Genomic DNA, 54883 nt, shown 5'->3' with positions numbered 1-54883 from the left:
GTCGTGATGATTGTAATTAATATTATTGTGTTGGTCGTGCTAAACCGGTAGCTCGTCACAGCCAGGGGTTATAGCGCGGTGCGATAGTCATTTGCTGGTCACCTTAACACCCGTCTGTCGAAATCTTCCTATCCGAAGGTCTGCCAGAACGTCCTGGCAGACCTTCAGTTTATTAACGCTGCTTCAGCCCTAAATCCAGCGGCGTCTTGCTGGGTTCCCCGCCGATCTCGCGCGCCAGCTTCGGCACCATATAGCCGGAGATGAGGGTCAATAGTTCACGCATGATTTCACGGGCTTCATCATCGCTGACCATGAAGTGCGCCGCCCCCTGCACCCGATCCAGCACATGCAAGTAGTAGGGCATTACCCCGGCGTCAAACAGCGCATTGCTGAGGTCGGCCAGGGTTTGCGCGTTGTCGTTCACCCCGCGCAGCAGCACGCTCTGATTGAGCAACGTGACGCCCGCCTGACGCAGCATGGCCATCGCTGCGCGAAACTCACCGTCAATTTCATTGGCGTGGTTAACGTGGTTAACCAGGATCACCTGCAGCGACGAACGCTGGAAGCGGCTAGCCAGCGTCTCGGTGATGCGCGCCGGGATCACAATTGGCAGGCGGCTGTGAATACGCAGACGCTTAACGTGCGGAATAGCTTCCAGCTGGGTCATCAGCCAGTCAAGCTCATGATCCTTCGCCATCAGGGGGTCGCCGCCGGAGAAGATGATTTCATCAAGCTGCGGATGCGCCGCGATGTAGTCCATCGCCGTCTGCCAGTTGCGCCTGGTGCCCTGATTTTCGGCGTATGGGAAGTGGCGGCGGAAGCAGTAACGACAATTTACCGCACAACCGCCTTTCACCAGCAGCAGGGCCCGGTTGCGATACTTGTGCAACAGACCGGGCACCACGCTGTGCTGTTCTTCCAGCGGATCGGTGGAATAGCCGGGGGCGACGATAAACTCTTCCTCGGCGGTAAGTACCTGACGAAGCAGCGGATCGTTAGGGTTGCCTTTCTCCATGCGGGCGATAAACGCGCGCGGGACGCGCAGCGGGAACAGGCGTCTGGCCTCGCGTCCGGCCAGCAGTTTTTCATCAGCGTCTACATTTAAAAGACGCAGCAGTTCATCAGGACTGGTCACAACATTGGCAAGTTGCGTTATCCAATCTTCTCTGGATGGGGTATTTAGGGTTACAATATGCGCCATTTTGTGGCTTAGCTACCAGTTAAACAATTTCAGAGGGCCTTATGGCGACTTACTATAGCAACGATTTTCGTGCTGGTCTTAAAATCATGTTAGATGGCGAACCTTATGCGGTAGAAGCCAGCGAATTCGTTAAACCAGGTAAAGGCCAGGCGTTTGCGCGCGTTAAGCTGCGCCGTCTGCTGACCGGTACCCGCGTTGAGAAAACCTTCAAATCTACCGATTCCGCAGAAGGCGCGGACGTTGTCGATATGAACCTGACTTACCTGTACAACGACGGTGAGTTCTGGCACTTCATGAACAACGAAACCTTCGAGCAGCTGTCTGCTGACGCGAAAGCGATCGGTGACAACGCTAAATGGCTGCTGGATCAGGCTGAGTGCATCGTGACCCTGTGGAACGGCCAGCCGATCGCGGTCACCCCGCCGAACTTCGTTGAGCTGGAAATCATTGAAACCGATCCAGGCCTGAAAGGCGACACCGCGGGTACCGGCGGTAAACCGGCGACCCTGTCTACTGGCGCGGTGGTTAAAGTTCCGCTGTTCGTTCAGATTGGCGAAGTGATCAAAGTGGATACTCGCTCTGGCGAATATGTATCCCGCGTGAAGTAATTTCGCGTCATGATGACCGGCGTAGCCTCCGTGCTGCGCCGCTCTTTTCGTACAGTCACAACGAGCACGATACATGAAGCGCAGCGTTAAACTCCTGGTGTTACTCTTTCTGAGCAGCGCGCTGTTGGCTGGCTGCAATACCGCCCGCGGTGTGGGTGAAGATATTCAGGGCCTGGGCCACGCTATCTCTCACGCTGTGAGCTGAATTTCCCTGCCGTTTCGTTGATGGCGCTTGCCTCCCGGTATGTCAGCCTCCTCCACGCATACTCCTTTTCTCTTAAAAATCGCAAAGATCCCTTCATCTTTGGACGGTTTGTCTATGCTTATAGGGCATGAAAACAAAACTGACACTAAGGATGACATTATGGTGAAAAAAACGATTGCAGCGTTCTTTACGGTTTTGGTCCTCTCTTCAGCACTGACCGCTTGTAACACCACGCGCGGTGTCGGTGAGGATATTTCAGACGGCGGTAACGCAATCTCTGGCGCGGCAACCAAAGCTCAGCAATAAACGCCGTCAACGGTACGGTTTAGCGCCGTACCGTTCTTCACTTCTCTCATTCCGTTGGATATACTCACCACGACTTTTCATCCACCTTACGGGACGACCCGTAAGCGTTTCTCATCCGGGGACGGCCCCAGCAAAGGAGCCTTATGTCCTGGATAGTCTTGTTTATCGCTGGTCTGCTGGAAGTGGTGTGGGCCGTCGGCCTGAAATATACCCATGGCTTTAGCCGCCTGGTTCCCAGCGTTATCACCATCGTGGCGATGGTGGCCAGCATGGCGCTGCTCTCATGGGCGATGAAAACCCTACCGGTAGGTACCGCCTACGCCGTCTGGACCGGGATCGGCGCCGTGGGCGCCGCCGTGACCGGTATTGTGCTGTTAGGGGAATCCGCCAGCGCCATGCGTATCGCCAGCCTTGTCTGTATCGTGATTGGCATCATTGGCCTGAAGATCAGCGCGCACTAATCATAGCGCTGATTGACCCAGACCAGTTTGCCGACATCAAAGCCCTGTCGGGTGGCAATGTCCAGCATCTGCTGCCTGACCTCCGGGGCGATGGTCGGCGCCCGGGCCAGCAGCCAGAGATAGTCGCGATCGGGGCCGCAGACCAGCGCGTAACGATACTCCTTATCCAGAGCAATGACGTTATAGCTGCCGTAGAAAGGGCCGAAGAAGGAAATCTTCAGCGCGGCGCGGCTGGGCTCCCCGGTAAAGTACGCTACCCCGTCCGTTTTCTGCCACATGCCGCGGTCGGGGTTATAACCTTTATTCACCACATCCAGACCGCCGTCATCACGTGAGTGCCAGGCGATCGTGACTTTTTCCAGCCCGCTTTCAAAAGGGTGGTCAAAGCGGGCGATTTCATACCAGGTACCCAGATAGCGCTGAACGTCGAAGGGACTGACCACGGTGACGCCCGGCGGCGGGGTGGGCGTGCTGCAGGCGACAGACAGGAACGAGACGGCAATCGCGGTGATTATCGGCAGGATACGCATGGCATGCTCCTTGCTGGCTTTTAAGCTAAGTGTAGAGTCCAGCAGGGAAAAGGCGGCAAGATTTTTCTATGAAGCGAGCCCGGTAGCAGAAATGCGACCGGGCTCTTGCAGGATCAGATAAACAGTACGCCAACGAGGGTGATGACGCTGAGGATTGCCGCCAGGCCGTAGAAGACCCATTTACCGTTTGGCACATGGATTTTCAGATCGTGCATGGCGTGGTGAATACGATGCAACCCACACCACAGCGGCAGGACAATCATCAGAAAGATGAATGCGCGGCCGATAAAGCTTTGGGCAAAAGCCAGCACACGCTCATAGCTGAAGGCGTCGGCCGGGGCAAGCCCCAGCGGCAGCAAGATGCCGACCAGCAGCACCATCACCGGCGCGACGATCGCGCCCCACATGCCACCTGCGCCAAACAGCCCCCAGAATACGGGTTCATCGGAACGTTTCGGATTGGGATTAATCATCTCAGCCTCCTTACCAGAACAGGGCGACAAACAGGATCACCACGGTGACCACCGCCGTCACCACCCAGAGCCCTTTAATGACCGGCTCTGGCCCCATTTTTTCGCCTTTGATGATGACGTTGGCGGCTTTCGGCGCCAGCTCAAACCAGGTTTTGGTGTGCAGCAGCGCCGCCGCCAGAGTAATCAGGTTGAGGATTACCACCACCGGGTTTTGCAGGAATCCGATATATCCCGCCCAGCTCTCGGCGCCGTGCTTGAGGGCAAACAGCCCATAAATCAGCACAATGCTAAACCATACCGTCGGTACCGCCGTGCCTTCCCGTACCATGTAGAAGCGATAAAACGGCAGCTTTTTCCACCAGGTGGAGGTCATTGGTCGCACGTAGGGTTTGCGTTTCGTCGTCATAATGCACTCCTTAGCGTGGTTTCAGGGTGGCGATAAGAAAGTCTTTCGAGCTTTCCACCTTGCCCTGCTGGATCGCGGCCGCCGGGTCGACGTGCTTCGGACACACTTCCGAGCAGTAGCCAACGAAAGTACAGGTCCAGACGCCATTCTGGCCGTTAAGCTGCGCCATGCGTTCCTTTTTACCGTGGTCGCGGCTGTCTTCGTTATAGCGGTGGGCGAGGGTGATCGCCGCCGGGCCGATAAATTCCGGGTTCAGGCCGAACTGTGGACAGGCGGCATAGCACAGCCCGCAGTTGATGCAGCCGGAAAACTGATGGTATTTCGCCATCTGGGCCGGGGTCTGCTTGTTTGGCCCCTGGTCAGGCGTGCGGTTATTGCCGATGATATACGGCTTAATGGCTTCCAGGCTTTCGATAAAGTGGGTCATGTCCACCACCAGATCGCGCTCGATCGGGAAGTTGGCCAATGCCTCCACCTTGATGCCTTTGGTGTAATCGCGCAGGAAGGTTTTGCAGGCCAGCTTCGGCACCTTGTTGACCATCATGCCGCAGGAACCGCAGATTGCCATTCGGCAGGACCAGCGGTAGCTCAGGTCTGGCGCCAGGTTGTCTTTGATGTAGCCCAGCGCGTCCAGCAGCGAGGTCTGTTCATCGTAAGGCACGTCATAGAATGCGCTGTGCGGTGCGGTGTCGACCTCCGGATTGTAGCGCACCACTTCGACTTTCAGGTTTTTCATCTCAGCCATGGGTGGTCTCCTTCTTCTCAGCCGCGTCCGCTTCTGCGCCATAGACACGTTTTGCCGGCGGCAGCGTGGTGATCTTCACATCGCCATATTCCAGACGGGTAGTGCCATCGGCCTCGCGGAAGGCGAGAGTGTGCTTGAGGAAGTTGACGTCGTCGCGTTCGGTACAGCCTTCATCCAAACGCTGGTGCGCCCCGCGCGATTCTTTACGGGCGATGGCCGAGTGCGCCATACATTCGGCAACGTTTAAACCGTGCCCCAGCTCAATGGTGTAAAGCAGATCGGTATTGAACACGCTGGAGTTATCAGTAATGCGCACGCGCTTAAAGCGTTCCTGCAGTTCAGCCAGCTTGTCGATCGTTTTCTGCATCAGCTCCGGCGTGCGGTAGATGCCGCAGCCTTCCTCCATCGACAGCCCCATTTCATCGCGAATTTTCGCCCAGTTTTCGTTACCTTCCTGGTTGACGAGATCTTTCAGGCGCTGCTCCACATCGGCAGCCTGCGCATCGAGGGCGGCGCCGTTTGCCTCGCCCGCCTGAGCGGCGCGCTGCATGGCCTGCTCCCCGGCCAGGCGGCCGAAGACCACCAGCTCGGCCAGCGAGTTGGAGCCCAGACGGTTGGCGCCATGTAAGCCAACGGACGAGCATTCGCCCACGGCAAACAGCCCTTTGATTCGGGTTTCGCACTGCTGATCGGTTTCAATACCGCCCATGGTGTAGTGCGCGGTCGGGCGCACCGGGATCGGCTCTTTCACCGGATCGACGCCGACGTAGGCTTTCGCCAGTTCACAGATAAACGGCAGACGCTCCAGCAGTTTTTTCTCGCCGAGGTGGCGGAGATCGAGGTAGACCACGTCGCCGCGCGGCGTCGGGATGGTGTTCCCTTTCCGCCACTCGTGCCAGAAGGCCTGGGACACTTTGTCGCGTGGGCCCAGCTCCATATATTTATTCTTCGGTTCGCCGAGCGGGGTTTCCGGGCCCATGCCGTAATCCTGCAGATAGCGGTAGCCGTTTTTGTTGACCAGAATCCCGCCTTCGCCGCGGCAGCCTTCGGTCATCAGGATCCCGGAGCCCGGCAGGCCGGTCGGGTGATACTGAACGAATTCCATGTCGCGCAGCGGCACGCCATGGCCCAGGGCCATCCCCATCCCGTCACCGGTGACGATGCCACCGTTGGTGTTGTAGCGGTAGACGCGCCCGGCGCCGCCGGTAGCCAGCACCACGGCGTTAGCGCGGATCTGCACCAGGGTGCCTTCCATCATATTCATCGCCACCAGGCCGCGGGCCTGCCCGTCATCGACCAGCAGGTCAAGGACGAAATGTTCGTCAAAGCGCTGAATTTGGGGAAACTGAAGGGAGGTCTGGAAGAGGGTATGCAGCATGTGGAAGCCGGTTTTGTCGGCGGCAAACCAGGTGCGTTCGATTTTCATGCCACCGAAGCGCCGGACGTTGACGCTGCCGTCGGGGCGGCGGCTCCATGGGCATCCCCACTGCTCCAGCTGGGTCATTTCCGTCGGGCAGTGATGAACAAAATAGTCGACGACATCCTGCTCGCACAGCCAGTCGCCTCCCGCGACGGTGTCGTGAAAATGGAACTCAAAGCTATCGTGATCCTGGGCAACGGCTGCGGACCCCCCTTCTGCAGCGACCGTATGGCTGCGCATCGGATAGACTTTAGAAATCAGGGCGATTTTAGCGTTGGGGTTGGCCTGAGCGGCGGCGATAGCGGCACGAAGGCCTGCCCCGCCGGCGCCAATTACGGCGAGATCGGCTTGAAAAGTTTGCACGACATTCCTCCAGTTTTAGTGTATTTCGCCGCCGGGCTGGCGAAAAAGTATCACTGCTCCTTTATAGGTACAGGAGTATAGCCTTAGGGTCAGTATGGAAAATTGACGTGTTCGATTTTTTTATCGATATGTGCGGTTATTTATCAGTGGTATTTATGCGTCAGGGTTAACGATAGATTAATGGCATGTAGTCTGCCGGAGATTGCACAAAATTTGTTTCACTCGCCGGTTGCGAGTAGACTTCGTGCCCTTAATTTGCAATCGGAGAAAGTACCATGAGCGAGACGGCAACCTGGCAGCCGAGCGCACCCATTCCCAATCTGTTGAAGCGCGCGGCTGTGATGGCGGAAATCCGCCGTTTCTTTACCGATCGCGGCGTGCTGGAGGTGGAGACGCCTTGCATGAGTCAGGCGACGGTAACGGATATTCATTTGTTCCCGTTCGAAACCCGTTTCGTCGGCCCGGGCCATTCTCAGGGGCTTAACCTGTACCTGATGACCAGTCCGGAATACCACATGAAGCGCCTGCTGGCGGCAGGTTGCGGCCCGGTCTTCCAGCTGTGCCGCAGCTTCCGTAATGAAGAGATGGGGCGTCATCACAATCCGGAATTCACCATGCTGGAGTGGTATCGTCCATGCTATGACATGTATCGCCTGATCAATGAGGTGGACGATCTGCTGCAGCAGGTGCTGGAGTGCCAACCGGCGGAAAGTCTCTCCTATCAGCAGGCGTTTCAGCGCCATCTGGAAATTGACCCGCTCTCTGCCGATAAAGCACAGCTGCGTGAAGTCGCAGCGAAGCTGGATCTGAGCAATATCGCCGATACTGAAGAAGATCGCGATACCCTGCTGCAGCTGCTGTTCACCATGGGCGTGGAGCCGCACATCGGCAAAGATCGACCAACGTTCATTTATCATTTCCCGGCGACTCAGGCCTCTTTAGCGCAGATCAGCCCGGAAGATCATCGGGTCGCTGAGCGCTTTGAGGTCTATTACAAAGGTATTGAGCTGGCGAACGGTTTCCACGAGCTGACCGACGTCCATGAACAGCGCCTGCGGTTTGAGCAGGATAACCGCAAACGCGCCGCGCGCGGCCTTCCGCAGCAGCCCATCGATAACAACCTGCTGGCGGCGCTGGAGGCGGGTTTGCCGGACTGCTCCGGCGTGGCGCTGGGCGTTGACCGCGTGGTCATGCTGGCGCTGGGCGCTGAAAGCATCGGCGAAGTGATCGCCTTTACGGTAGACCGCGCCTGATCGCTTTTTCACCTCCCTCCGCCGGCGGGTGGGGGAGGTGAAAGACGACTCTGAACCTGACACCCTCGCCCCGGCTTTAGCCCGAATACCCACAATTTCCCTCCGTGATTTTGCTACTATCCGCGCTCTTTTTATGAGGCCAGGCGTCGCTCGTCGGGCGATGCCCACGTTTGGATAGATTTATGCATCAACAACTCAAGAAGATGAGCCTGATCGGGCTGATTCTGATGATCTTCACCTCGGTGTTTGGCTTTGCCAACAGCCCATCGGCGTTTTATCTGATGGGCTATAGCGCGATGCCGTTTTACCTTTTTTCCGCCCTCTTTTTCTTTATCCCGTTCGCGCTGATGATGGCGGAGATGGGCTCAGCTTATCGTCGCGAAGAGGGCGGGATCTATTCCTGGATGAACCACAGCGTCGGGCCGCGCTTTGCCTTCATTGGTACCTTTATGTGGTTTGCCTCGTACGTAGTGTGGATGGTGAGTACCGCCGCTAAGATCTGGGTCCCGCTATCTACTTTTTTGTTTGGCGCGGACAAAACCCAGACCTGGGCGCTGGGTAGCCTGACGCCGACGCAGACGGTCGGTATTCTGGCGGCCTGCTGGATGGTCGTGGTGACCTTTATTGCCGTCAAAGGGATCAATAAAATCGCTAAAATTACCGCCGTCGGCGGTATCGCGGTGATGGGGCTTAACCTGGTGCTGCTGCTGGTGAGCGGGGCGATCCTTCTGCTTAACGGCGGTCATTTCGCCCAGCCGTTAAACTTCACCCTTTCGCCTAATCCCGGGTATCAGTCGGGCATGGCGATGCTGTCGTTTGTGGTATTTGCCATCTTTGCCTATGGCGGAATTGAGGCGGTTGGCGGCTTAGTGGATAAGACCGATAAGCCGGAAAAGAACTTTGCCAAAGGTATTATCATCGCGGCGATTGTTATCTCGATCGGTTACTCGCTGGCGATTGTGCTGTGGGGCGTGAGCGCCAACTGGCAGCAGGTGCTTGGCGCGCGTTCGACCAACCTCGGCAACATCACCTATGTGCTGATGACCAGCCTCGGGGCGACGCTGGGCCAGGCCCTGTACCTGACCCCTGCGGCGTCAGCCCTGACCGGGGTCTGGTTCGCCCGTATTACCGGCCTGTCGATGTTTCTCGCCTACACCGGCGCGTTCTTCACCCTCAGCTATTCTCCCCTGAAAGCGATTATCCAGGGCACGCCAAAAGCGCTCTGGCCGTCGGTGATGACCCGTCTCAACGTCAACGGAATGCCCGCCGCGGCGATGTGGCTGCAGTGTCTGCTGGTCGGGGTGTTTATCGTACTGGTATCGTTCGGTGGGGATAGCGCTTCCGCGTTTTATAACAAGCTGACGCTGATGGCCAATGTCTCTATGACCTTGCCTTATCTGTTCCTGACCATCGCCTTCCCGTTCTTCAAGGCGAAAACCCATCTTGACCGGCCGTTCATGATCTTCAAAAACCGTCCGTCGACGCTGCTGGCGACCGGCGTGGTGCTGCTGGTGGTGACCTTCGCCAATATCTTCACCATTATCCAACCCGTCATCGACAGCGGGGACTGGAACAGTACCCTGTGGATGGTGGGTGGGCCGCTCTTCTTCTCACTGCTGGCGCTGGGGATCTACGAAAGCTACCGTCGGCGCATGGCGTCCGGCGCGCTGGTGATGGAGAGTTAAAGAGCCTGCCCGGCGGTGCCGCCGGGCAGGGGATGGTTTACAGGCTACCAGCCGTACGGCGGCTGGTTTTTCCGGCCGAGGTCATGGTTTTACTGCTTTGCCTGCCGTCAATACTTTCCAGACGCATCTGGAACGGAGGGAACGGCATATCAATGCCATGCTCGCGGAAGCCCGCCAGGATCAGCTGATGCATCTCATGGCGCAGCGGCATGCGGTGCCCCATCTCCGCGGCAAAAATACGTAGCTCGAAAATCTGGATCCCCTGCTGCAGGTCGACGAGAAACGCCTCCGGCGCCGGGGTATCGATGACCAGCGAGCAGCGATGCGCCGCGGCGATGAGAATTTTCGTCACCTCTTCGGTATCGGCGTCCACAGGCGCCGGCACCGTCAGCACCACGCGGGTAACCGAGTCCGACAGCGACCAGTTGATAAACTGTTCGGTAATGAACGCCTTGTTCGGCACGATAATCTCTTTTCGGTCCCAGTCGCTGATGGTGGTCGCACGGGTATTAATGCGGGTGACGCTGCCCGTCAGGTCGCGAATGGTGACCGTATCGCCGATGCGGATCGGCTTCTCAAACAGGATAATCAGGCCGGAGATAAAGTTGGCGAAGATCTCCTGCAGGCCAAACCCGAGACCCACACCCAGCGCGGCGACCAGCCACTGCAGCTTCGACCACTCGATACCGATCATCGAGAAGCCCACCAGCCCGCCGACCAGCATCAGCAGATACTTAGTGATGGTGGTGATGGCGTAGCCGGTGCCGGGCGTTAAATCGAGATGCTGGAGGATCGCCAGTTCCAGCAGCGCGGGCAGGTTGCGTACCAGCTGAGTGGTGATGATCAGCACCAGAATGGCAATCAACACCGCGCCAAGCGTAATAGGCTCAAGGCTTTCCACCCCTTGTACCGTCGAGGTCACGTCCCACAGCGAGATATTCTCAAGGAAGCCAAACGCCGAGTGAATTTCCGACCACAGCACGATGACCGATAGCAGCGCGATCAGCATCAGCAGGGAGCGGACAAGCCGCAGCGACTGGGTACTGATGGCATCGAGGTCGACCTCGCTGACCTCCGTCTCCACCGACCCTTCCGGGCTGCTGACGTGAACGGGCTCATCTTCGCCGCGGGCGCGCTGAGCGAGAATTTCCGCGCGACGATGGCGGGCCCGGTCGAAGGCCAGCCGGCGGCGCTGGATCAGCATCCAGCGGCGGATGATGTGATAGACCACCAGCAGCAGGAACCAGATGGCGACCGAGGTTTCCAGACGCGCAAGCAGCGCCTGGGCGGTGGCGAGGTAGCCGACGGCGGCCGCCAGCATGGCCACCAGCGGGGCGCCAAGCATCAGGTTCCACAGCAGGCGGTTCACCATATTGTCGCCATTCCCCTCTTTATCCAGATAGAGCGGAATACCGGCGTGCTTAAGGCTCAGGGTGACCACCGCCAGCGCGCCGCAGATCAGCAGGAAGCACAGGCGGCCCAGCGAAGCGGAGAATTCGCGGTCGTTAAGATTATCGAACATGATCAGCGCCATAATCAGCGGCACAATCAGCCCGATGCTCATCAGGTAGTAGCGCATCGCCTTCGCCACGCGGCTACGCGGCCAGCCGAAGTGGGCGATAAACAGCCCGTTTGGCCGGGCGAAGGTGGCGCAGATCATCACCACCCACAGCAGAGGCACCGTCGCGGTGACTCCATCGCCAATCGCCACCGCCAGCGGGAACGGCCAGGCGGACTGCAGACCATAGCCGAGCGTCATCCACAGCACCGGCAGCGGCGAGGCCACCAGTATCGACCAGAAGACCGTGCGCAGCGTCAGCCAGAAGTGATCCTGGGTGACTTTCCCCACCCGGGCGCTGGAGCGCTCGAGAAAGCGGGTGAAATGGCGCCGCGAGCTGATGCTAAAGCCAACCAGCAGCAGGGCGGCAAACAGCGGCAGCAGGGTCTCTTTGCTGGTAAGCATCATCGCGCTGGCTTTACCCAGTTCGCTGATGGTATCCAGGGAGATCAGGCGCCGCAGATCCTGGACGATCTCCAGCGGCCAGGAGAAGCCGATGGGGCTGACGTCCGAAGTCCAGAACAGATAGCGGTGGGTGGCTTCGTTGATCTCTTTCAGCGCGTCTTCCAGCTGGCCGTTGGCGACCTTCAGCTTGGTGAGCTCCAGCATCAGGGTGTCGCCGCCGCGCAGCAGCGAGTTCAGCAGCTCGTTCTGCGTGCGCAGCTGCGCCTGCAGGATCTTGTTCTGCTCGCTGGTCAGCGGTTCGCCGTCGGCCTGGCGGATCTGCCGCAGCTGCGGCTGCTTACTCAGCAAATCTTCAAAGCGCAGACGCTGCACGCGCAGCTGCGCCATTTCCGTATCCAGCTGCTGCGGGCGAGGGCGCTCCGGCAGCCGCGCCACCTGGGCGCGCAGGGCTTCGCCCAGCAGATTGGAGGAGCCCAGCCACTGCGACTGCTCGCGCAGGGTGTTTAACGCCTGGCGCACCTGCAGCGTTTGATTCGTCGCCTGTCGCTGCTGGGACGCCACCAGATCCATGCGCTGCGCCTGCTGGTTCAGCGCCTGGGAGAGCTCACGGTTGACCTTAAACTGGGCGGTGATGTCCGGCGGCAGGTTTTCACTGTTCTCCGCCAGCAGTTCGGTACTCTCCAGCGCCTTTTCCGCCTCCCGCTGGCGCTGGCTGTTTTGCAGATTGCGCAGCGCCTGCAGATAGGCATCCAGCTGCTCGCTCTGTTTTTGCGCCAGCTCGGAACGGGCGCGCGACAGCTCCTGGCGGTTGTTGGCGGAGAGCTGGGCGAGGTCGAGTTCATCCACCAGCGCCTTCAGACGCGCTGATTCCGCCTGCAGAGCAAGATTTTGCGCCTGGGCGAGAGCATTGTTGCCGGTTTGCGTGCCGATGCGGCGCTCAACCTCATTGAGCTGACGACGGGCATCGGTTTGCTGCTGCGGCAGCTGGTTCAGGGAGTCGGCGATTTCACGCGCGCGATCCTGCTCCTGCTGCGCCTGGCGGCTCGATTCCAGCAGCTGGCTGCTGACCTGCAGGATCTCCTGGTTCAGCGCATCGGCGGTCAGGCCGGTTGGCACCTGGCGCGGCTCTTCGCTCAGATTATTGAGCTGAGCACGCAGGCTTTGAAACAGTTTGGGGAAATTGTCGATAACGTCCTGATACTGACGGGCGCGCTCGAGGGATGATTTTCGCTCCTCAAGCGCGTTCAGCGCGGACTGCAGAACTTCAACGGTTTCAGGCTGGGCGGGCTTTGCCGCCTTCGCCTGTTCCAGTTCCTGGGTTATCTGTTTAGCATCCGGGGCTGTCGCAGCGTACGCCCCGAAACTGAGGCTCAAGGCCAACAGGAAAGTGTATATCAGGCGCACGGCATAACCCTTTTGCTGAAGAATTAACCTTGGTCTTGTTTATCGTCAACCAGCGGGCTGGCGCGGTGTTCGGCGCGGATCTCTTCTTCCGGTAACGGCGCGGGTTCAGCGGCGGCGGTCGCTTCCACTGCTGTCGCCAGCGGTTGGCCGATCTTGGTCACGGACAGGCTTTGCAGCGTGTCGACCAGCTTCACCTGGCCCGGGGCAAACAGGTTGATCACGGTGGAACCCAGTTTGAAGCGGCCCATCTCCTGGCCTTTCAGCAAGGCGATGGAGCCTTCGTTGTCGCCAGCGGGCCAGGTCCAGCGTTTAATAATGCCTTCGCGCGGCGGGGTCACGGTGCCGGACCACACGGTCTCGATGCTGCCGACGATAGTTGCGCCCACCAGAATTTGCGCCATCGGGCCAAACTCAGTATCAAACAGGCAGATGACGCGCTCGTTACGGGCGAACAGGTTCGGCACGTTCTGCGCCGTCAAGTGGTTAACAGAGAACAGGTCGCCAGGAACGTAGATCATTTCGCGCAGGATGCCGTTGCACGGCATGTGTACGCGGTGATAGTCGCGCGGCGACAGGTAGGTGGTGGCGAAGCTGCCGTTACGGAACAGGTCGGCCATCTGATAGTTGCCGGCCAGCAGGGCTTCCAGACTGTAGTCATGACCTTTAGCCTGCAGGATTTTATCGTTCTCAATGGCGCCAAGCTGGCTGATCACGCCATCGGCCGGCATCACCAGCACGTTTGGATCGGTATTCAGCGGGCGAACGTCGTCGCGCAGCGGGCGCACGAAGAAATCGTTGAAGGTGCGATAAGCCGCGGTATCCGGCTTCTGCGCCTCTTTCATATCGACCTTGTAGTATTTCACGAACAGATCGATGACCAGCTTCGTCAGCCAACCTGCGCGTTTGCTCGCACCCCAGCCTGCGAGGCGGGTGAGCCACAGTTTAGGCAGAATGTATTGCAGTGAAAGTTTAAGATCGTTTAACAAAGTAGCCTCCAGGCCATGATATGTCGTTCCTGACCCCGCCTGCGGGCGGGGACCTGAAAAAAGGGGACGATTCTATACGTAAAACTCGCCAAATGGCATCCGCGTAAGCTGCGTCATCACTGCTGCCCGGCAGCGCCTTACGTGATGCTCAGCTTAATGATCAGTCATCGGACGAGGAAAAGTTTTTACGCGTTTTTACCTGTACCTGCGCCATGCTTTCCAGGATGCGGTGGTAGTTCTCAAAACGGCTTTCGGCGATCTTGCCGTTCTCTACCGCTTCGCGAAGCGCACAGCCAGGATCGGTATCGTGTTTACAGTCGCGATATTTGCAACGGCCTAAATAATCATGGAATTCGACAAAGCCGTTGGTGATTTGTTCCGCTTCCAGATGCCACAGGCCGAACTCACGTACCCCCGGTGAATCAATCACATCGCCGCCGTGCGGGAAGTGATAGAGGCGTGCCGCGGTGGTGGTGTGTTGACCTAAGCCGGAAACGTCCGAGACATCATTGGTGAGGATCTGATCCTCGTTCAACCCGAGCAGGGCGTTCAGCAGGCTCGATTTACCGACCCCGGACTGCCCGGCGAAGATACTGATGCGGTCGGTCAGGGCCGCTTCCAGCGGCTTAAGGCCGTCCTGAGTCCGACTGGAAACCAGCAGCACGCGGTAACCGATGTTGCGGTAGATATCCATTTGCTCATTGACGAAGCGCAGACCATCATCATCCAGCAGATCGATTTTATTCAGCACAATGAGCGGCTCGATATCCTGCGCTTCGCAGGCCACCAGATAGCGATCGATAATATTCAGCGACAGCTCAGGCAGGATCGCGGAAACCACCACGATCTGGTCGATATTGGCGGCGATAGGCTTCACGCCGTCGTAAAAATCCGGACGCGTCAGGACGGAGGCGCGATCGTGCACCGCCTCGACGATCCCTTTGACGCTTACGCCGTCGGCGGCGTCTTTACCCGGCCGCCAGACCACGCGGTCGCCGGTGACCAGCGAGCGGATCGTCCGGCGGATATTGCAGCGATGCACGCTGCCGTCAGCGGATTCGACGTCGGCATGCATACCAAAGCGACTGATGACAATGCCTTCCGACGTTTCGCCAAACAGGTTGTCATCGTAGTCGGCCTTCTCCGCAGTGGTTTTCAGACGGCGCTGGTGGTTGGCTTTGACGCGGCGCTGCTGGCCTTTGGAGAGTTTATTTTTACTCAATCGAACTGGCTCCTGGTCGCCCTGATGGGGCAAAACCTCTATGATACACGCTATTTTAGATGAATATAGTCACGCGAGAAGGGTGGAAAATAGCATGAGTGCAAATGAAAACAACCTCATTTGGATCGATCTTGAGATGACAGGGCTGGATCCGGAGCGCGATCGCATTATCGAAATCGCCACCCTGGTGACCGATGCCAACCTGAACATTCTGGCTGAGGGCCCGACCATCGCGGTGCATCAGTCGGACGCTCAGCTGGCATTAATGGACGAGTGGAATGTGCGGACTCATACCGGCAGCGGTCTGGTGGATCGCGTAAAGGCCAGCACCGTCAGCGAGCACGATGCCGAACTGGCGACCATTGAGTTTCTTAAGCAGTGGGTGCCGGCGGGCAAGTCGCCGATCTGCGGCAACAGTATCGGCCAGGATCGTCGCTTCCTGTTTAAGTACATGCCGCAACTGGAAGCCTATTTCCACTATCGCTATCTGGACGTTAGCACGCTGAAAGAGCTGGCGCGCCGCTGGAAGCCGGAAATTCTCGACGGCTTTAAAAAGCAGGGCACTCATCAGGCGATGGACGATATCCGCGAGTCGGTCGCCGAGCTGGCTTACTACCGCGAACACTTCATTAAGCTGTAAACCGCGACCGGGCCCTGTGCGCGGCCCGGTACACTTTTCTGCGTTATTTAAACCACTTCTGCTGCATCTGCTGGAAGTCAGGTGTCGCCATGACCGCGGCCAGGGCATCGTTGATGGCGTTCAGCAGCTCCGGATCGTCTTTGCGCACCGCAATCGCATACTGCTTACCGTAATAAGCCGGGTCGGTGGCCCGTTCATCCATGATGGCGTAGTCAGGGTTCTCCTGCTGCCAGGCGTCGAGGGTGGCGAAGTCGCCCATGACGCCGGTTATTTGCCCGGCTTTCAGCGCGGCCAGGGCGCTGGCGACATCGTCGTAAGGGACAGCCTGTACGGCTTTCTGTTTATCACGCAGGTAGCGCTGATGCAGCGTGCCTTTCACCACGCCGACTTTTTTAGCCTTCAGATCGGCAAAGGTATGGGCGACATCTTTGTTGACGATCACTACCCCGGAGAGCGCCTGGCGATAGGGTCGGCTGAAGGCGACCTGCTTCTCACGCATCGGGATCACTTCCATGCCGGCAATCACCGCGTCAAATTTCTTAAAGCGTAAAGCCGGGATCAGGGTATCGAAACGCTGCGCCGTGAACTGGCACTGCGCCTGCATCTGCTGGCACAGGGCGTGCGCGAGATCGATATCGAAGCCAACGGGCTGATTTTTGCCGTTGGCGGTGACAAACGGTGGATTGGCCGTGGTGGTGCCAAAATGGAGCGTCTCGGCTGACGCGGTTCCGATGGCCAGCGTGCTCAGCAGCAGGACGGTGAGGACTTTTCTCATGCTAATTCCCTGTTTGGCGTCGGGGTGGCCTCGTTATACGTCGCGCCACCGCTGTATGATGCGAGCGATTTTGCGTCATTCAGCCGGGCGGAAAAAGCGATTTTGCCCATTATGACGCTTATTTATACAATTCAGCGGCGTAGATGGCGAGAAAATGTCCATTTAAACAAAAAACGCAAAAAAGTGATCGTCAGGGGGTTGCAGGGGCATCGAATTCTCGTATAATGCGCCTCCCGTAACGACGCAGAAATGCAAATTACGACGCCATCGAAATATGGCAAAAAATGCAGTAACGCGGGAATAGCTCAGTTGGTAGAGCACGACCTTGCCAAGGTCGGGGTCGCGAGTTCGAGTCTCGTTTCCCGCTCCAAAATTTGAAAGCACCATCCTGATCAAAGGATTTCATCTCGCAGATGCGGGGCGAAAGCCGAAGATTAAGCGGGAATAGCTCAGTTGGTAGAGCACGACCTTGCCAAGGTCGGGGTCGCGAGTTCGAGTCTCGTTTCCCGCTCCAAAATTTGAAAGACACACCACACCAGTCGCAGTTTTCAGGTTGCTAGACGGTAGCTTGAATGACGATGATTAAGCGGGAATAGCTCAGTTGGTAGAGCACGACCTTGCCAAGGTCGGGGTCGCGAGTTCGAGTCTCGTTTCCCGCTCCAAATTTTCTTCCATCTCTTATTTATCCACAGTGCAATCCAGCGCCGGGGATGATTTTCGTTTGGCCTGCAGAAATACTGTGAACAGAGTTATCCACAGGTTGTCGTTCCGTCACTGGCGGCGCAAATGCTTCGCTTTGTAAATAGTATCTTTGTATGTGATTGAAATTTAATAAACAAATTTCATTTCAAAATGTTAATCCGATCACTTGACCTTGGTCTGCGCCTTGAAACGCAATGTGTTTTAGATTTTATTCACAGCCTGTGAATGAATCAGGCGTCGCGCGGCAAGCCTTTCTCTACCACTCTGACCAGACGTAATTTTTTCGGCAGCTGTACTTCAACGGCGTCGGCGTTCCGCTTTTTCAGTTGCTGGGCAATCGCCCACTCAATGTGTTCGTCGAGAAGCGGGTGCTCGCCCCGGCGGCTCTCCAGGGCGCGAAGATGGGCTTCATCCCAGGGCGCATTGCCCAACGCGACGGCGATATTGCGCAGCCAGCGCAGGTGGCCAATGCGACGAATCGCCGACCCTTCGGTCACCTTCAGAAACCACGCTTCGCTCCAGGCGAACAGCTCCACCAGCGGCGGGGCATGCAGCGCTTTGCGTGGGCTGAAATCCTCTTCATCGGTGAGCTGTGAGAAACGGTTCCACGGGCAGATAAGCTGACAATCATCACAACCGTAAATACGGTTGCCGATTAGTGGACGGAACTCCTCGGGGATTGCACCTTCCAGTTCAATGGTGAGATAGGAGATGCAGCGCCGGGCGTCGACGGTATAGGGCTCAACGATGGCCCCGGTGGGACAGATGGTCATGCAGGCGACGCAGCGCCCACACTCCTCCGCGATCGGGCTGTCGACCGGCAGGGGCAGATCAATCAGCAGTTCGCCGAGGAAAAAGAACGATCCGGCGTCGCGGCTTAAGATTAGTGAGTGCTTACCTGTCCAGCCAAGGCCCGCTTTTTCTGCGATTGGCCGTTCCAGGATAGGCGCGGAATCGACAAAAGGTCTAAAATTGAGCGAAGCACACTGTTCCTGAATCTTCTCCCCCAGCTTTTTCAGGCGATTACGTAGCAGCTTATGATAATCACGCCCGAGGGCATAACGGCTGACGTAACCCAGCGTGGGATCTTTCAGGGTGCGGGCAAAGGCGGCGTTAGCGGGCAGATAGTTCATCCGCACGCTGATGACGCGTAACGTACCGGGCAGCAGTTCGTGGGGACGGGCGCGCATCATACCGTGACGGGCCATCCATTCCATTTCGCCGTGGTATTGTTTATCCAGCCATGCCTGCAGTTTGGGTTCACTGGCGCTGAGGTCGGTATCGGCGATCCCCACCTGCTGGAACCCAAGCTCTGTGCCCCATTGTTTGATTTGTTGCGCTAACTGAACGAGATCGAGGGGCTGTGACATGATGGACCATACAATGACGAAAAACCCTGACAGTATACCATACAACATTTGGCCTGCGGAGGCGCTGCGCCTGGCCGAACGAGAGGCGGCGGACAGCCTGGGGCTGACGCTGTTCGAACTCATGCAGCGCGCGGGCGAGGCGGCGTTCCAGCTGGCCAGCTGTGCTTATCCTGCCAGCGCGCACTGGCTGATCCTCTGCGGACATGGCAACAACGGCGGCGACGGATATGTCGTTGCGCGTCTGGCACAGGCCGCGGGGCGGCGGGTGACGCTGCTGGCGGTGGAGAGTGACAGCCCGCTGCCGGAAGAGGCGCAGGCGGCGCGGGAGGCATGGCTTAACGCCGGCGGCGTGATCCATGCGGCGACTATCCCATGGCCCGACGATATCTCACTGATTATTGATGGCCTGCTCGGCACCGGTCTGCGCAGTGCGCCGCGCGATCCCGTTGCGGCGCTCATCCACCAGGCGAACCACCACCCGGCGCCGGTGGTGGCGCTGGATATCCCTTCCGGCCTGAATGCGCAGACGGGCGCGACGCCAGGTGCAGTGGTACAGGCCGACCATACGCTGACCTTTATCGCCCTCAAGCCGGGGCTGCTGACCGGCAAGGCGCGGGATGTCGTCGGGCAACTCCACCATCATGCGCTGGGGCTCGAACGCTGGCTCGCCGGACAAAGCACTCCTCTGACGCGGTTTTGCGCCGCCCACCTCGCCGACTGGCTGCCGCCGCGGCGGGCCACCTCCCATAAAGGCGATCACGGTAAACTGGTGATTGTCGGCGGCGATCGCGGCACGGCAGGCGCTATCCGTATGTGCGGTGAAGCGGCCCTACGTAGCGGCGCGGGACTGGTGCGAGTACTTACTCACCCGGAGAACGTGGCGCCCATTGTCACCGTGCGGCCGGAATTAATGGTAGATGAGCTGACGTCGCAGACTCTGAAAGCCGCGCTGCAGTGGGCTGATGTGGTGGCGATTGGCCCTGGCCTGGGGCAGCGCGAATGGGGACGCAGCGCCCTGCGCACGGTGGAAAGTTTTAACAAACCGATGGTCTGGGACGCCGACGCGCTGAACCTGCTGGCATTCAATCCCGATAAACGTCACAATCGCGTGCTAACGCCGCACCCCGGCGAAGCGGCCCGTCTGCTGAACGTCAGCGTGGCAGAAATTGAAAGCGATCGCTTACTTTCTGCGCAGCGTCTGGTAAAACGGTATGGTGGCGTGGTTGTGCTGAAAGGCGCGGGCACGGTGGTGGCCAGTGAAAGCGGGGCGATGGGCATTATCGATGCCGGCAATGCCGGGATGGCCAGCGGCGGGATGGGCGATGTGCTCACCGGCATCATCGCCGCGTTGTTAGGACAGCACCTGACGCCGTATGATGCTGCCTGTGCCGGGTGCGTCGCTCATGGCGATGCCGCCGACCGACTGGCCGCCCGCGAGGGCACCCGCGGCATGCTGGCGACCGATCTCTTTTCCACGCTCAGGCGTGTTGTTAACCCGGATGTGATTGACGTAGACCATGATTAACCGAGTGATTCCTTTACCCGATGAGCAGGCCACGCTGGCCCTTGGCGACCGCATCGCGCAGGCCTGTACCGGCGCCACCGTGATTTATCTGTATGGTGATTTAGGCGCGGGGAAAACGACCTTCAGCCGCGGCTTTTTGCAGGCGCTCGGTCACCGCGGCAATGTCAAAAGCCCAACTTATACCCTGGTGGAGCCCTATACCCTCGAGAACCTGATGGTGTATCACTTCGATCTCTACCGTCTGGCGGATCCTGAGGAACTCGAATTTATGGGGATCCGTGATTATTTTGCCGACGATGCCATCTGCCTGGTGGAATGGCCGCAGCAAGGCGCAGGTGTCCTGCCTGACCCGGATGTTGAAATTCACCTTGATTACCAGGCACAAGGGCGTGAGGCGCGTATTACCGCGATCTCCTCACGGGGTGAATCTTTACTGGCGCGTTTAGCCTTTTAGCCTGAAGGATGACGGGATGAAGTATCGCATAACCACCTGGCTTGCCGCTGCGCTGATGCTGTCGAGTCTTCACGCCACTGCGGCGAGTTTATCCGATATCCAGGTCTCTAACGGAGACCAGCAGGCCCGTATTACCCTAAGCTTTGTCGGTGAGCCGGAGTACTCCTTTACCCCACAGGGTAAACGTCTGGTGGCGCTGGATATCAAGCAGACCGGCGTATTGCAGGGACTACCGCTGCAGTTTAGCGGCAGCAACCTGGTGAAGAGTATTCGCGCCGGCACGCCGCAGGATACGCAGACGCTGCGTCTGCTGGTGGATCTGACGGAAGATGGCAAAACCCGGGCGGTGAAGCAACAGAACGGGGCGAATTACACGGTGGTCTTTACCATCAACGCCGACGCGCCGCCGCCGCCGCCTCCGCCGCCCGTGGTGGTGAAACGGGCCGACCCGCCGCCGGTGATGCCTTCCCGGACGACGACGTCAGGGCGTAACCCGTTCAGCTCGTCGGGTCATGAACGGCAGACGGTGATGACCTCCTCTCAGCCGGCGATGACCAACAATCAGACCGTGACTCGCCCGGCGGCCCGCACGGTGTCGGCGGATGATAAAGTCATTATCGCCATTGATGCCGGGCACGGCGGCCAGGATCCTGGCGCGATTGGCCCGAACGGCACCAAAGAGAAAAACGTCACTATCGCTATCGCGCGCAAGCTGCGGGCGTTACTGAACGCCGATCCGCAGTTTAAGCCGGTGCTGACCCGCGACGGAGATTACTTTATTTCGGTGATGGGCCGCTCTGACGTGGCGCGTAAGCAAAACGCCAATTTCCTCGTCTCTATCCATGCTGACGCCGCGCCAAACCGCGATGCCACCGGCGCCTCGGTGTGGGTGCTCTCGAACCGTCGCGCCAACAGCGAAATGGCCGGTTGGCTCGAGCAGCATGAGAAGCAGTCTGAACTGCTCGGCGGTGCGGGCGATGTGCTGGCAAACAGCCAGGCCGACCCCTACCTGAGCCAGGCGGTGCTGGATCTGCAGTTTGGTCATTCCCAGCGCGTCGGCTACGATGTGGCGACCAACGTGCTGAGCCAGCTGCAGCGTATTGGCAACCTGCACAAACGCCGCCCGGAGCATGCTAGCCTTGGAGTGCTGCGCTCGCCGGACATCCCGTCGATCCTCGTGGAGACGGGCTTTATCAGTAACAACGGCGAAGAGCGGCTGCTGGGTAGCGATGATTACCAGGAGCAGATTGCGGAGGCGATTTATAACGGCTTACGCAACTACTTTATGCAGCATCCGCTGCAGTCGGCGCCTCGCGGCGAGGCGGCGCAGACCGCCAGCGCCGCGGCGCCGGGCGGGATGTTGATTAACTAAGGAGCAGGGGATGCCGATTCAGGTTCTGCCGCCGCAGCTCGCCAACCAGATTGCCGCCGGCGAGGTGGTGGAGCGGCCCGCGTCGGTGGTGAAAGAGCTGGTTGAGAACAGTCTTGATGCGGGCGCCACGCGGATTGACATTGATATCGAACGCGGCGGCGCGAAGCTCATTCGCATCCGCGATAACGGCAGCGGCATCAAAAAAGACGAGCTGGCGCTGGCCCTGGCTCGTCATGCGACCAGCAAGATCGCCTCGCTTGACGATCTGGAGGCCATTATTAGCCTCGGCTTTCGCGGCGAAGCGCTGGCCAGTATCAGTTCGGTAGCGCGCTTAACGCTGACTTCGCGCACGGCGGAGCAGCAGGAAGCCTGGCAGGCGTATGCTGAAGGCCGCGATCAGGCGGTGACGGTGAAGCCGGCGGCGCACCCGGTCGGTACCACTCTGGAAGTCCTCGATCTGTTCTATAACACCCCGGCGCGGCGCAAATTTATGCGCACCGAAAAGACCGAGTTCGGCCACATTGACGAGGTGGTGCGCCGCATTGCGCTGGCGCGCTTCGACGTCACTATCAACCTCAGCCATAACGGCAAGGTGATGCGCCAGTATCGGGCCGTCGCTCAGGATGGCCAGCGCGAGCGCCGGCTGGGGACAATTTGCGGCGCCGCTTTTCTCGAACATGCGCTGGCGATCGAGTGGCAGCATGGCGATCTGACCCTGCGCGGCTGGGTCGCCGATCCGCTGCATACCACCCCGGCGCTGGCGGAAATTCAGTATTGCTACGTTAACGGGCGGATGATGCGCGATCGGCTGATCAACCATGCTATCCGCCAGGCCTGTGAAGACAAGCTGGGCGCCGATCAGCAACCGGCGTTTGTGCTGTATCTGGAGATCGATCCCCATCAGGTGGATGTAAACGTCCACCCGGCCAAGCATGAGGTGCGTTTTCATCAGTCGCGCCTGGTGCACGACTTTATCTACCAGGGCGTACTGAGCGTACTGCAGCAGCAGCTTGACGCGCCGCTGGCGGAAAAAGACGACCCGCCGGCGCCGCGCCCGATGCCGGAGAACCGCATCGCCGCGGGCGGCAACCAGTTTGCGCGCCCAGCGGAAGCGCGGGAACCTGCGGCCCGCTTCAGCATCACGCCATCGCGTGAGCCTGCGGCCTCCAGCGCCAGGCCGGGCGGCGCGAGCTGGCCGCATGCGCAGCCGGGTTACCAGAAGCAGCAGGGAGCGCTTTATCGTCAACTGCTCGACACGCCAACGGCGCCAAAGCCAGCGTTGCAGCCTCCGGCGGCGGCAGAGTTGGCCGGTCACAGTCAGAGCTTTGGCAGAGTGCTGACGATTGTTGGCGGCGACTGCGCGCTGCTGGAGCGCGAGGGCGGTCTGGCGCTGCTGTCGTTGACCGTTGCCGAGCGCTGGCTGCGCCAGGCGCAGTTGACCCCGGGAGCGGAGGCGGTATGTGCTCAGCCGCTGCTGATCCCGCTGCGGTTAAAAGTTACGGAAGGGGAAAAGCAGGCGCTGGCCGCCGCTCAGCCGGCGCTGGCGCAGCTAGGGATCGATGTGCATACCGATGCCCTGCACGTGACGGTGCGCGCGGTCCCTTTACCCTTAAGACAACAAAATTTACAAATCTTGATTCCTGAACTGATAGGCTACCTGGCGCAGCAAAACGCATTCGACGTCGGCAATATCGCCCAATGGATGGCGCGTAATCTGACGAGCGAACAGACGTCATGGAATATGGCGCAGGCGATTGCGCTGCTGGCGGACGTTGAGCGTCTTTGCCCGCAGCTGGTGAGAACGCCGCCGGGTGGCCTGTTACAACCTGTAGATCTCCATTCGGCGATGAATGCCCTGAAAGATGAATGATGTAACCGAGGCGAGCCTGCCCAAGGCAATTTTTTTAATGGGCCCGACGGCCTCCGGCAAAACCGCGCTGGCGATAGCCTTACGTAAAGTTTTGCCAGTAGAGTTGATTAGCGTTGATTCCGCCCTCATTTATCGGGGAATGGATATTGGCACCGCCAAACCGGATGCTGCGGAGCTTAGCGCTGCGCCGCATCGGCTGCTGGATATTTTGGATCCTGCGGAGGCCTATTCCGCGGCGGATTTTCGCCGCGATGCGCTGGCGGCGATGGCGGATATAGTCGCCGCCGGGCGAATTCCGCTGTTAGTCGGCGGAACGATGTTGTATTTCAAAGCGTTGCTGGAAGGATTGTCGCCCTTACCGTCGGCTGACCCAGAGGTCAGAGCGCGGATTGAGCAGCAGGCCGCAGAGCAGGGGTGGAATGCGTTACATCAGCAATTACAGGAGATCGATCCCGTGGCTGCTGCGCGTATTCATCCAAATGATCCGCAAAGGCTTTCCCGGGCACTGGAAGTTTTTTTCATTTCGGGTAAAACTTTAACGGAACTGACGCAAACGTCAGGAGACGCTCTGCCATATCAGGTGCATCAGTTCGCCATCGCCCCGGCGAGCCGTGAACTGCTCCATCAACGCATAGAACAGCGTTTTCATCAGATGTTAGCTTCAGGTTTTGAAGCAGAAGTACGGGCGCTTTTTGCCCGCGGAGATTTGCATACGGACATGCCTTCCATCCGTTGTGTCGGATACCGCCAGATGTGGTCATATCTCAATGGCGAGATCCCGTATGATGAGATGGTTTATCGAGGTGTTTGCGCCACGAGACAGTTAGCCAAACGTCAGGTCACCTGGCTGCGCGGTTGGGAAGGTGTGCACTGGTTAGACAGTGAACAACCTGAACAAGCGCTCAACAAAGTATTACAGGTTGTTGGTGCGAGCCAGAACTGAACGTGTACAATTAAACGGTATCGTGCGTAATTTTTTTTGAGAATCGTAAGGTTCTGAGTACAAAACAAGCATACATATAAGGAAAAGAGAGAATGGCTAAGGGGCAATCTTTACAAGATCCGTTCCTGAACGCTTTGCGTCGGGAACGCGTTCCGGTTTCTATTTATTTGGTGAATGGTATCAAGCTGCAAGGGCAAATTGAGTCTTTCGATCAGTTCGTGATCCTGTTGAAGAACACGGTCAGCCAGATGGTCTATAAGCACGCAATTTCTACTGTTGTCCCGTCTCGCCCGGTGTCTCACCACAGCAACAATGCTGGCGGCGGTTCCAGTAACTATCACCACGGTGGTAGCGCGCAGGGTTCTTCTGCGCCGCAACAAGACAGCGACGACGCCGAATAAGGCCAGTGCTGTTTTTCCACGCCGGGGAGCCAGGTTTTCTGCGTTCCCCGCTGGTATTTTATAAGGGGTTTACGCTTGTTTGACCGTTATGACGCCGGTGAGCAGGCGGTACTGGTACACATCTATTTTTCGCAAGACAAAGATATGGAAGATCTCCAGGAGTTTGAAACTCTGGCCTCTTCCGCCGGTGTCGAAGCAATGCAGGTGATTACCGGTAGCCGTAAAGCACCGCACCCGAAGTATTTTGTTGGTGAAGGTAAGGCAGTCGAAATTGCGGAAGCCGTTAAAGCGACCGGCGCTTCGGTCGTGCTCTTCGATCATGCCCTGAGTCCGGCGCAAGAACGTAACCTGGAACGCCTGTGCGAATGCCGGGTTATCGATCGCACCGGTCTTATTTTAGATATTTTCGCCCAGCGCGCGCGCACCCATGAAGGGAAATTGCAGGTCGAGCTGGCGCAGCTGCGCCATATGGCGACTCGCCTTGTCCGCGGTTGGACCCACCTTGAAAGACAGAAGGGCGGGATTGGTTTGCGTGGCCCGGGTGAAACCCAGCTCGAAACCGACCGCCGTTTATTGCGTAACCGTATCATGCAGATCCTGTCGCGGCTGGAAAAAGTCGAGAAACAGCGCGAGCAGGGGCGGCGGTCGCGTGCGAAAGCCGATATTCCTACCGTGTCGCTGGTGGGCTATACCAACGCCGGAAAATCAACGCTCTTTAACCAGATCACTGCCGCCGAGGTCTATGCCGCGAACCAGCTGTTCGCCACCCTGGACCCGACGCTGCGCCGCATTGACGTCCCTGACGTCGGCGAAACGGTGCTGGCCGATACCGTCGGCTTTATTCGCCACCTGCCGCACGATCTGGTAGCCGCGTTTAAAGCGACGTTGCAGGAGACGCGTCAGGCGACGCTGCTGCTGCATGTGATTGATGCGGCGGATGTCCGCGTGCAGGAAAACATTGATGCGGTAAATACGGTTCTCGCTGAAATTGAGGCCGATGAGATCCCGGCGCTGCTGGTGATGAACAAAATCGACATGCTTGACGATTTTGAACCGCGCATCGATCGCGACGATGAAAATAAACCGATTCGGGTCTGGCTTTCAGCCCAGACCGGGGTTGGCGTACCACTGCTTTTTCAGGCATTAACGGAGCGTCTTTCCGGTGAAGTGGCCCAGCATACGCTGCGCTTACCGCCGAAAGAAGGGCGACTGAGAAGCCGTTTCTATCAGCTTCAGGCGATAGAAAAAGAGTGGATGGAGGATGACGGCAGCGTGAGTCTGCAGGTGCGCATGCCGATCGTTGACTGGCGGCGCCTCTGTAAGCAAGAGCCAACGCTTGTTGACTATGTGGTTTAACCTTGCAGCTTGCCTGAAGATATTGACCCCTGTGGGGATATCAAAAACAAATATGGAGCATATACATGGCGTGGAATCAGCCCGGTAATAACGGACAGGACCGCGACCCGTGGGGGAGCAGCAAACCTGGCGGCAACTCTGAGGGAAATGGCAATAAAGGCGGTCGCGAGCAGGGGCCGCCGGATCTGGATGATATCTTCCGCAAGTTAAGTAAAAAACTTGGCGGGCTCGGCGGCGGCAAGGGCGGACTGGGCGGCGGCAATAGCGCGCAGGGGCCTCGTGGACCGATGGGCGGGCGTATTGTCGGCATCGTTGCCGCGGCGGCAGTGATTATCTGGGCGGCCAGCGGTTTCTATACCATTAAAGAGGCCGAGCGCGGCGTGGTCACCCGTTTTGGTAAGTTCAGCCATCTGGTTGAGCCTGGCCTGAACTGGAAACCGACCTTTATCGATAACGTTCAGGCGGTGAACGTGGAGTCGGTGCGCGAACTTGCGGCTTCCGGCGTCATGCTGACCTCTGACGAAAACGTGGTGCGCGTTGAGATGAACGTGCAGTACCGCGTCACCGATCCGGAGCGCTATCTGTTTAGCGTGACCAGCGCGGACGACAGTCTGCGTCAGGCCACCGACAGCGCGCTGCGCGGCGTGATCGGCAAATACACCATGGATCGCATTCTGACCGAAGGTCGTACCGTGATCCGTAGCGATACCCAGCGTGAGCTGGAAGAGACGATTCGCCCGTACAACATGGGTATCACTCTGCTGGACGTCAACTTCCAGACGGCGCGTCCGCCGGAAGAGGTGAAGGCCGCGTTTGACGATGCCATTGCCGCGCGTGAGAACGAGCAGCAGTACATTCGTGAAGCGGAAGCGTATACCAACGAAGTCCAGCCGCGAGCGAATGGTCAGGCGCAGCGTATTCTCGAAGAGGCACGCGCCTATAAGACCCAGACCGTTCTGGAAGCCCAGGGTGAAGTGGCTCGCTTTGCGAAGATCCTGCCGGAATACAAAGCCGCGCCGGAAATTACCCGCGAGCGTCTGTATATCGAAACCATGGAAAAAGTGCTGAGCCACACCCGTAAAGTGCTGGTCAATGACAGCAAAAACGGCAATCTGATGGTTCTGCCGCTGGATCAGATGCTGAAAGGCGCCGCTGCGCCGGCAGCAAAGAGCGATAGTAGTGACGCCAGCGATCTGCTGCGCCTGCCGCCAGCATCCAGCTCAAGCAGCGCCAGCACCTCATCAACCTCGAGCTCAACCGGGGGTAGCATTATGGACCAACGCCGCGCTAACGCGCAGCGTAACGACTACCAGCGTCAGGGGGAATAACGATGCGTAAATCTGTTATCGCGATCATTGTCATCGTGCTGGTAGTGCTCTACATGTCTGTCTTTGTCGTAAAGGAAGGCGAGCGCGGTATCACGCTGCGTTTCGGTAAAGTTCTGCGCGACGACGAAAACAAGCCGCTGGTGTATGCGCCAGGCCTGCACTTCAAGATCCCGTTTATCGAATCGGTGAAGATGCTGGATGCGCGTATTCAGACCATGGACAACCAGGCTGACCGTTTCGTTACTAAAGAGAAGAAAGACCTGATCGTTGACTCCTATATCAAGTGGCGCATCAGCGACTTCAGCCGTTACTACCTGGCAACCGGCGGCGGCGACGTCTCCCAGGCCGAGGTACTGCTGAAGCGTAAATTCTCTGACCGTCTGCGTTCTGAAATTGGTCGTCTGGATGTGAAAGATATCGTCACCGACTCCCGTGGTCGCCTGACCCTGGAAGTGCGCGATGCGCTGAACTCGGGTTCGGCCGGTACGGAAGATGAGGTTAGCACCCCGGCGGCTGACGACGCGATTGCTAAAGCGGCAGAGCGTGTGGAAGCCGAAACCAACGGTAAAGTGCAGGTGATCAACCCGAACAGTATGGCGGCGCTGGGTATCGAAGTTGTCGACGTACGTATCAAACAGATCAACCTGCCGGCAGAAGTGTCGGAAGCGATTTATAACCGTATGCGCGCGGAGCGTGAAGCGGTTGCTCGTCGCCACCGTTCACAGGGTCAGGAAGAGGCGGAAAAACTGCGCGCGACTGCGGACTATGAAGTCACCAAGACGCTGGCGGAAGCCGAGCGCCAGGGCCGTATCCTGCGTGGTGAAGGTGATGCGGAATCAGCGAAACTGTTTGCCGACGCGTTCAGCCAGGATCCAGGCTTCTACTCCTTTATCCGTAGCCTGCGTGCCTATGAGAAGAGCTTCCAGAGCAATCAGGATGTGATGGTCCTGAGTCCGGACAGCGATTTCTTCCGCTATATGCGTTCACCGGATTCGGCGCGTAAATAAGCCGGAGAAGGTGTAAACCTGAAGTAATAATGCGAAAAGGCGCCTGAAACAGGCGCCTTTTTTCATGCTGCGAGGGCGGGAATTAGTTGCCGAGTAGCTTGTTCAGCAGGCCGCCGATCACCGGCAGGCCTGCCAGCGCACTTTCGATGGTGCCGCCGATAGTCGACCCAACGCTTTCGCCCAGGGTTTTGCCCAGGTCCGGCGCCAGGTCGGCCAGATTGAGGGTGCCAAGCAGCGGCAGGTTAATGCTCAGGGCATCAGTGCCCATCGTCCATGCGGCTGCGCCGACCTTGCTGCCTAAGGCCGCCAGACCATCCTGTAACCAGCCTGCGCCGCTCACATTTTCGATTTCAAATGCGGTTAATTCTCTCATCATAATCTTCCTGATTAAGTAGACGTACCGGGTTGTAGTACGCGATGGCATAGTTACAATTTAAAAAATATCCAGCAATACAATTAGTTGTGAATTTTGTTTCACCTTTCCGGTTCATAATGAAGCTGAAATACGGGACAATGTGAAATGAGGGAATGAATTCACCATGCTGGCCGAGACGCCCGCGAGGGCGGCAATGATACTTTTCAATTAGGGTTGACGATGAACTCCACCATTTGGCTGGCGCTGGCGCTGGTTTTAGTACTTGAAGGGCTTGGCCCGCTGCTTTATCCGCGCGCCTGGCGCAAGATGGTCGCCAGCCTGAGCCAGCTACCGGATAATTTATTGCGTCGTTTTGGCGGCGGACTTGTGGTTGCCGGGATTGTGATCTACTACATGTTGAGGAAATCGATTGGCTGATCAAAAAGTGGTCGGATTTGCCTTATTTTGGATGCAAAAAGTGCTGTAACTCTGAAAAAGCGATGGTAGAATCCATTTTTAAGCAAACGGTGATTTTGAAAAATGGGTAACAACGTCGTCGTACTGGGCACCCAATGGGGTGACGAAGGTAAAGGGAAGATCGTCGATCTCCTGACTGAACGGGCTAAATATGTTGTGCGCTACCAGGGTGGTCACAACGCCGGCCATACTCTCGTAATCAACGGTGAAAAAACCGTTCTCCATCTTATTCCATCAGGCATTCTGCGTGAAAACGTCACCAGCATCATCGGTAACGGCGTCGTGCTGTCTCCGGCCGCGCTGATGAAAGAGATGAAGGGCCTGGAAGACCGTGGTATCCCGGTTCGCGAGCGTCTGCTGCTCTCTGAAGCCTGCCCGCTTATCCTTGACTATCACGTGGCGCTTGACGTGGCGCGTGAAAAAGCGCGTGGCGCGAAAGCGATCGGCACTACCGGTCGCGGCATTGGCCCGGCTTACGAAGATAAAGTCGCTCGTCGCGGTCTGCGCGTTGGCGATCTGTTCGATAAAGCAACCTTCGCCGATAAACTGAAAGAAGTGATGGAATATCACAACTTCCAGTTGGTGAACTTCTACAAAGCAGAAGCGGTTGACTACCAGAAAGTGCTGGACGATGTGATGGCGATTGCCGACATCCTGACCAGCATGGTGGTGGACGTATCCGACCTGCTGGATCAGGCGCGTCAGCGCGGCGACTTCGTGATGTTCGAAGGCGCGCAGGGTACGCTGCTGGATATCGACCACGGTACCTACCCGTACGTTACGTCCTCTAACACCACCGCAGGTGGCGTGGCGACCGGCTCCGGCCTGGGCCCGCGTTATGTGGATTACGTACTGGGCATCATTAAAGCGTACTCGACTCGCGTCGGTGCAGGTCCGTTCCCGACCGAGCTGTTTGATGAAACTGGCGAGTTCCTCTGCAAGCAGGGTAACGAATTTGGCGCCACCACCGGCCGCCGTCGTCGTACCGGCTGGCTGGACGCGGTCGCAGTCCGTCGCGCGGTGCAGATTAACTCCCTGTCCGGCTTCTGCCTGACTAAACTGGACGTCCTCGACGGCCTGAAAGAAGTGAAAATCTGCGTTGGCTACCGTATGCCGGATGGCCGCGAAGTGACCACCACTCCGCTGGCTGCCGATAACTGGGAAGGTATCGAGCCTATCTACGAAACCATGCCGGGCTGGTCCGAAACCACCTTCGGCGTGAAAGAGCGCAGCGGCCTGCCGCAGGCAGCCCTGAACTACATCCAGCGTATTGAAGAGCTGACCGGCGTGCCGGTGGATATCATCTCTACCGGTCCAGACCGTACCGAGACTATGATTCTGCGCGATCCGTTCGACGCGTAATCACTCTCAAGGGGCGCCGTTCGGGCGCCCTTGTTTTTGCTGTTCGCCCGCCCCATTTCAAATAAATTAGCGGCCTGAGCGCTGGCTGGTTTATCATCAATAATAATGATGTCGCTCGACATACCCTGTTTTCTTTTCCCTGAGGTTTATGTGCAGTTAACGAGTTTCACCGATTACGGACTACGCGCGCTGATTTATATGGCGTCGCTGCCGGAAGGACGAATGACCAGTATCTCGGAAGTGACCGAGGTCTATGGCGTCTCCCGTAATCATATGGTTAAAATAATCAATCAGTTAAGTCGCATGGGCTACGTGACTGCCGTGCGGGGGAAGAACGGGGGCATTCGCCTCGGCAAACCAGCAGGACAGATCCGCGTCGGTGACGTGGTGCGTGACCTTGAACCCTTATCGCTGGTCAACTGCAGCAGCGAGTTTTGCCACATTACACCAGCCTGTCGTCTGAAACAGGCACTAGCTGAAGCCGCGCAGAGTTTTCTCAAGGAACTGGATAACTATACGCTGGCTGATTTGGTTGAGAAGAATCAACCGCTTTATAAATTATTGCTGGTGGAGTGACGCCACTCTGCCGGAGATGACAACGGAGGAACCGATATGTCACAAGATCCATTCCAGGAACGCGAAGCTGAGAAGTACGCGAACCCTATCCCGAGCCGGGAATTTATCCTCGAACATTTAACTAAACGGGAAAAGCCTGCCAGCCGCGATGAGCTGGCCATCGAGTTAAATATCGAGGGCGAAGAGCAAACCGAAGCGCTGCGCCGCCGCCTGCGCGCGATGGAGCGCGACGGTCAGCTGGTCTTCACCCGCCGCCAGTGCTATGCCCTGCCGGAACGCCTCGATCTCCTCAAAGGAACCGTTATTGGCCACCGCGATGGCTATGGTTTCCTGCGCGTTGAAGGGCGCAAAGACGATCTGTACCTGTCGTCAGAGCAGATGAAAACCTGTATTCACGGCGACCAGGTGCTGGCTCAGCCGCTGGGCGCGGACCGTAAGGGCCGCCGCGAAGCGCGCATCGTCCGCGTCCTCGTGCCGAAAACCAGCCAGATAGTTGGCCGTTACTTCACCGACGCTGGCGTCGGCTTTGTCGTCCCGGACGACAGCCGCCTGAGCTTCGATATCCTGATCCCGCCGGAAGAGATAATGGGCGCGCGGATGGGCTACGTGGTCGTGGTCGAGCTGACCCAGCGACCAACCCGCCGCACCAAAGCGGTGGGTAAGATCGTCGAAGTGCTGGGCGACAACATGGGCACCGGCATGGCCGTCGATATGGCGCTGCGTACCCATGAAATTCCTTATGTCTGGCCGCCGGCGGTGGAAAAACAGGTTTCCGGTCTCAAAGAACAGGTGCCGGAAGAGGCGAAGGTCGGACGCGTCGATTTACGCTCGCTGCCGCTGGTTACCATTGACGGCGAAGATGCCCGCGACTTCGATGACGCGGTGTACTGCGAGAAGAAACGCGGCGGCGGCTGGCGCCTGTGGGTCGCCATTGCCGACGTCAGCTACTACGTGCGCCCGGGGACGCCGCTGGATGCGGAAGCGCGCAGTCGTGGCACCTCGGTCTACTTCCCGTCGCAGGTAGTGCCGATGCTGCCGGAAGTGCTGTCTAACGGTCTATGCTCGCTGAACCCGCAGGTCGATCGCCTGTGTATGGTGTGCGAGATGACGATTTCGTCAAAAGGCCGTCTGACCGGGTATAAATTCTATGAAGCGGTGATGAGTTCACATGCTCGCCTGACCTACACCAAAGTGTGGCATATGCTGCAGGGTGACCAGGAACTGCGCGAACACTACGCGCCGCTGGTGAAGCACATTGAAGAGCTGCATAACCTCTACAAAGTGCTGGAGAGCGCCCGCGAAGAGCGCGGCGGTATCTCATTTGAAAGTGAAGAAGCTAAATTCATCTTCAATGCCGAACGCCGTATTGAGCGTATCGAACAGACTCAGCGTAATGATGCGCATAAGCTGATTGAAGAGTGCATGATCCTGGCGAACATCTCCGCCGCGCGCTTCGTTGAGAAGGCGCAGGAGCCGGCGCTGTTCCGTATCCATGATAAGCCAACCACCGAAGCGATTACCTCCTTCCGTACCGTGCTGGCTGAGCTGGGACTGGAGCTGCCTGGCGGCAACAAGCCGGAGCCGCGTGATTACGCAGAGCTGCTAACCTCCATCGCCGATCGCCCGGATGCGGAAATGCTGCAGACGATGCTCCTGCGCTCCATGAAGCAGGCGGTCTACGATCCGGAAAACCGCGGTCACTTTGGCCTGGCGCTGCAGTCATACGCCCACTTCACCTCGCCGATTCGTCGTTACCCGGACCTGTCGCTGCACCGCGCTATCAAGTATCTGCTGGCCAAAGAGCAGGGACATAAAGGCAACAGCACCGAGACCGGCGGCTGGCACTACAGCATGGAAGAGATGCTCCAGCTGGGTCAGCACTGTTCGATGACCGAGCGCCGCGCCGACGAAGCGACGCGCGAAGTGTCTGACTGGCTGAAGTGCGACTTCATGCAGGATCAGGTGGGCAACATCTTCTCCGGCGTGATCGCCAGCGTGACCGGCTTTGGCTTCTTCGTCCGCCTGAACGATCTGTTTATCGACGGTCTGGTGCATGTTTCCAGCCTGGATAACGACTATTATCGTTTCGATCAGGTGGGGCAGCGTCTCATTGGTGAGTCCGGCGGCCAGACCTATCGCCTGGGCGACCGCGTGGAAGTCCGTGTGGAAGCGGTCAACATGGACGAGCGGAAAATCGACTTTACCCTGATCTCCAGCGAGCGTGCGCCGCGTAATGTCGGCAAGACCGCCCGTGAGAAAGCGAAAAAGAGTACCTCTGGCAAGCCGGGCGGCCGTCGCCGCCAGGTGGGTAAGCAGGTAAACTTCGAGCCGGACAGCGCTTTCCGTAAAGAGAAAGAGACCGCCCGACCGAAGAAAGAGAAAAAAGCGAAAAAACCGTCGGCGAAAACACAGAAAATCGCCGCCGCGACGAAAGCCAAGCGCGCGGCAAAGAAGAAGATCGCCGAGTGATTGACCTCCCTTCACCCTGAAGTCTGCTGACGCAGGATGGGGTGAAGGGGGCAGATAACAGAACCTAAAACGAGTACATCAATGAGTGAAATGATTTACGGCATCCATGCGGTGCAGGCACTGCTGGAGCGCGCACCTGAGCGTTTTCAGGAAGTTTATATTCTGAAAGGCCGTGAGGATAAGCGCTTGCTGCCGCTGATCCATGCCCTGGAAGCGCAGGGCGTGGTGATTCAGCTGGCCAACCGTCAGTTTCTTGATGAGAAGAGCGAAGGCGCTGTGCACCAGGGGATCATTGCCCGCGTGAAGCCGGGGCGTCAGTATCAGGAGAACGATCTGCCGGATCTGCTGGCGCAGCTCGATCAACCGTTCCTGCTGATCCTCGACGGCGTAACCGATCCGCACAACCTCGGCGCCTGCCTGCGTAGCGCTGACGCCGCCGGCGTGCATGCGGTGATCGTGCCAAAAGATCGTTCCGCTCAGTTGAATGCGACGGCGAAGAAAGTGGCCTGCGGCGCGGCGGAGAACGTCCCGCTGATCCGCGTCACCAACCTGGCGCGCACCATGCGTCTGCTGCAGGAAGAGAACGTCTGGATCGTCGGAACCGCAGGGGAAGCCGACCATACGCTGTTCCAGAGCAAAATGACCGGCCCGATGGCGCTGGTGATGGGCGCGGAAGGCGAAGGCATGCGTCGTCTGACCCGCGAACACTGTGATGAATTGATCAGCATCCCGATGGCGGGCAGCGTCTCCTCGCTGAACGTCTCGGTGGCTACCGGCATCTGTCTGTTTGAAGCAGTACGCCAGCGCAGCTAAGCTGAACCATCGACGAATCAAAAAAAAGCCATCCTCCGGGATGGCTTTTTTGTGACCGCTCTCGCGGGCGAGTATCCCTCCGGATAACCATACTTATGGCTATCGCCATTGATGGAGGGAGACACGATGCACTGGCAAACGCACACCGTTTTTAATCAACCCACCCCGCTGAATAACAGCAATCTGTTTCTGTCCGATACCGCTCTGCGTGAAGCCGTGGTCCGCGAAGGCGCCGGCTGGGATGGCGATCTGCTCGCCAGCATTGGCCAGCAGCTGGGGACAGCCGAATCGCTGGAGCTGGGACGCCTGGCCAACAGCAATCCGCCGGAGCTGCTGCGCTATGACGCCACCGGCGCCCGGCTGGACGACGTGCGCTTTCATCCCGCCTGGCACCTGCTGATGCAGGGGCTGTGCGCGAACCGGGTACATAACCTCGCCTGGCAGGAGGATGCCCGCGAAGGCGCGTTTGTTGCCCGCGCCGCCCGCTTTCTGCTCCATGCCCAGGTGGAGGCCGGGACGTTGTGCCCGATTACCATGACCTTCGCCGCGACGCCCCTGCTGCAGCACGCCCTGCCCGCGCCCTTTCGCGACTGGCTGTCGCCGCTGCTGAGCGACCGTTACGATCCGCACCTTGCGCCTGGCGGCCAGAAGCGCGGCCTGCTGATCGGCATGGGGATGACCGAGAAGCAAGGGGGGTCTGATGTGCTGAGCAATACCACTCGCGCGGAGAAAACGGCGGAAGGGTTTTACCGACTGGTGGGACACAAGTGGTTCTTCTCGGTGCCGCAGAGCGATGCTCACCTGGTGCTGGCTCAGGCTCCGGCGGGGCTCTCATGCTTCTTTGTGCCGCGTCTGCTGCCCGACGGGCAGCGTAACGGCGTGCGTCTTGAACGCTTAAAAGAGAAGCTCGGCAACCGCTCCAACGCCAGTAGCGAAGTGGAGTTTTATGATGCCTGCGGCTGGCTGGTGGGCGACGAAGGCGACGGCGTGCGGCAGATCCTCAGGATGGGCGGCCTGACCCGCTTTGACTGCGCGCTGGGCAGCCATGCCCTGATGCGTCGCGCCTTCTCGGTGGCGCTGTATCACGCGCTACAGCGTCAGGCGTTTGGCAAAAACCTGGTCGAACAGCCGATGATGCGCCAGCTGCTGGGGCAAATGGCGCTCCGTCTGGAGGGGCAGACCGCGTTTCTGTTTCGTCTGGCGCGGGCCTGGGACCGTCGGGATGATGCCCGGGAAAGCGCCTGGGCGCGCCTGTTTACGCCTGCGGCCAAGTTTGCCATCTGTAAGGCCGGTATCCCGTTTGTCGCCGAGGCGATGGAAGTGCTGGGCGGCATCGGCTATTGCGAGGAGAGCGAACTACCGCGGTTGTATCGCGAGATGCCGGTCAACAGCATCTGGGAGGGCTCCGGCAATATTATGTGCCTCGATGTGATGCGGGTGCTCAGCAAGCAGCCGGCGGCGATGGAGCTGCTGGCCGCGGAGTGTGCGGAGGTGAAAGGGCAGAACCGCCATCTCGACCGCGCATGGCGTCAGCTGCAGCAACTGCTGAAACGACCCGCCGAAGAGCAGGGGAGAGAGATTGCCCGGCTGGTCTATCGTCTTGGCGCGGGGGCGCAGATGCTGCGCCATGCTTCGCCGCCGCTGGCCGAAGCCTGGTGCCGGATGATGCTCGACACCCGCGGCGGCATACGTCTTGACGCGCCGACCCTCGACGACCTGCTGCTGCGGGCTATGGGGCGCGGGCGCCAGGCGCCTCAGGCGTAGAGAATGGCCTGCACGCGCCAGCTGTCCGGCTGTTGTTCCTCGTACATCTGAATAATGCGATACCAGGAGGCGCCTTGCTCGTCTGCTTTGCGGGCAATGGCGTGCTCTACATCCTGTTGGCTGCCGGAAAGATTAGTGACGGAGATCAGACCGATTTCATTCAGGCCAGTGACGCAATCCGCGCTGGCGAATTCGGCTGACTGCGCGGACGTATTGGCCGTCGCAGCGGTTAACAGCAGGCTGGATAGGGTAAAAGATCGTTTCATCGTCAGCTCCATTTCACGTAGTCCCAAGGGCAGTCCGTTGCTAACGTCCTGCCAGGTGGCTGGCCGAACGTTATTATGCACAGGAGAACGTGAATGGACGCAAAGCTGTGTAAAGCAGATTTAAAGACGCCGCCTCGTTATCGACGATAGAGGATCGCCTGCGAATACCACTGGCCGGGTACCATGGTGTCATCGATCATGATGATGACGTAGTAATCGGCTTTGGCCGCTTCTGCTTTGGCCTTCAGCGCCGCTTCGACATCCATCGGCGAGCCGTACATCAGTACGCTCACCGTGGCCATTTTATGCAGGCCAGCCGTCTGGTAGCGCTGGATCTCCTGCGGATGGTCGGTGGCGGGCGGCGGGGCTTCCGGCGTTCCCTGCAGGGCGCTACACCCGCTGAGGACGATAGCCAGTAACCACGGTGAAAACCTGCGCATAACCATATCTCGTTTCCTGATAGTGATAGTGTAGTGGTAGCCTTAACAGGATTGCCGGGGAATGTTCCCGAACTGTTATCTCTGACGCGATTTTCGAATGAAAATGTTGTGAAAGCGTAACCGGGTTCTCAACATTATGAATCGTAGCAAACTGGGTTGCCTGGTGAATGAATTTTCCCATGACGCCTAACCACGATAGAGAAGGAAGACGATAAATGATTGCACTAGAAATGCGCAACCTCGGCGGTGGTGAAATTTTACATGCCTGTCCGCAGGAGAGTTTGGATAAGCCCTTGCCCTGTATCGTCTTTTATCATGGCTTTACCTCGTCGAAGCTGGTCTATAGCTACTTTGCGGTGGCGCTGGCCGAGGCCGGATTCCGGGTGATCATGCCCGACGCGCCGGAGCATGGGGCGCGCTATCAGGGCGATGAGGCCGGGCGGATGCAGCGCTTCTGGCCGATTCTGCAGCAGAATTTCAGGGAGTTTCCTGCGCTGCGCGAGGCGATAATCGCTGAAGGATGGCTGGAAGGGGAGCGGCTGGCGGTGGCGGGCGCTTCGATGGGTGGAATGACGGCGTTGGGCATCATGACGCATCACCCCGAGCTGAACAGCGTCGCCTGTCTGATGGGGTCGGGCTATTTTCGTTCCCTGTCGCAAACCCTGTTCCCCTCGCCTGATTTTGATGTCGATAGCCTCAACGAATGGGATGTCAGCCATCAGCTGGCGTCCCTTGCCCGGCGGCCGCTGTTGCTCTGGCATGGCGATGCCGATGACGTGGTGCCGCCGGAAGAAACCTTTCGACTAGAGCAGGCGCTCCGGCAGGCTGACCTTGCCGCCAGGCTGACCTGTGTCTGGCAGAAAGGCGTCCGCCATCGCATTACGCCAGAGGCGCTGGCTACCACGGTCGCCTTTTTTCAGCAGCACCTTTAAACGCGGATTACGCTGACGCCTTGATCCTCAAGCTGTTTGAGGATCGCGGCATCGGCCTGTTTGCCGGTGATCACCACGTCTATTTGTCCGGCCTGGCTGAATAGCATCCCGGCGCGCTCGCCGATCTTGCTGCTGTCGACCAGCACCGCCAGTTTGCCGACCACGTTAAGCATTTTTTGCTCGGCCATGGCGGTCAACATATCCGTTTTGTAGAGGCCTTCGGCGGTGAGCCCTTTGCCGCTGGTAAACATCCAGTGTCCGGCATAGAGGCTGTTCTCGCTACCGTGGGGGCTGAGGGTGATGGCGTGGCTGCGGTTGTACTGGCCGCCCATGATAATCACGCTGTCATGCTCCTGGTCGATCAGGTAGTTAGCCAGCGGCAGATAGTTGGTGATGATCTGCACCGGTTTGCCGCACAGTTCCCGACCCAACAGAAAGGCGGTGGAGCCGCAGTTAATGACGATGCTCTCACCCGGCGCGATCAGTTGCGAAGCGGCGCGTGCAATACGCACTTTTTCATCCAGATTTTGCGCCTGGTGGATGTTCATCGGCGTCCAGCGGGGGCGCTGTTCGCTAATGGCTTCCGCGCCATTACGAACCTTTTTCAGTTTGCCGCTTTCATCCAGCTTGTTGATATCACGTCGGGCGGTAGCGGGTGAGATCCCGAGCCGCGACATCACCTGCTCCACGGTAACAAACCCCGTTTGGGCGAGCAGATCCAGCAGAATTTGGTGCCTTTGCGCTTCCGTCATGAGCGAATCCGATTAAAAGTGAACGGCAAAGATGATATTTGAAATCATGTGAAAATACTAACCCTGCGGCGGGGTATTTCCGGCAGGCAGGGCCTGCCGGCGGCGACTTACAGGAAGGATTTGAAAGGCAGATCCGGCTCAATGGTGAAGCAATCGTCGAAACCGCGCGGGTAGTGATATTCGAAATTGTCTTTATCCAGCGGCCAGGTAAATTTGCCGCCGACCTGCCAGATAAACGGCTTGAAGCCGTACTTCAGACGCTCCTTTTTCATCTCCCACAGAACGCGGATCTCCTGCGGATCGGCCTGAAAGTTTGACCAGATATCATGGTGGAACGGGATCACAACTTTGGCGTTGAGCGACTCTGCCATGCGCAGGATATCGGCGCTGGTCATTTTGTCGGTGATCCCGCGCGGGTTCTCGCCATACGAGCCGAGGGCGACGTCAATCCGATGCTCGTTGCCATGCTTCGCGTAGTAGTTGGAGTAGTGGGAATCGCCGCTGTGGTACAGGTTGCCGCCCGGTGTTTTAAACAGGTAGTTGACCGCGCGCTGGTCCATGCCGTCCGGCAGTACGCCAGCGGCTTTTTGGTCCGCCGGGAGGGTGATCAGCGCGGTGCGATCGAACGCATCGAGCGCATGGATCTCAATGTCTTTGATCTTCACGACATCGCCAGGTTTCATGACGATACAGCGCGCTTTCGGCACGCCCCAACCGATCCACAGGTCGACGCAGGTTTTCGGGCCGATAAACGGCACATCGGCCGGGCAGTTCTGCATGACGGCGGCGGCGACGTTGACGTCAATATGATCGTTGTGATCGTGGGTCGCGAGGACCGCGTCAATCTGGCGAATGGCGAACGGATCCAGAACGAACGGCGTGGTGCGCAGGTTCGGCTGTAATTTTTTCACACCTGCCATCCGCTGCATCTGGTGGCCGGTTTTCATCAGCGGATTGCCGTGGCTCTGTTTGCCAGTGCCGCACCAGAAATCGACGCAGACGTTAGCCCCGCCTTCGGATTTTAACCAGATACCGGTACAGCCGAGCCACCACATGGCGAAGGTGCCGGGCGCAACTTGCTCCTGCTCAATCTCTTCATTCAGCCAGCTGCCCCATTCCGGAAAGGTGTTCAGGATCCATGATTCACGGGTGATGGTCTGTACTTTACTCATTGTGCTCTTCCTCGTATTTTCAATAGTAATCAAATTTTGATTGGTTTTGATTTATGTTGTCACTGGATTTTCAAGATTGCAATCTTGTTTTCCATCAATTTTACGAAGAGATGCGCATCACCTCTCAGGGACTCCAGCATCCATAAAGGTTGCGCTTTGTTTTATCTATATGATTTGAAAATGTTTAATTATGTTTCGGTGCTACTGCTCGGCAATAGTCACAATGAAATAGAGGATTATTGCGGCGCGCGTCACATTTAATCAAATTCAATCTTGTTGTGATTATTTTTGATTATTAGAGTGGGCAGCGAGAAATGCTGAGCGTAAGGCGCGTTCAGCGCCTTCACCATCGGGAGTGTGTTATGGCAATCCTCTACAACATCTTTACCGTTTTCTTTAATCAGGTGATGACCAATGCCCCGCTGCTGCTGGGTATCGTCACCTGTCTGGGCTATATCCTGCTGCGCAAAAGCGTCAGTGTGATTATTAAAGGCACGATCAAAACCATTATCGGCTTCATGCTGTTACAGGCCGGCTCCGGCATCCTCACCAGCACTTTTAAACCGGTGGTGGCGAAAATGTCAGAGGTGTACGGCATCAACGGCGCGATCTCTGACACCTATGCCTCGATGATGGCGACCATCGACCGGATGGGCGAGGCCTATAGCTGGGTGGGCTACGCGGTGCTGCTGGCGCTGGCGCTCAACATCTGTTACGTCCTGCTGCGCCGTCTAACCGGCATCCGCACCATCATGCTGACTGGCCATATCATGTTTCAGCAGGCGGGGCTGATCGCCGTCTCGTTCTTTATCTTTGGTTGCGGAATGTGGACGACCATCATCTGTACCGCCGTGCTGGTCTCCCTGTACTGGGGTATCACCTCCAACATGATGTTCAAGCCGACTCAGCTGGTCACCGACGGCTGCGGCTTCTCCATCGGTCACCAGCAGCAGTTTGCCTCGTGGATTGCCTACAAAGTGGCGCCGTATCTGGGGAAAAAAGAGGAGAGTGTGGAAGACCTCAAGCTGCCAGGCTGGCTCAATATCTTCCACGACAACATCGTTTCCACCGCGATTGTCATGACCATTTTCTTTGGCGCGATCCTGCTTTCCTTTGGTATTGACGTCGTGCAGGCGATGGCGGGGAAAACCCACTGGACGGTCTATATCCTGCAGACCGGTTTCTCCTTCGCGGTGGCCATTTTCATCATTACCCAGGGCGTGCGGATGTTCGTCGCCGAACTGTCCGAAGCCTTCAACGGTATCTCGCAACGCCTGATCCCCGGCGCGGTGCTGGCGATTGACTGCGCCGCGATCTATAGCTTTGCGCCGAATGCGGTGGTGTGGGGCTTTATGTGGGGCACCATCGGCCAGCTGATTGCCGTCGGCATTCTGGTTGGCATTGGCTCTTCAATTCTGATTATTCCGGGCTTTATCCCGATGTTCTTCTCCAACGCGACGATTGGCGTCTTTGCCAACCACTTCGGCGGCTGGCGCGCGGCGCTCAAAATCTGCCTGGTGATGGGCATGGTTGAAATTTTCGGTTGCGTGTGGGCGGTGAAGCTCACCGGTATGAGCGCCTGGATGGGAATGGCGGACTGGTCGATTCTGGCGCCGCCGATGATGCAGGGCTTCGCCTCCATCGGGCTGGCGTTTATGGCCGTCATCATCCTGATTGCTCTCGCTTATATGTTCTTCGCTGGCCGCGCGCTGCGCGCCGAAGAAGACGCGGAAAAACAACTGGCAGAGGCCTCTGCCCAATAAGGAGTTCTGATTATGACCGTACGTATTCTGGCTGTGTGTGGTAACGGGCAAGGCAGTTCTATGATCATGAAAATGAAAGTGGATCAGTTCCTGACGCAATCCAATATCGACCACACGGTGAACAGCTGCGCGGTGGGTGAATACAAAAGCGAACTAAACGGCGCGGATATCATCATCGCTTCAACCCATATCGCGGGGGAGATTACCGTCTCCGGCAATAAACACGTGGTGGGGGTGCGTAATATGCTTTCCCCCGCGGATTTCGGGCCAAAGCTGCTGGAGGTGATTAAAGCTCATTTCCCGCAGGACGTGAAATAAGGAGCGGCCATGAAACTCCATGAATCACTGGCGCAGAATCACTCCATTCGCCTGCAGGCGGAAGCGGAAACCTGGCAGGAGGCGGTGAAAATCGGCGTCGATCTGCTGGTGGCCGCCGACGTGGTGGAGCCGCGCTACTACCAGGCAATCCTCGACGGCGTCGCGCAGCACGGCCCCTATTTTGTGATCGCTCCGGGATTAGCCATGCCGCACGGGCGGCCGGAAGAGGGCGTCAAAAAAACCGGCTTTGCGCTGGTCACGCTAAAGAAACCGCTGATTTTCAACCACGAAGATAACGACCCGGTCGACATCCTGATCACCATGGCGGCGGTTGACGCCACCACCCACCAGGAAGTGGGCATCATGCAGATCGTTAACCTGTTTGATGACGAAGCCAATTTCGACCGTTTACGCGCCTGCCGCAGCGAGCAGGAAGTGCTGGATTTAATCAAAAACGCCACCGCGGCGGCTGTTTAAAAGGAACACTATCATGTCATTACCTATGTTACAGGTCGCCCTGGACAACCAAACGCTGGCCAGCGCTTATGAAACAACCCGTCTGATCGCCGAAGAGGTAGATATCATTGAAGTCGGCACTATCCTCTGCGTCGGTGAAGGTGTACGCGCGGTGCGCGATCTGAAAGCGCTGTATCCGCATAAAATCGTGCTGGCGGACGCCAAAATTGCCGATGCCGGCAAGATCCTGTCGCGGATGTGCTTCGAAGCCAACGCCGACTGGGTCACGGTGATCTGCTGCGCCGATATCAACACCGCCAAAGGGGCGCTGGATGTCGCCAAAGAGTTCAACGGCGATGTGCAAATTGAGCTGACCGGCTTCTGGACCTGGGAGCAGGCGCAGGCGTGGCGCGAGGCGGGTATTCAGCAGGTGGTCTATCACCGCAGCCGCGACGCGCAGGCGGCAGGCGTGGCGTGGAGTGAGGCGGATATCAGCGCGATTAAGCGTCTGTCTGATATGGGCTTCAAAGTGACCGTCACCGGCGGGCTGGCGCTGGAAGACCTGCCGCTGTTTGCCGGGATCCCTGTTCACGTCTTTATTGCCGGACGCAGCATCCGCGATGCTGCCTCGCCGGTGGAAGCGGCGCGCCAGTTTAAACGCTCTATCGCCCAGCTGTGGGGTTAAGGAGCGACTATGTTGGCGAAATCCATTCCGCTCGGCATCTATGAAAAAGCGCTCCCCGCCGGGGAGTGCTGGCTGGAGCGGCTAAAGCTTGCAAAAGCGCTGGGCTTTGATTTCGTTGAGATGTCTCTCGATGAAACGGACGCCCGCCTTGCGCGGCTGGACTGGAGCCCGGAGCAGCGTCTGGCGCTGGTCAAGGCGGTGGCTGAAACCGGCGTCCGGGTGCCGTCGATGTGCCTTAGCGCCCATCGCCGTTTTCCGCTGGGTAGTGAAGACGACGCGGTGCGGCATCAGGGGCTGGAAATTATGCGTAAAGCTATTCAGCTGGCGCAGGATGTGGGGATTCGGGTGATCCAGCTGGCAGGCTACGACGTCTATTACCAGCAGGCGAACGATGAGACGCGCCGCCGCTTTCGTGACGGCCTGAAACAGAGCGTCGAGATGGCCAGCCGAGCCCAGGTAACCCTGGCGATGGAGATCATGGACTACCCGCTGATGAACTCGATTAGTAAAGCGCTGGGCTATGCCCATTACCTGAATAATCCGTGGTTCCAGCTTTACCCGGATATCGGCAATCTGTCGGCGTGGGATAACGACGTCCAGATGGAGCTGAAGGCGGGGAGCGGGCATATCGTGGCGGTACACGTCAAAGACACGAAGCCCGGCGTCTTTAAAAACGTGCCGTTCGGCGAAGGGGTGGTCGATTTTGAACGCTGCTTCGAAACGCTCAAGCAGACCGGCTACTGCGGCCCGTACCTGATTGAGATGTGGAGCGAAACCAGCGCTGACCCGCTGGCGGAGGTGGCGAAGGCGCGTGACTGGGTGAAGGCGCGGATGGCCCGCGCGGGCCTGATGGAGGCGGCATAATGCAACAGCTGAAACAGCAGGTGTTCGAGGCCAATATGGATCTGCCGCGCTACGGCCTGGTGACCTTTACCTGGGGTAACGTTAGCGCCATTGATCGGCAGCGTGGGCTGGTGGTGATTAAGCCCAGCGGCATCGCCTACGAGTCAATGACCGTCGATGACATGTCGGTGGTTGATCTGCAGGGGCACGTGGTGGAAGGGCGCTGGCGTCCCTCCTCTGATACCGCCACCCATCTGGCGCTCTATCGCCGTTATCCCGACCTTGGCGGGGTGGTGCATACCCATTCGACGCACGCCACCGCCTGGGCGCAGGCGGGGCTGGCGATCCCGGCGCTCGGCACCACCCATGCGGACTACTTCTTCGGCGATATTCCCTGCACCCGGGCGCTTAGCGCACAGGAGGTGGACGAGGCCTACGAGCTGAACACCGGGCAGGTGATTATCGAAACGCTGGGTGAGGCCAATCCGCTGCATACGCCGGGGATCGTCGTCTATCAGCACGGGCCATTTGCCTGGGGCAAAGACGCCCACGAGGCGGTACACAACGCGGTGGTGATGGAAGAGGTGGCGCGCATGGCGTGGATTGCCCACGGCATTAATCCGCAGTTGCAGCCCATCGATAGCTGGCTGATGAATAAGCATTTTCAGCGTAAGCATGGGCCAAACGCCTACTATGGGCAAAAGTAGATAGCGCGCTCCGGGGCTTTCACCGTCACGGTGAAACAACTGGTCTGGCCCCGGAGCCGTTTTTAATCCTGACGATAGGCCGACGGCATCACGCGCATGCCGATGAGCGTGACCACGCAAATTATCGCCCCGGCGTAAAACGTCGAGGCGGCGCCGAAGGTTTCCCACAGTACCCCCGCGCCGGTGCTGGCCAGCAGCAGAGCCAGGCCACTCATCAGATTAAACATACCGAACGCCGTGCCGCGTAGCTCCGGTGGCGCCGTATGGGCGACCATCGCCGCCAGCAGGCCCTGGGTCATTCCCATATGAATCCCCCACAGCGCGACGCCGATCAGCAGCGTGCTCCAGTGGCCGCTGAGCGCCAGCACGATATCGGCGAGGATCAGCACCAGCAGCCCCCACTGCAGCAGTTTGCTGTGGCTCATGCTGTCTGAGAGTTTACCGAACGGGTAAGCCGTGAGGCTGTAGACCAGGTTCATCGCCACCATCACCAGCGGGATGGTATAGAGCGGGATCTCCATCTGCTGGGCGCGCAGCACCAGAAAGGCTTCGCTGAAGCGGGCGAGGGTGAAAATGCTGCCGATCGCGACCACCCACCAGTAGGCGGCGGAGAGCTTTTTCAGGTTTTCGCGCTTCAGCGGATTGCTGCGTTTGTGCGCGATGGCGGATTTTGGCTCCTGTAGGCCGAATCCGAGCAGGAGAATGGAGAGCACGGCGGGAATGACCGCCACCCAGAAAATAGCGTGAAAATCGTTGGCCCAGATAAACATCAGCAGCACCGCCAGCAGCGGGCCGAGAAAGGCGCCGACGGTATCCAGCGCCTGGCGTAGTCCGTAGGCGGCGCCGCGGATCTCCGGCGGGGTGACGTCGGCGACCAGCGCATCGCGCGGCGCGCCGCGAATACCTTTGCCTACGCGGTCAATCATGCGGGCGCTAAACACCACCCCGGCGGTAGGGGCGAAGGCAAACAGCGGCTTACTGAGCGCGCCCAGGCCGTAGCCCAGCAGCGCCAGTCCTTTACGCTTGCCGACATAGTCGCTGATTGCGCCGGAGAAGACCTTCAGGATCAGGGCGGTGGCTTCCGCCAGTCCCTCGATAAGACCGATAATTATCACGCTGGCGCCGAGGGTAGTGGCCATAAACAGCGGTAAGAGGCTGTGGATCATCTCGGAGGAGACATCCATCAGCAGGCTGACGCCGCCGAGTACCCAAACGCCTTTGGGGATACGGCCTAAGGTGGCGAAACGCGGAACCATCAATCACTCCTGATTATCAAATGGCGAGTGGCTGATTAAATCAGGTTGCGATGACGCTGGTAAGTCGGTTTGTAAAATAATTCTCAATTGCGTTTGGGCGCAGACCTCGCTTCGCCCCTCGCGAGGAGAGGCGAAGAATTGGGCAGGCGTTAGCGGTATATCACCGCGCTGGCGCGAAGCGGGCCGTTGGTTTCGGGTTCGTGCATCAGGATAGGCTGAAAGTATTTCGCCCCCTGCGCATCGCTCATCTGGCTAAGGGCCTGTTCGGCCTCGTGCTCAGTGGCCATATTGTGATTGATATAGATAACGCCGAGGCTCTGCACGTCGTCCATGTTGCGGGCCTGACGTTCGGTGATTTGGATAGCTGCCAGCGCGTTCGCGCTGAAGAAAAGCGCAGCCATCATGGCGATGATTTTCAGTTTCATATACTACGCTCCTGACTGACAGTCCTGACGCTGACTCGGGGCTCTCCTGTGGTCGTTAGGTTTTGATATAAGTGTAATCGCTGCGCGTTCATCGCATGGCGACCTTTTCTGATGCAGTTGTTCAAAAAAATGCCGCTTCCTTTATTGGTTAATTTTAAATCACCCACTTAGCCCAGCTTGGCGCTTAGTGCGAATTATTTGTGCAAATGCGCTTGTGTTCCTGAGGGGCCGCCATTAGAATGACGCGTCAATTTTTCAGCCGCCCTTTAACACGTTCCTTGCCTCCATGGGCCGCGGCTGACCCAGACAGGAGGCTGAATAATCCGTAAGGAGCAATTCGATGCGTCATTACGAAATCGTTTTTATGGTCCATCCTGACCAGAGCGAACAGGTTCCGGGCATGATCGAACGTTACACTGGTGCAATTACTGCAGCAGCAGGTACGATCCACCGTCTGGAAGACTGGGGCCGCCGTCAGCTGGCTTATCCGATCAACAAACTGCACAAAGCTCACTACGTTCTGATGAACGTTGAAGCGCCGCAGGAAGCGATCGATGAGCTGGAAACTAACTTCCGCTTCAACGACGCCGTTATCCGCAGCATGGTAATGCGTACTAAGCACGCTGTTACCGAAGCATCTCCGATGGTTAAAGCGAAAGACGAGCGCCGTGAGCGTCGCGAAGATTTCGCCAACGAAACCGCAGATGATTCTGAAGCTGGGGATTCTGAAGAGTAATCCTGATGACCAACCGTCTGGAGCTGTCCGGCATTATTTGCAGGACTCCACTTCGTAAGGTCAGCCCGTCAGGAATTCCTCACTGCCAGTTCGTGCTTGAGCATCGTTCAGTGCAGCAGGAAGCCGGTTTTCACCGGCAGGCATGGTGTCAGATGCCCGTTATTATTAGCGGTCATGAGAACCAGGCCATTACTCACAGTATAACGGTCGGTAGCGCAGTAACCGTTCGAGGGTTCATCTCTTGCCATAAGGCAAAGAACGGCTTGAGCAAAATGGTTCTGCATGCCGAGCAGATTGAATTGATAGATTCTGGAGACTAGCCATATGGCACGTTATTTCCGTCGTCGCAAGTTCTGCCGTTTCACCGCGGAAGGCGTTCAAGAGATCGACTATAAAGATATCGCTACGCTGAAAAACTACATCACCGAAAGCGGTAAGATTGTCCCGAGCCGTATCACCGGTACCCGTGCAAAATACCAGCGTCAGCTGGCTCGCGCTATCAAACGCGCTCGCTACCTGTCCCTGCTGCCGTACACTGATCGTCATCAGTAATCGGTCACGGTCCATTAATACGACTTTGAGAGGATAAGGTAATGCAAGTTATTCTGCTTGATAAAGTAGCAAACCTGGGTAGCCTGGGTGATCAGGTTAACGTTAAAGCGGGCTACGCTCGTAACTTCCTGGTCCCGCAGGGTAAAGCTGTTCCTGCTACCAAGAAAAACGTTGAATTCTTCGAAGCACGTCGTGCTGAACTGGAAGCCAAACTGGCTGACGTTCTGGCAGCAGCTGAAGCTCGTGCTGAGCAGATCAACGCCCTGGAATCCGTAACCATCGCGTCTAAAGCTGGCGACGAAGGTAAACTGTTCGGTTCCATCGGTACTCGCGACATCGCTGACGCTGTTACTGCAGCAGGCGTTAAAGTTGCTAAGAGCGAAGTTCGCCTGCCGAACGGCGTTCTGCGTAACGTTGGCGAGCACGAAGTGAACTTCCAGGTTCACAGCGAAGTATTCGCTAAAGTTATCATCAACGTGGTTGCTGAGTAATCGGCCTCTGACGTTCTGGTAACAACAAACCGCCGGCCTTGTGCCGGCGTTTTGCTTTTTAGCGCCTTTCATTTTGCGGCGGCGTAACGCTTGCTGTCGTCTTCTCTGCTATCGCGCACGCACAAAGCTGCCGTTCGACTGGCGGGTAAACAGCACCTGCTGGCCGTTGCCGGTATCGATAGTGAGCCCGGTGACCACGCCGTTGGCGTTCTGCCGAATCTGCACCGTCTGTCCGCTCTGCAAAGTACTTAGCGGCTTGCCAGCGCCTTCAACCTGCGCCATGGCGTAGACGTCAGTGGCCGGCAGCCCATGATCGCGGAACAGCTGCGCCAGGGTTTTGCCTGACTCGATGCGATAGGTCCGCCATTGCTGCTCAATACCCGGCGCGGACTGCTGTGATGAGGATTGATAAGGCTGGGTGGCGGCGGGCTGCTGCGTCTGCGCTTGATCCGGCTGCTCATCCTGAATCGGCTCCGGGGCGACCGGCGCCATCTGATCGGCGTCGCTCACGGTAGGCGTATTAGTGATCGGCGGCAGCGGAACGGCCTGATTGCCGCCAGCTTGCGGCTGGGACTGCGACTGTAGATTCAGGTTCGCTTCACGGCTGGTGGACGCCGGGCTTTGGCTATCATCGGAGGGAAGCAGAATACCGATAATAACCAACAGGAAGCCAGCGATAATTCCCCGGCGGTGCATCGGAGGCAGCGGGTCCAGGAGGCGAAAATGATCCGGGGCGTGCCAGATTTTCGCCAGGGTAGATGTCAGTTCAAAGCGCCCGGGCATGGCTTTCCTCCTGCTCCGCATATTTATATCCTGCTCATGAGTATAGATGGCTAACGTCCTGATGACCGGAACAAAGTGAAGTTAACCTGCTGCCGCCTATTGTTTCTTTTTCGCTGAGATTTGTCATCATCCGCCGACAAAGTTTTACCCATTTCGCTATGGCTGTTATGCTTTCGCACGCTTTTATCTTGATGTTTATCACCCAAAAAGGAACAACGATGGCAACCCCAACTTTTGACACTATCGAAGCGCAGGCAAGTTACGGTATCGGCTTGCAGGTTGGACAACAGCTGAGCGAATCCGGCCTGCAGGGGCTGCTGCCGGAAGCGCTGGTGGCGGGTATCGCCGATGCGCTGGAAGGTAACCAGCCGCAGGTGCCGGTGGAAGCCGTTCACCGCGCGCTGCGTGAAATCCACGAGCGTGCTGACGCTGTGCGTCGCGAGCGTTTTCAGGCCATGGCCGCTGACGGCCAAAAATACCTTGATGAAAACCGCGAGAAAGAGGGTGTGAACAGCACCGAGTCCGGTCTGCAGTTCCGCGTACTGACCCAGGGCGAAGGCCCGATCCCGGCGCGTACTGACCGCGTTCGCGTGCACTACACTGGCAAACTGATCGACGGCACCGTCTTCGACAGCTCCGTCGCTCGCGGTGAACCGGCTGAATTCCCGGTGACCGGCGTGATCGGCGGCTGGATTGAAGCGCTGACTCTGATGCCGGTAGGTTCCAAATGGGAACTGACGATCCCGCACAACCTCGCCTACGGTGAGCGCGGCGCTGGCGCATCGATTCCTCCGTTCAGCACCCTGATCTTCGAAGTTGAACTGCTGGACATTATCTAAACAGCAGCGGCTTCCTCTTCCCCGCGGCAGGGGAAGCCATAAAAATAGCGTAAAATCCTTAAGTTAAAAATTAATTGGAATTATGTTTTGCATTCATCACGTATGGGTGTATTTTTGTGAGCTATTTCGCGTTAGATGAGTGATATAACACTCACTTTAAACATAAAATTAACATTATATCTAAATCATAGTATTCATCCCTCCGATTCTTACCTAATATCGACTAGCCCTTGCTGGGGTTAATGACAGACGACGGGCCATCAGAGCCTGAACAACACAGACAGGTACAACAGGAAGAAATCACATGGTAGATCAGGTTAAAGTCGCTGCTGTCGAGCAGGAGCCGACTGAACAATCGCTACGGCGAAATCTCACAAACCGACATATTCAGCTGATCGCGATTGGCGGAGCGATCGGCACCGGGTTATTTATGGGTTCTGGCAAAACCATCAGCCTTGCCGGACCATCCATTATCTTTGTTTATATGATTATCGGTTTTATGCTGTTTTTCGTGATGCGTGCCATGGGCGAATTACTGCTGTCGAACCTCGAATATAAATCCTTTAGCGACTTCGCGGCCGATCTGCTGGGGCCGTGGGCGGGCTACTTTACCGGCTGGACCTACTGGTTCTGCTGGGTAGTGACCGGGATGGCGGACGTTGTCGCCATCACCGCCTACGCGCAGTTCTGGTTTCCCGGACTCTCCGACTGGGTCGCCTCGCTGGCGGTGATCCTGCTGCTGCTGGGCCTGAACCTGGCCACCGTCAAGATGTTTGGCGAAATGGAGTTCTGGTTCGCGATGATCAAAATTGTCGCCATCGTGGCGCTGATCGTGGTCGGCCTGGTAATGGTGATGATGCATTTCAAATCGCCGACCGGGGTCGAAGCCTCTTTCGCCCACCTGTGGAATGACGGCGGCTGGTTCCCGAAAGGGCTGAGCGGCTTCTTCGCCGGCTTCCAGATTGCGGTGTTTGCCTTCGTGGGGATTGAGCTGGTGGGTACCACCGCCGCCGAAACCAAAGACCCGGAAAAGTCCCTGCCGCGGGCGATTAACTCCATCCCGCTGCGTATCATTATGTTCTACGTCTTCGCGCTGATTGTGATTATGTCGGTGACGCCGTGGAGCTCCGTGGTGCCGAGCAAGAGCCCGTTCGTTGAGCTGTTCGTGCTGGTTGGTCTGCCGGCGGCGGCGAGCCTGATCAACTTCGTGGTGCTGACCTCCGCGGCCTCCTCGGCCAACAGCGGCGTGTTCTCTACCAGCCGTATGCTGTTCGGTCTGGCGCAGGATGGTCAGGCGCCGAAGATGTTCGCCAAGCTGTCGAAGCGTGCGGTGCCGGCGAAGGGCTTAACCTTCTCCTGCATGTGTCTGCTGGGCGGGGTGGTGATGCTGATGGTCAACCCGAGCGTGATTGCCGCCTTCACCATGATCACCACGGTGTCGGCGATCCTGTTTATGTTCGTCTGGACCATCATCCTTTGCTCTTACCTGGCGTATCGCAAAAACCGCCCTCAGCTGCATGAGAAGTCGAGCTACAAGATGCCGCTGGGTAAAGTCATGTGCTGGGTGTGCATGGCCTTCTTCGTCTTTGTGCTGGTGCTGTTGACCCTGGAAGACGATACCCGTGAAGCGCTGATGGTCACCCCGCTGTGGTTTGTGCTGCTGGGCGCGGGCTGGCTGTTTGCCGGCAAAAAACGGCTGGCGAAATAAACGAAAATTTTAACGTTGCTTGCAACGGCCCGTCATAAAAAAGGCCACCCAGAGTGGCCAAATAAGACGGACAATGTCGAGGGCGCCCGCGGGCGCCTTTTTCTTTACTTTCCGCCGAGGGCGCGCGGGAACAGCACATTATTTTCCAGGCTGATGTGTTCCATCAGATCGTCGATCATCTCGTTGATACCGTTATACATCGCCTTCCAGGTGGTACAGGCTTCCGGCGGCGGCGTCACGTTGTGGGTGATGTGCTTAATGACTTCCAGCAGTTCACCCGCTTCATCATGCTCGCTTTCCATCACGCTGATCGGCCCCCCGGCTTGGGCGCCCATTCCCTGTTTGATCATCGGGAACAGGATCTGTTCCTCTTTCATCATGTGGCTGGAAAGCTCCTGATGCAGCATGGTCAGGTACTTAGTCAGTCCTTTCGGTACGTTCGGTTTATCGGCATGGACGCGTTCAACCTTGGTGGCCTGCAGGATCAGCTCCGGCAGCTGTTCACGGTGCCGGTCGTGATAGCGAACGATGATATGGTCGATAATCTCCGCGAGGGGCGCCGCGCGCCAGTCGCGGGAGAGAGGCTGTTCGGCCAGTTTCGCCAGCTCGGCTTCAATCACCGCGACATCCAGCGCTTTGCGCGATGCGGCGCGCGCCAGGGTCTGTTTGCCGCCGCAGCAGTAATCCATATCGTATTGACGGAACAGGGCGGAGGCGCGCGGGATGGTCAGCGCCAGCTCGCCTAAAGGTTGGTCACGGAAAGCCATAGCAGTTACCTCGTCATCAGGAATATAAGATGTATTTTAAATACATCTTTTTGGCGAGGGAATACCCCTTAAGGAGGCGAGGCTACTTTTTTTCGTCCGCCAGCGGCTGCAGCATCGGTTTTTCCGGTCTGGCGCGTACGGCGGAGACCACGCCGAGCACCAGCAACAGGATGCCGCTCAGGGTCAGCAGCGGCGGTAAGCTTTGCCGCAGCAGGAAGGTATACAGCAGTCCGGCCAGGGGTTCGAAGACGATAAGCGGGCCGAGGATCACCGTCGGCAGCCGCTGGCTGGCAATATTCCAGCATAGCGCGCCGACCCATGAGCAGAGCACCGCGATGGCCAGCATCAGCGTAATAAACACCGCCGGACGCGGGCCGAAGGGCAGGGGAAACCCGGCCTGCTGACCGTGCAGCCAGGCGCAGGCGGCGAGATAGCCGGCCAGCGAAACCGGAAGCGTCACCAGCGCCTGAGCGGTAGCCCACATCATTGGCGGTTGATGCGGGTTCTCCCGCAGCCAGCGGGCGTTGCGCAGGGCATACCAGGCCCAGCAGACCACCGATCCCAGCGCCAGCGCAATGCCGGAGCCGTAGCGCCACGGGCTAAAATTCGGCAGCCCCTGACGCAGCTCCGCGACGTTAACGCAGATCAGGCCCACAGCGATGCAGATCAGCGCCGGAAACAGGCGCCGCCACGGCAGCTTCCCGTCGCGCTGGCTGTAGAGCAGATTGGCGAACACCGGCAGTACCACCGGCAGCGTGCCGATAATCATGGTGGAAACCGGCGCCCCGGTGCGCTGAATGGCGCTGGCCAGGCAGACGTAATAGATAAGGTTCCCCATCATTGTCAGGCCCAGCGCGGTCCACCAGTCGTGCCGGCTCAACTGGCGCAGTCGCGCGCGCCCGAGCCACGCCAGCGGCAGGGCGATCAGGCCCAGCGCCAGATAGCGTCCCATCGACTGCAGCATCGCCGGATACTCTGGCACCAGCAAAGGCCCGACGAAAATTAAACCCCACATCAGCCCCGCCAGCAGGGCGTATAACACACCACTAATCATCATTGCATCCGTTGTCATTACCGTTGTCTGCAGTGTAGAAGGGGGCCGGGCAGGAATATTGTATGAGATTGCGCATTAGCGCCTGGCGACCTGCTTCTGATAGCGCACCGGCGTAATGCCGTAACGCTGGGTGAAGGCGCGGGTCAGGTGGGACTGGTCGGTGAGGCCGACGGCTATCGCCACTTCGGCGGCGGGCATGCCGTGGGTGAGGAACGCTTTGGCGCGCCACAGACGGATGGCCATCAGCATCTGATGGGGCGTTACGTGATAGTGGGCTTTAAACTGGCGCTGAAAGTGGTACGGGCTCAGCGCCGCCACCTGCGCCAGCTCGTCGAGGGTGATGGGACGCATATAGTTATCGTGCAGGTAGTCGCGCACGCGGTCAAAGCGATGCCCGGCCTCACCTTGCGCAGAGGCATGGTGGGCCAGAGGGCGGAAGGCGTCGATGAGGTCGAGCAGCATTCCCTGCTGGGCCAGCGGATCGTCGCTATGCCACAGACCATAAATCAGCTGGCCAATTTGTCGGGAACGCAGGGGATCCTCGCGGACCACCTCGCTGAACCACCAGTCGCGCACCCCGGTGATGGCTTCCAGACGGTCCGGCTCCAGATAAATCATCCGGTAGCGCCAGCCGTCGGCGGTTTCCGCTTCGCCGGTGTGCAGCTCGTCGGGATTCATGGTGACAATGGAGTTTGCGGCGGCAATATGCTGACTGCCGCGGTAGCGAAAGCGCTCCGCGCCTTGCTCAATCACGCCGATGCCGAAGGCTTCGTGGGTATGGGGTTCAAAGGCGTAGCGGGATATATGGGCGTGGTAAAGCTCCACCCCGGGCAGCTGTTCGAGATGGCGAAAGCGCGCGCGGTCTTTTTCATCACTAAATTGGAGTGGTACGCCCTGCATGCCTGCCTCCCGACGGTTATCCCTTCAATATGGGAGAGGAACCGCCGGGACGCAACCGCAAAAGCTGAGAGGGGCGGTTACAGAATGCCTTTCACGCTTTCAGCAAGGGAGGTGGTCGGGCGGCCGATCAGCGTACTCAGGGTGCGGCTGTCGTCAAACAGTCCGCCTTTCGACGCGCCGACATCGGAATCCGCCAGCATATCGGCAAGCCCGGCCGGCAGGCCGACGCTTTTCAGCGCGGCGGCGAA

The 54883-nt window shown here is 58.1% G+C and carries 59 protein-coding genes and 3 tRNA genes (2 of these 62 running past the window's edge); 39 read left to right on the top strand and 23 right to left on the bottom strand.

Going from position 1 to position 54883, the window contains the following annotated elements; translation table 11 throughout:
- Positions 1–51, top strand: partial view of a winged helix-turn-helix domain-containing protein gene (locus AB1E37_RS23330; protein ID WP_016831379.1) — the 3' end only. Its footprint begins 594 nt before the window's first position; only the last 51 of its 645 coding nucleotides appear in the window; the start codon falls outside the window, past its left edge; its stop codon occupies positions 49–51.
- Positions 52–172: 121 nt separating this feature from the next.
- Here AB1E37_RS23330 and epmB read toward each other — a convergent pair whose 3' ends face one another.
- Positions 173–1201 (bottom strand): EF-P beta-lysylation protein EpmB, encoded by a 1029-nt coding sequence (epmB, locus tag AB1E37_RS23325; RefSeq protein ID WP_002885500.1) that lies wholly within the window; start codon positions 1199–1201, stop codon positions 173–175.
- A 41-nt stretch (positions 1202–1242) separates the two neighbouring features.
- On the opposite strand from epmB, the gene efp reads away from it, so the two are divergent.
- The 4 genes from efp to sugE all read left to right on the top strand — a co-directional run bounded on the left by efp (position 1243) and on the right by sugE (position 2781).
- The gene (gene efp, locus AB1E37_RS23320) at positions 1243–1809 is read left to right on the top strand and encodes an elongation factor P (RefSeq protein WP_002885506.1); all 567 of its coding nucleotides are present in this window, start codon (positions 1243–1245) and stop codon (positions 1807–1809) included.
- A gap of 73 nt (positions 1810–1882) precedes the next feature.
- The gene (locus tag AB1E37_RS23315; RefSeq protein ID WP_002885511.1) at positions 1883–2014 is read left to right on the top strand and encodes an entericidin A/B family lipoprotein; all 132 of its coding nucleotides are present in this window, start codon (positions 1883–1885) and stop codon (positions 2012–2014) included.
- Between the two features lie 159 nt (positions 2015–2173).
- On the top strand, positions 2174–2320 hold the full coding sequence (gene ecnB, locus AB1E37_RS23310) for a lipoprotein toxin entericidin B (RefSeq protein WP_002885518.1): 147 nt from the start codon (positions 2174–2176) through the stop codon (positions 2318–2320).
- 143 nt (positions 2321–2463) lie between these two features.
- The gene (sugE, locus tag AB1E37_RS23305) at positions 2464–2781 is read left to right on the top strand and encodes a quaternary ammonium compound efflux SMR transporter SugE (protein ID WP_002885521.1); all 318 of its coding nucleotides are present in this window, start codon (positions 2464–2466) and stop codon (positions 2779–2781) included.
- Here the strand turns inward: sugE and AB1E37_RS23300 are convergent.
- From AB1E37_RS23300 to frdA, 5 genes are all read right to left on the bottom strand, one after another.
- Positions 2778–3311, bottom strand: coding sequence for a lipocalin family protein (locus AB1E37_RS23300; RefSeq protein WP_032448214.1), 534 nt, complete (start codon positions 3309–3311; stop codon positions 2778–2780). The genes sugE and AB1E37_RS23300 overlap by 4 nt on opposite strands.
- Before the next feature lie 113 nt (positions 3312–3424).
- Positions 3425–3784 (bottom strand): fumarate reductase subunit FrdD, encoded by a 360-nt coding sequence (gene frdD / locus AB1E37_RS23295; protein WP_002885526.1) that lies wholly within the window; start codon positions 3782–3784, stop codon positions 3425–3427.
- A gap of 10 nt (positions 3785–3794) precedes the next feature.
- Positions 3795–4190 (bottom strand): fumarate reductase subunit FrdC, encoded by a 396-nt coding sequence (frdC, locus tag AB1E37_RS23290; protein WP_002885530.1) that lies wholly within the window; start codon positions 4188–4190, stop codon positions 3795–3797.
- 10 nt (positions 4191–4200) lie between these two features.
- Positions 4201–4935, bottom strand: a complete 735-nt coding sequence (gene frdB, locus AB1E37_RS23285; RefSeq protein ID WP_004177729.1) for a fumarate reductase iron-sulfur protein — start codon at positions 4933–4935, stop codon at positions 4201–4203.
- Entirely contained in the window at positions 4928–6718 is a 1791-nt protein-coding gene (gene frdA, locus AB1E37_RS23280) for a fumarate reductase (quinol) flavoprotein subunit (RefSeq protein ID WP_117116868.1), read from the bottom strand. Before frdA ends, frdB begins: the two co-directional genes overlap by 8 nt.
- A gap of 275 nt (positions 6719–6993) precedes the next feature.
- Here frdA and epmA point away from each other — a divergent pair, with 275 nt between their 5' ends.
- Positions 6994–7971: an elongation factor P--(R)-beta-lysine ligase gene (gene epmA, locus AB1E37_RS23275; RefSeq protein ID WP_032448215.1), complete on the top strand. Its 978-nt coding sequence runs from the start codon at positions 6994–6996 to the stop codon at positions 7969–7971.
- Positions 7972–8153: 182 nt separating this feature from the next.
- Positions 8154–9656 carry a glutamate/gamma-aminobutyrate family transporter YjeM gene (gene yjeM / locus AB1E37_RS23270; RefSeq protein ID WP_032448216.1) on the top strand — a complete coding sequence of 501 codons (1503 nt, stop codon included), beginning with the start codon at positions 8154–8156 and terminating at the stop codon, positions 9654–9656.
- Between the two features lie 37 nt (positions 9657–9693).
- Here yjeM and mscM read toward each other — a convergent pair whose 3' ends face one another.
- The 3 genes from mscM to rsgA all read right to left on the bottom strand — a co-directional run bounded on the left by mscM (position 9694) and on the right by rsgA (position 15231).
- Entirely contained in the window at positions 9694–13023 is a 3330-nt protein-coding gene (gene mscM / locus AB1E37_RS23265; protein WP_004146716.1) for a miniconductance mechanosensitive channel MscM, read from the bottom strand.
- A gap of 23 nt (positions 13024–13046) precedes the next feature.
- A complete protein-coding gene (gene asd, locus AB1E37_RS23260) occupies positions 13047–14009 on the bottom strand; it encodes an archaetidylserine decarboxylase (RefSeq protein ID WP_002885536.1) in 963 nt (320 codons plus the stop codon).
- Positions 14010–14169: 160 nt separating this feature from the next.
- On the bottom strand, positions 14170–15231 hold the full coding sequence (gene rsgA, locus AB1E37_RS23255; protein WP_004178332.1) for a small ribosomal subunit biogenesis GTPase RsgA: 1062 nt from the start codon (positions 15229–15231) through the stop codon (positions 14170–14172).
- A gap of 94 nt (positions 15232–15325) precedes the next feature.
- Between rsgA and orn the strand changes: the two genes are divergently transcribed.
- Positions 15326–15871: an oligoribonuclease gene (gene orn / locus AB1E37_RS23250; protein WP_002885538.1), complete on the top strand. Its 546-nt coding sequence runs from the start codon at positions 15326–15328 to the stop codon at positions 15869–15871.
- A 43-nt stretch (positions 15872–15914) separates the two neighbouring features.
- Here orn and AB1E37_RS23245 read toward each other — a convergent pair whose 3' ends face one another.
- Entirely contained in the window at positions 15915–16646 is a 732-nt protein-coding gene (locus AB1E37_RS23245) for a transporter substrate-binding domain-containing protein (RefSeq protein ID WP_004177719.1), read from the bottom strand.
- Between the two features lie 294 nt (positions 16647–16940).
- Between AB1E37_RS23245 and AB1E37_RS23240 the strand changes: the two genes are divergently transcribed.
- The 3 genes from AB1E37_RS23240 to AB1E37_RS23230 all read left to right on the top strand — a co-directional run bounded on the left by AB1E37_RS23240 (position 16941) and on the right by AB1E37_RS23230 (position 17308).
- Positions 16941–17016: transfer RNA gene (locus AB1E37_RS23240), tRNA-Gly, on the top strand.
- Positions 17017–17084: 68 nt separating this feature from the next.
- Positions 17085–17160 (top strand) — tRNA-Gly (locus tag AB1E37_RS23235).
- A 72-nt stretch (positions 17161–17232) separates the two neighbouring features.
- A tRNA-Gly gene (locus AB1E37_RS23230) sits at positions 17233–17308 on the top strand.
- Between the two features lie 270 nt (positions 17309–17578).
- Here the strand turns inward: AB1E37_RS23230 and queG are convergent.
- Positions 17579–18718 carry a tRNA epoxyqueuosine(34) reductase QueG gene (gene queG / locus AB1E37_RS23225; RefSeq protein WP_004210690.1) on the bottom strand — a complete coding sequence of 380 codons (1140 nt, stop codon included), beginning with the start codon at positions 18716–18718 and terminating at the stop codon, positions 17579–17581.
- A gap of 13 nt (positions 18719–18731) precedes the next feature.
- On the opposite strand from queG, the gene nnr reads away from it, so the two are divergent.
- From nnr to hflC, 9 genes are all read left to right on the top strand, one after another.
- A complete protein-coding gene (nnr, locus tag AB1E37_RS23220) occupies positions 18732–20243 on the top strand; it encodes a bifunctional ADP-dependent NAD(P)H-hydrate dehydratase/NAD(P)H-hydrate epimerase (protein ID WP_073553726.1) in 1512 nt (503 codons plus the stop codon).
- Entirely contained in the window at positions 20236–20697 is a 462-nt protein-coding gene (tsaE, locus tag AB1E37_RS23215) for a tRNA (adenosine(37)-N6)-threonylcarbamoyltransferase complex ATPase subunit type 1 TsaE (protein WP_002885589.1), read from the top strand. Before nnr ends, tsaE begins: the two co-directional genes overlap by 8 nt.
- A gap of 16 nt (positions 20698–20713) precedes the next feature.
- Complete coding sequence (gene amiB, locus AB1E37_RS23210) at positions 20714–22069, top strand: N-acetylmuramoyl-L-alanine amidase AmiB (RefSeq protein WP_004152021.1); 1356 nt, start codon at positions 20714–20716, stop codon at positions 22067–22069.
- 10 nt (positions 22070–22079) lie between these two features.
- The gene (mutL, locus tag AB1E37_RS23205) at positions 22080–23939 is read left to right on the top strand and encodes a DNA mismatch repair endonuclease MutL (protein ID WP_032423993.1); all 1860 of its coding nucleotides are present in this window, start codon (positions 22080–22082) and stop codon (positions 23937–23939) included.
- On the top strand, positions 23932–24882 hold the full coding sequence (miaA, locus tag AB1E37_RS23200; RefSeq protein WP_002885652.1) for a tRNA (adenosine(37)-N6)-dimethylallyltransferase MiaA: 951 nt from the start codon (positions 23932–23934) through the stop codon (positions 24880–24882). Before mutL ends, miaA begins: the two co-directional genes overlap by 8 nt.
- A gap of 92 nt (positions 24883–24974) precedes the next feature.
- The gene (gene hfq / locus AB1E37_RS23195; protein ID WP_002885659.1) at positions 24975–25283 is read left to right on the top strand and encodes an RNA chaperone Hfq; all 309 of its coding nucleotides are present in this window, start codon (positions 24975–24977) and stop codon (positions 25281–25283) included.
- A gap of 75 nt (positions 25284–25358) precedes the next feature.
- On the top strand, positions 25359–26639 hold the full coding sequence (hflX, locus tag AB1E37_RS23190) for a ribosome rescue GTPase HflX (RefSeq protein ID WP_004146725.1): 1281 nt from the start codon (positions 25359–25361) through the stop codon (positions 26637–26639).
- Positions 26640–26704: 65 nt separating this feature from the next.
- The gene (hflK, locus tag AB1E37_RS23185; RefSeq protein WP_004146726.1) at positions 26705–27967 is read left to right on the top strand and encodes an FtsH protease activity modulator HflK; all 1263 of its coding nucleotides are present in this window, start codon (positions 26705–26707) and stop codon (positions 27965–27967) included.
- A 2-nt stretch (positions 27968–27969) separates the two neighbouring features.
- The gene (gene hflC, locus AB1E37_RS23180) at positions 27970–28974 is read left to right on the top strand and encodes a protease modulator HflC (RefSeq protein WP_002885662.1); all 1005 of its coding nucleotides are present in this window, start codon (positions 27970–27972) and stop codon (positions 28972–28974) included.
- An 82-nt stretch (positions 28975–29056) separates the two neighbouring features.
- Here hflC and AB1E37_RS23175 read toward each other — a convergent pair whose 3' ends face one another.
- Positions 29057–29347 (bottom strand): hypothetical protein, encoded by a 291-nt coding sequence (locus tag AB1E37_RS23175; RefSeq protein WP_002885663.1) that lies wholly within the window; start codon positions 29345–29347, stop codon positions 29057–29059.
- Between the two features lie 222 nt (positions 29348–29569).
- Between AB1E37_RS23175 and AB1E37_RS23170 the strand changes: the two genes are divergently transcribed.
- The 6 genes from AB1E37_RS23170 (at position 29570) to AB1E37_RS23145 (ending at position 36790) form a co-directional block, all read left to right on the top strand.
- On the top strand, positions 29570–29767 hold the full coding sequence (locus AB1E37_RS23170; protein ID WP_002885664.1) for a DUF2065 domain-containing protein: 198 nt from the start codon (positions 29570–29572) through the stop codon (positions 29765–29767).
- 102 nt (positions 29768–29869) lie between these two features.
- Positions 29870–31168, top strand: a complete 1299-nt coding sequence (locus AB1E37_RS23165) for an adenylosuccinate synthase (RefSeq protein WP_002885665.1) — start codon at positions 29870–29872, stop codon at positions 31166–31168.
- Between the two features lie 150 nt (positions 31169–31318).
- Positions 31319–31744 carry a nitric oxide-sensing transcriptional repressor NsrR gene (nsrR, locus tag AB1E37_RS23160; RefSeq protein WP_002885667.1) on the top strand — a complete coding sequence of 142 codons (426 nt, stop codon included), beginning with the start codon at positions 31319–31321 and terminating at the stop codon, positions 31742–31744.
- 36 nt (positions 31745–31780) lie between these two features.
- Positions 31781–34213 (top strand): ribonuclease R, encoded by a 2433-nt coding sequence (rnr, locus tag AB1E37_RS23155; protein WP_004192475.1) that lies wholly within the window; start codon positions 31781–31783, stop codon positions 34211–34213.
- A gap of 81 nt (positions 34214–34294) precedes the next feature.
- Positions 34295–35026 carry a 23S rRNA (guanosine(2251)-2'-O)-methyltransferase RlmB gene (gene rlmB, locus AB1E37_RS23150; RefSeq protein ID WP_002885669.1) on the top strand — a complete coding sequence of 244 codons (732 nt, stop codon included), beginning with the start codon at positions 34295–34297 and terminating at the stop codon, positions 35024–35026.
- 126 nt (positions 35027–35152) lie between these two features.
- Positions 35153–36790, top strand: a complete 1638-nt coding sequence (locus AB1E37_RS23145; protein ID WP_021441063.1) for an isovaleryl-CoA dehydrogenase — start codon at positions 35153–35155, stop codon at positions 36788–36790.
- Here AB1E37_RS23145 and yjfN read toward each other — a convergent pair.
- Positions 36781–37056, bottom strand: a complete 276-nt coding sequence (gene yjfN, locus AB1E37_RS23140; RefSeq protein WP_002885673.1) for a DUF1471 family protease activator YjfN — start codon at positions 37054–37056, stop codon at positions 36781–36783. The two genes, AB1E37_RS23145 and yjfN, sit on opposite strands and share 10 nt — an antisense overlap.
- Positions 37057–37193: 137 nt before the next feature.
- Positions 37194–37502 carry a biofilm peroxide resistance protein BsmA gene (gene bsmA / locus AB1E37_RS23135; RefSeq protein ID WP_004177699.1) on the bottom strand — a complete coding sequence of 103 codons (309 nt, stop codon included), beginning with the start codon at positions 37500–37502 and terminating at the stop codon, positions 37194–37196.
- Positions 37503–37711: 209 nt separating this feature from the next.
- Here bsmA and yjfP point away from each other — a divergent pair, with 209 nt between their 5' ends.
- On the top strand, positions 37712–38428 hold the full coding sequence (gene yjfP, locus AB1E37_RS23130; RefSeq protein WP_004178343.1) for an esterase: 717 nt from the start codon (positions 37712–37714) through the stop codon (positions 38426–38428).
- Here the strand turns inward: yjfP and ulaR are convergent.
- Together ulaR and ulaG are read right to left on the bottom strand one after the other, a co-directional pair.
- Positions 38425–39180, bottom strand: coding sequence for an HTH-type transcriptional regulator UlaR (gene ulaR / locus AB1E37_RS23125; RefSeq protein ID WP_004177697.1), 756 nt, complete (start codon positions 39178–39180; stop codon positions 38425–38427). The genes yjfP and ulaR overlap by 4 nt on opposite strands.
- A gap of 107 nt (positions 39181–39287) precedes the next feature.
- Positions 39288–40352, bottom strand: coding sequence for an L-ascorbate 6-phosphate lactonase (ulaG, locus tag AB1E37_RS23120; RefSeq protein ID WP_023280767.1), 1065 nt, complete (start codon positions 40350–40352; stop codon positions 39288–39290).
- A 362-nt stretch (positions 40353–40714) separates the two neighbouring features.
- Here ulaG and ulaA point away from each other — a divergent pair, with 362 nt between their 5' ends.
- The 6 genes from ulaA to AB1E37_RS23090 are packed head-to-tail and all read left to right on the top strand — an operon-like array spanning position 40715 to position 45124.
- Entirely contained in the window at positions 40715–42115 is a 1401-nt protein-coding gene (ulaA, locus tag AB1E37_RS23115) for a PTS ascorbate transporter subunit IIC (protein WP_016946098.1), read from the top strand.
- Positions 42116–42127: 12 nt separating this feature from the next.
- Positions 42128–42433: a PTS ascorbate transporter subunit IIB gene (gene ulaB, locus AB1E37_RS23110; RefSeq protein ID WP_002885682.1), complete on the top strand. Its 306-nt coding sequence runs from the start codon at positions 42128–42130 to the stop codon at positions 42431–42433.
- Between the two features lie 9 nt (positions 42434–42442).
- Positions 42443–42910, top strand: coding sequence for a PTS ascorbate transporter subunit IIA (gene ulaC / locus AB1E37_RS23105; RefSeq protein WP_002885683.1), 468 nt, complete (start codon positions 42443–42445; stop codon positions 42908–42910).
- A gap of 13 nt (positions 42911–42923) precedes the next feature.
- Positions 42924–43574 (top strand): 3-keto-L-gulonate-6-phosphate decarboxylase UlaD, encoded by a 651-nt coding sequence (gene ulaD, locus AB1E37_RS23100; RefSeq protein WP_002885684.1) that lies wholly within the window; start codon positions 42924–42926, stop codon positions 43572–43574.
- A gap of 9 nt (positions 43575–43583) precedes the next feature.
- Positions 43584–44438, top strand: coding sequence for an L-ribulose-5-phosphate 3-epimerase (locus tag AB1E37_RS23095; RefSeq protein ID WP_004210671.1), 855 nt, complete (start codon positions 43584–43586; stop codon positions 44436–44438).
- Positions 44438–45124: an L-ribulose-5-phosphate 4-epimerase gene (locus tag AB1E37_RS23090; RefSeq protein ID WP_004178347.1), complete on the top strand. Its 687-nt coding sequence runs from the start codon at positions 44438–44440 to the stop codon at positions 45122–45124. The genes AB1E37_RS23095 and AB1E37_RS23090 overlap by 1 nt, the downstream gene beginning before the upstream one ends.
- 62 nt (positions 45125–45186) lie before the next feature.
- Here the strand turns inward: AB1E37_RS23090 and AB1E37_RS23085 are convergent, their stop codons facing one another.
- Positions 45187–46380, bottom strand: a complete 1194-nt coding sequence (locus AB1E37_RS23085) for an MFS transporter (protein WP_009309325.1) — start codon at positions 46378–46380, stop codon at positions 45187–45189.
- Positions 46381–46529: 149 nt separating this feature from the next.
- A complete protein-coding gene (locus AB1E37_RS23080; protein ID WP_002885689.1) occupies positions 46530–46805 on the bottom strand; it encodes a DUF1471 domain-containing protein in 276 nt (91 codons plus the stop codon).
- 340 nt (positions 46806–47145) lie between these two features.
- Between AB1E37_RS23080 and rpsF the strand changes: the two genes are divergently transcribed.
- Genes rpsF through rplI form a run of 4 tightly spaced genes read left to right on the top strand, consistent with a single transcriptional unit; the run spans position 47146 to position 48584 of the window.
- A complete protein-coding gene (gene rpsF / locus AB1E37_RS23075) occupies positions 47146–47541 on the top strand; it encodes a 30S ribosomal protein S6 (RefSeq protein WP_002885691.1) in 396 nt (131 codons plus the stop codon).
- 5 nt (positions 47542–47546) lie between these two features.
- Positions 47547–47861 (top strand): primosomal replication protein N, encoded by a 315-nt coding sequence (priB, locus tag AB1E37_RS23070; RefSeq protein ID WP_032448217.1) that lies wholly within the window; start codon positions 47547–47549, stop codon positions 47859–47861.
- A 4-nt stretch (positions 47862–47865) separates the two neighbouring features.
- Positions 47866–48093: a 30S ribosomal protein S18 gene (rpsR, locus tag AB1E37_RS23065; protein WP_000135199.1), complete on the top strand. Its 228-nt coding sequence runs from the start codon at positions 47866–47868 to the stop codon at positions 48091–48093.
- A 41-nt stretch (positions 48094–48134) separates the two neighbouring features.
- On the top strand, positions 48135–48584 hold the full coding sequence (gene rplI, locus AB1E37_RS23060) for a 50S ribosomal protein L9 (protein WP_002886682.1): 450 nt from the start codon (positions 48135–48137) through the stop codon (positions 48582–48584).
- A gap of 108 nt (positions 48585–48692) precedes the next feature.
- Here the strand turns inward: rplI and AB1E37_RS23055 are convergent, their stop codons facing one another.
- Positions 48693–49367: a LysM-like peptidoglycan-binding domain-containing protein gene (locus tag AB1E37_RS23055; RefSeq protein ID WP_004177687.1), complete on the bottom strand. Its 675-nt coding sequence runs from the start codon at positions 49365–49367 to the stop codon at positions 48693–48695.
- 218 nt (positions 49368–49585) lie between these two features.
- Between AB1E37_RS23055 and fklB the strand changes: the two genes are divergently transcribed.
- Positions 49586–50206 (top strand): FKBP-type peptidyl-prolyl cis-trans isomerase, encoded by a 621-nt coding sequence (gene fklB, locus AB1E37_RS23050; protein WP_002886687.1) that lies wholly within the window; start codon positions 49586–49588, stop codon positions 50204–50206.
- 304 nt (positions 50207–50510) lie between these two features.
- Positions 50511–51914: a D-serine/D-alanine/glycine transporter gene (gene cycA / locus AB1E37_RS23045; protein WP_002886688.1), complete on the top strand. Its 1404-nt coding sequence runs from the start codon at positions 50511–50513 to the stop codon at positions 51912–51914.
- A 104-nt stretch (positions 51915–52018) separates the two neighbouring features.
- Here cycA and ytfE read toward each other — a convergent pair whose 3' ends face one another.
- From ytfE to AB1E37_RS23025, 4 genes are all read right to left on the bottom strand, one after another.
- Positions 52019–52681 (bottom strand): iron-sulfur cluster repair protein YtfE, encoded by a 663-nt coding sequence (gene ytfE / locus AB1E37_RS23040; protein WP_004152016.1) that lies wholly within the window; start codon positions 52679–52681, stop codon positions 52019–52021.
- Between the two features lie 82 nt (positions 52682–52763).
- On the bottom strand, positions 52764–53735 hold the full coding sequence (locus AB1E37_RS23035; protein WP_032448218.1) for a DMT family transporter: 972 nt from the start codon (positions 53733–53735) through the stop codon (positions 52764–52766).
- A 75-nt stretch (positions 53736–53810) separates the two neighbouring features.
- On the bottom strand, positions 53811–54635 hold the full coding sequence (locus AB1E37_RS23030; RefSeq protein WP_023287042.1) for an AraC family transcriptional regulator: 825 nt from the start codon (positions 54633–54635) through the stop codon (positions 53811–53813).
- 77 nt (positions 54636–54712) lie between these two features.
- Positions 54713–54883: the end of an SDR family oxidoreductase gene (locus AB1E37_RS23025; protein WP_002886702.1), read on the bottom strand. Its footprint extends 678 nt past the window's final position; 171 of the gene's 849 nt are visible here — the last part of the coding sequence; the start codon falls outside the window, past its right edge; the stop codon is at positions 54713–54715.

This window comes from Klebsiella sp. Shm-1 (genome assembly GCF_040804525.1).
Lineage (GTDB): Bacteria > Pseudomonadota > Gammaproteobacteria > Enterobacterales > Enterobacteriaceae > Klebsiella > Klebsiella pneumoniae.
This window is presented reverse-complemented; position numbering and strand designations above follow the sequence as displayed.

Coding starts and splice junctions, on each gene's coding strand:
- frdC (WP_002885530.1), bottom strand. CDS start 4,190: ATGACGACGAAACGCAAACCCTACGTGCGACCAATGACCTCCACCTGG.
- rnr (WP_004192475.1), top strand. CDS start 31,781: ATGTCACAAGATCCATTCCAGGAACGCGAAGCTGAGAAGTACGCGAAC.
- amiB (WP_004152021.1), top strand. CDS start 20,714: ATGAAGTATCGCATAACCACCTGGCTTGCCGCTGCGCTGATGCTGTCG.
- miaA (WP_002885652.1), top strand. CDS start 23,932: ATGAATGATGTAACCGAGGCGAGCCTGCCCAAGGCAATTTTTTTAATG.
- frdB (WP_004177729.1), bottom strand. CDS start 4,935: ATGGCTGAGATGAAAAACCTGAAAGTCGAAGTGGTGCGCTACAATCCG.
- AB1E37_RS23170 (WP_002885664.1), top strand. CDS start 29,570: ATGAACTCCACCATTTGGCTGGCGCTGGCGCTGGTTTTAGTACTTGAA.
- ulaG (WP_023280767.1), bottom strand. CDS start 40,352: ATGAGTAAAGTACAGACCATCACCCGTGAATCATGGATCCTGAACACC.
- cycA (WP_002886688.1), top strand. CDS start 50,511: ATGGTAGATCAGGTTAAAGTCGCTGCTGTCGAGCAGGAGCCGACTGAA.
- ulaA (WP_016946098.1), top strand. CDS start 40,715: ATGGCAATCCTCTACAACATCTTTACCGTTTTCTTTAATCAGGTGATG.
- priB (WP_032448217.1), top strand. CDS start 47,547: ATGACCAACCGTCTGGAGCTGTCCGGCATTATTTGCAGGACTCCACTT.
- ulaB (WP_002885682.1), top strand. CDS start 42,128: ATGACCGTACGTATTCTGGCTGTGTGTGGTAACGGGCAAGGCAGTTCT.
- AB1E37_RS23095 (WP_004210671.1), top strand. CDS start 43,584: ATGTTGGCGAAATCCATTCCGCTCGGCATCTATGAAAAAGCGCTCCCC.
- ulaC (WP_002885683.1), top strand. CDS start 42,443: ATGAAACTCCATGAATCACTGGCGCAGAATCACTCCATTCGCCTGCAG.
- mutL (WP_032423993.1), top strand. CDS start 22,080: ATGCCGATTCAGGTTCTGCCGCCGCAGCTCGCCAACCAGATTGCCGCC.
- AB1E37_RS23175 (WP_002885663.1), bottom strand. CDS start 29,347: ATGAGAGAATTAACCGCATTTGAAATCGAAAATGTGAGCGGCGCAGGC.
- AB1E37_RS23245 (WP_004177719.1), bottom strand. CDS start 16,646: ATGAGAAAAGTCCTCACCGTCCTGCTGCTGAGCACGCTGGCCATCGGA.
- rpsR (WP_000135199.1), top strand. CDS start 47,866: ATGGCACGTTATTTCCGTCGTCGCAAGTTCTGCCGTTTCACCGCGGAA.
- AB1E37_RS23030 (WP_023287042.1), bottom strand. CDS start 54,635: ATGCAGGGCGTACCACTCCAATTTAGTGATGAAAAAGACCGCGCGCGC.
- AB1E37_RS23165 (WP_002885665.1), top strand. CDS start 29,870: ATGGGTAACAACGTCGTCGTACTGGGCACCCAATGGGGTGACGAAGGT.
- queG (WP_004210690.1), bottom strand. CDS start 18,718: ATGTCACAGCCCCTCGATCTCGTTCAGTTAGCGCAACAAATCAAACAA.
- AB1E37_RS23145 (WP_021441063.1), top strand. CDS start 35,153: ATGCACTGGCAAACGCACACCGTTTTTAATCAACCCACCCCGCTGAAT.
- AB1E37_RS23085 (WP_009309325.1), bottom strand. CDS start 46,380: ATGGTTCCGCGTTTCGCCACCTTAGGCCGTATCCCCAAAGGCGTTTGG.
- tsaE (WP_002885589.1), top strand. CDS start 20,236: ATGATTAACCGAGTGATTCCTTTACCCGATGAGCAGGCCACGCTGGCC.
- AB1E37_RS23055 (WP_004177687.1), bottom strand. CDS start 49,367: ATGCCCGGGCGCTTTGAACTGACATCTACCCTGGCGAAAATCTGGCAC.
- bsmA (WP_004177699.1), bottom strand. CDS start 37,502: ATGGTTATGCGCAGGTTTTCACCGTGGTTACTGGCTATCGTCCTCAGC.
- yjfP (WP_004178343.1), top strand. CDS start 37,712: ATGATTGCACTAGAAATGCGCAACCTCGGCGGTGGTGAAATTTTACAT.
- yjeM (WP_032448216.1), top strand. CDS start 8,154: ATGCATCAACAACTCAAGAAGATGAGCCTGATCGGGCTGATTCTGATG.
- frdD (WP_002885526.1), bottom strand. CDS start 3,784: ATGATTAATCCCAATCCGAAACGTTCCGATGAACCCGTATTCTGGGGG.
- rplI (WP_002886682.1), top strand. CDS start 48,135: ATGCAAGTTATTCTGCTTGATAAAGTAGCAAACCTGGGTAGCCTGGGT.
- orn (WP_002885538.1), top strand. CDS start 15,326: ATGAGTGCAAATGAAAACAACCTCATTTGGATCGATCTTGAGATGACA.
- yjfN (WP_002885673.1), bottom strand. CDS start 37,056: ATGAAACGATCTTTTACCCTATCCAGCCTGCTGTTAACCGCTGCGACG.
- hflC (WP_002885662.1), top strand. CDS start 27,970: ATGCGTAAATCTGTTATCGCGATCATTGTCATCGTGCTGGTAGTGCTC.
- hfq (WP_002885659.1), top strand. CDS start 24,975: ATGGCTAAGGGGCAATCTTTACAAGATCCGTTCCTGAACGCTTTGCGT.
- ytfE (WP_004152016.1), bottom strand. CDS start 52,681: ATGGCTTTCCGTGACCAACCTTTAGGCGAGCTGGCGCTGACCATCCCG.
- sugE (WP_002885521.1), top strand. CDS start 2,464: ATGTCCTGGATAGTCTTGTTTATCGCTGGTCTGCTGGAAGTGGTGTGG.
- AB1E37_RS23300 (WP_032448214.1), bottom strand. CDS start 3,311: ATGCGTATCCTGCCGATAATCACCGCGATTGCCGTCTCGTTCCTGTCT.
- ulaR (WP_004177697.1), bottom strand. CDS start 39,180: ATGACGGAAGCGCAAAGGCACCAAATTCTGCTGGATCTGCTCGCCCAA.
- fklB (WP_002886687.1), top strand. CDS start 49,586: ATGGCAACCCCAACTTTTGACACTATCGAAGCGCAGGCAAGTTACGGT.
- ulaD (WP_002885684.1), top strand. CDS start 42,924: ATGTCATTACCTATGTTACAGGTCGCCCTGGACAACCAAACGCTGGCC.
- AB1E37_RS23080 (WP_002885689.1), bottom strand. CDS start 46,805: ATGAAACTGAAAATCATCGCCATGATGGCTGCGCTTTTCTTCAGCGCG.
- rpsF (WP_002885691.1), top strand. CDS start 47,146: ATGCGTCATTACGAAATCGTTTTTATGGTCCATCCTGACCAGAGCGAA.
- AB1E37_RS23035 (WP_032448218.1), bottom strand. CDS start 53,735: ATGATTAGTGGTGTGTTATACGCCCTGCTGGCGGGGCTGATGTGGGGT.
- AB1E37_RS23315 (WP_002885511.1), top strand. CDS start 1,883: ATGAAGCGCAGCGTTAAACTCCTGGTGTTACTCTTTCTGAGCAGCGCG.
- rlmB (WP_002885669.1), top strand. CDS start 34,295: ATGAGTGAAATGATTTACGGCATCCATGCGGTGCAGGCACTGCTGGAG.
- efp (WP_002885506.1), top strand. CDS start 1,243: ATGGCGACTTACTATAGCAACGATTTTCGTGCTGGTCTTAAAATCATG.
- nnr (WP_073553726.1), top strand. CDS start 18,732: ATGACGAAAAACCCTGACAGTATACCATACAACATTTGGCCTGCGGAG.
- epmB (WP_002885500.1), bottom strand. CDS start 1,201: ATGGCGCATATTGTAACCCTAAATACCCCATCCAGAGAAGATTGGATA.
- ecnB (WP_002885518.1), top strand. CDS start 2,174: ATGGTGAAAAAAACGATTGCAGCGTTCTTTACGGTTTTGGTCCTCTCT.
- hflK (WP_004146726.1), top strand. CDS start 26,705: ATGGCGTGGAATCAGCCCGGTAATAACGGACAGGACCGCGACCCGTGG.
- AB1E37_RS23090 (WP_004178347.1), top strand. CDS start 44,438: ATGCAACAGCTGAAACAGCAGGTGTTCGAGGCCAATATGGATCTGCCG.
- epmA (WP_032448215.1), top strand. CDS start 6,994: ATGAGCGAGACGGCAACCTGGCAGCCGAGCGCACCCATTCCCAATCTG.